Source organism: Bacillus arachidis, from assembly GCF_030285945.1.
Classification (GTDB): domain Bacteria; phylum Bacillota; class Bacilli; order Bacillales; family Bacillaceae_G; genus Bacillus_A; species Bacillus_A arachidis.
Map to the genome: position 1 here is coordinate 32,501 of NZ_CP127376.1, position 50,000 is coordinate 82,500.

Below are 50,000 nucleotides of genomic sequence, written 5' to 3' on the forward strand. Positions count from 1 at the left end.
AACGGAAAGCCGCAGTGAATAGGCCCAAGCGACTGTTTAGCAAAAACACAGGTCTCTGCGAAGCCGTAAGGCGAAGTATAGGGGCTGACACCTGCCCGGTGCTGGAAGGTTAAGGAGAGGGGTTAGCGCAAGCGAAGCTCTGAACTGAAGCCCCAGTAAACGGCGGCCGTAACTATAACGGTCCTAAGGTAGCGAAATTCCTTGTCGGGTAAGTTCCGACCCGCACGAAAGGTGTAACGATTTGGGCACTGTCTCAACCAGAGACTCGGTGAAATTATAGTACCTGTGAAGATGCAGGTTACCCGCGACAGGACGGAAAGACCCCGTGGAGCTTTACTGTAGCCTGATATTGAATTTTGGTACAGCTTGTACAGGATAGGCGGGAGCCTTTGAAGCCGGAGCGCTAGCTTCGGTGGAGGCGCTGGTGGGATACCGCCCTGGCTGTATTGAAATTCTAACCTACGGGTCTTATCGACCCGGGAGACAGTGTCAGGTGGGCAGTTTGACTGGGGCGGTCGCCTCCTAAAGTGTAACGGAGGCGCCCAAAGGTTCCCTCAGAATGGTTGGAAATCATTCGTAGAGTGCAAAGGCATAAGGGAGCTTGACTGCGAGACCTACAAGTCGAGCAGGGACGAAAGTCGGGCTTAGTGATCCGGTGGTTCCGCATGGAAGGGCCATCGCTCAACGGATAAAAGCTACCCCGGGGATAACAGGCTTATCTCCCCCAAGAGTCCACATCGACGGGGAGGTTTGGCACCTCGATGTCGGCTCATCGCATCCTGGGGCTGTAGTCGGTCCCAAGGGTTGGGCTGTTCGCCCATTAAAGCGGTACGCGAGCTGGGTTCAGAACGTCGTGAGACAGTTCGGTCCCTATCCGTCGTGGGCGTAGGAAATTTGAGAGGAGCTGTCCTTAGTACGAGAGGACCGGGATGGACGCACCGCTGGTGTACCAGTTGTTCTGCCAAGGGCATAGCTGGGTAGCTATGTGCGGAAGGGATAAGTGCTGAAAGCATCTAAGCATGAAGCCCCCCTCAAGATGAGATTTCCCATAGCGTAAGCTAGTAAGATCCCTGAAAGATGATCAGGTTGATAGGTTCGAGGTGGAAGCATGGTGACATGTGGAGCTGACGAATACTAATAGATCGAGGACTTAACCATATAATATGAAGCAAATGTTATCTAGTTTTGAAGGAATATGCCTTCAATAGTTTGGTGATGATGGCAGAGAGGTCACACCCGTTCCCATACCGAACACGGAAGTTAAGCTCTCTAGCGCCGATGGTAGTTGGGACCTTGTCCTTGTGAGAGTAGGACGTCGCCAAGCAATTAAAGCACGAGTCAATTGACTCGTGCTTTTTTTTGTACTTTAAAGTGAGATGATAATAAAAAGATTATATTATGTAAGTGACAAACACACTGCCCAAATTAGATTCATATCATATGTATATAACTAAACGATGTATATTTTTCGAAAAAGTGTCAAGGAATAGGGATAAGTATATTTAAATTCAAAATCGAGAGGGGGAAATATCCTACATCATTTTCATTTAGAAGAAAGTGATAAGGAGAAACATATGGAGACAAAAAATGAGGTTTGCATTATATGTGAGAATAGGAAAAATGATGGTATACATGTACACACGAATTTTATATGTGATGATTGTGAACGGGACATGGTGGAAACCGAAACGAATAATCCTAAATATATATACTATTTACAACAACTGCGAAAAATTCAAATATCATATTCATAAATAGGCATTATGCCTATTATTTTTTTTGTCCAAATATCTCTGTATAATAGATAGTGAATGAAAAGTAAGGAAGAGATGAACATGAATCAAAATCAAATACCGTTATATGAAGCATTAATTCATTTTAAAGATAAAAAACCTTTATCTTTACATGTTCCAGGACATAAAAATGGTTTGAATTTTCCGGAACAGGCACAAGCAGGTTTTAATGAAGTACTGTCTATTGACGTAACAGAATTAACAGGATTAGATGATTTACATAGTCCATTTGAATGTATAAATGAAGCACAGCAGTTATTGGCTGATGTATATAATGTAAAAAAGAGTTATTTTTTAGTTAATGGTTCTACAGTTGGAAATTTAACAATGATTTTATCATGTTGTGAGGAGAATGATATTGTTCTTGTGCAAAGAAATTGCCACAAGTCTATTATCAACGGCTTAAAGTTAGCTGGAGTGAATCCGGTATTTTTAGAGCCTTGGATTGATGAATTATATGGTGTACCAGTTGGAGTTCAGCATGAGGTTATTAAGAGGGCTGTTAAACAATATCCAGAAGCAAAGGCATTGATTTTAACACATCCTAATTATTATGGTATGGGAGTTGATTTAAAGGAAAGTATTATGTGTGCACACGCACATAAAATTCCTGTTTTAGTAGATGAGGCACATGGAGCCCATTTTTGTATAGGAGAGCCATTTCCGAAGTCGGCATTAGAATATGGTGCTGATATAGTGGTACACTCAGCGCATAAAACATTACCCGCTATGACGATGGGTTCTTATTTACATATCAATAGTGATTTAGTTCATGAAGAAAAAGTTTCCTCTTATTTAAGTATGTTACAATCTAGCAGTCCGTCTTATCCGATTATGGCTTCACTAGATGTAGCTCGCTTTGCATTAGCAAATATGAAAGAGAAAGGTTGTCATAAAATTGTGAAGTTTGCGAGGCGATTTAGAAAGGAATTGCAGAGCATTCCACAAATTGCTGTTTTACAGTATCCTTTGCAGGATGAACTGAAGGTTACAGTTCAAACGCGCTGTGAGTTATCTGGATATGAATTACAATCTATATTTGAAAAAATAGGTATATATGCAGAAATGGCTGATCCATATAATGTTTTATTTATTTTACCATTGCAAGTGAATGAGCAGTATATAAAAGCGATAGAAGTAATACGATTAGCATTAGGTAATTATACGGTAACAGACAAGATACCATCTATTCGGTATACTTATAAGGGAGCCTTTTCGTCTTTACCATTTACTTATAAGCAACTAGGTAAATATAAGAAAAAAGTTGTACCTTTACAAGCAGCTACTGGGATGATTGCAGCAGATATGGTTATTCCATATCCACCAGGCATTCCATTACTTATGTATGGAGAAAAAATTACTACAGCACACATAGAACAAATTTCTTATTTAGAAGAAACCGGTGCTCGTTTTCAAGGAAATGTAAAATATATGAGTGTGTATGATATAGAAAGTAGGTTTTAGGATGAAGGGATTATTTGTAACAATTGAAGGGCCAGAAGGTTCGGGTAAATCAACATTAATTACAAAGTTATTGCCGTACTTTGAAAAGAAAGAACAAAAAGTAATGGCAACAAGGGAACCTGGTGGTATTGCGATTTCAGAAGAGATTCGAGCAATCTTACACAAACAAGAGTATACGATGATGGAAGCACGTACAGAGGCATTATTATATGCTGCAGCACGTAGACAGCATTTAGTAGAAAAAGTTATACCAGCTTTGGAGAGAAATTATCTTGTATTATGTGATCGTTTTATTGACAGTTCACTTGCTTATCAAGGTTATGCAAGAGGACTAGGTATTGATAAAGTATTTGAAATTAATCGGTTTGCAACAGAAGACTGTATGCCTAGCTTGACGATTTATTTAGATATTGAGCCTGAAGTGGGATTAGCACGCATTGAAAAAGATGATAATCGTGAAGTAAATCGTTTAGATATGGAAAGCATCACTTTCCATAAGCGCGTACGTGAAGGCTATTTACAGGTTATAGATCGTTTCTCAGATCGTATAGTTGTTGTGAATGCAGATCAACCAATGGAAAAGATTGTGGAAGAAGTTATTCAGCTTATAGAAGATAAGTTGTTATAATAGAAGGAAAGTATAAAACAAGTGAGGTATGCATTATGACAAGGACGTGGGAGCAGCTTTCTGCTATACAGCCCATTGGTGTAAAAATGTTGATGAATAGTATTGCAAAAGAGCGTATATCCCACGCTTATTTGTTAGAAGGTGCAAAAGGAACTGGAAAATATGAAACGGCAATTCAAATGGCAAAAAGTTTTCTTTGTATACAAAGAGATGGTATAGAGCCGTGTCATACATGTACGAATTGCCGCCGGATTGATTCAGGTAACCATCCTAATTTACATGTCGTAAAACCAGATGGATTATCTATTAAAAAACAACAAATTCATGATTTACAGGAAGAGTTTTCAAAAACAGGTTTAGAGGCAAATAAAAAGGTGTATATTATTGAGCACGCAGATCGAATGACAGCAAATGCTGCTAATACCTTATTGAAATTTTTAGAAGAACCAAGTAGCGATACAACGGCTATTTTACTTACTGAACAAAGCCACCAAATTTTAAATACTATTTTATCGCGCTGCCAAGTTGTTACATTTAGACCTCTTTCTACGGAATCTTTAATTGAGAGATTACAGGAGGAGGGAATTGCAATTTCTTTATCTACTCTTGCCTCGCAGCTTACGAATAGTTTTGAGGAGGCATTATTACTTTGCAATGATGAATGGTTTGCACAAGCACGAGCTTTAGTGATAAAATTATGTGAAGCGCTCGAAAAAGATACAGCCTCTCTTTTTTTTGTACAAGAAAAATGGGGGAAACACTTTGGAGAGAAGGAACAATTACAACAAGGTTTAGATATGTTACTCCTTATTTATAAGGATTTATTATATGTTCAACTAGGAGAGGAAGATCGTTTGGTCTTTCAAGATCAAAAGGAGATGTTTCATTCTTTCTCCTACGCTCAAAAGCGCATTGTATCAGCTCTTTTTAATATATTAGAAGCAAAAAATAGAATCAACGCTAATGTAAATGCGCAGCTTGTGTTCGAACAGTTAGTGTTGCGGTTGCAGGAGGGATGACCGTTTTGTATGATGTAGTAGGTGTTCGTTTTAAGAAGGCCGGAAAAGTGTATTACTTTGACCCGAATCAATTCGATATCTCAGAAAATGAATTTGTGATCGTGGAAACTGTACGGGGTATTGAATATGGGAAAGTAGTTATTACAAAGAAACAAGTCGATGAAAACGATGTTGTACTACCACTAAAGAAAGTTATTCGCATTGCAAATGAAAATGATCGGACAATTGTTGAAGAGAACAAACATGCGGCAAAAGAAGCATATCAAGTTTGTCAACAAAAGGTAGGGGAACATAAGCTTGATATGAAACTTGTAGACGTAGAGTATACGTTTGATCGCAATAAGATCATTTTTTATTTTACAGCAGATGGTCGTATTGACTTTCGTGAGCTTGTGAAAGACTTAGCTGCAATTTTCCGGACAAGAATTGAGCTAAGACAAATTGGTGTTCGCGATGAAGCAAAAATGCTTGGTGGTATTGGTCCATGTGGTCGTATGCTTTGTTGTTCTACATTTTTAGGTGATTTTGAACCTGTATCCATTAAAATGGCAAAGGATCAAAATTTATCATTAAATCCTGCGAAAATTTCTGGCTTATGTGGCCGATTAATGTGTTGCTTAAAATATGAGAATGACGAGTATGAAGCGGCAAAAGAGCAACTTCCTGATTTAGATCAACGTATACAAACACCGCATGGTCTTGGACGCGTCATCGGATTAAATATTTTAGAAAGATTAATTCAAGTGGAACTAGTAGACAAGGAACGGATAGTAGAATATACGTTAGATGAATTAATTAATGAAGGGGTCGTTTCGAGTCAAACCACAGATTGATGAGGTGGGTGCTTGTGGAGAAAAAGGATATTTTTGCAGCGGTTTCTAGTATGGAAGAGCAAATTGGACATTTATATAAACAGTTGGGAGAATTAAAGCAACATCTTGCAGAGTTACTTGAAGAAAACCAACATATTAAAATGGAAAATGAAAATTTGCGACGTCGTTTTGAAGAAGTGCAGAATAAGGAAAAACAAAAAACTCAAAAACGAAAAGAAATGAAACCAAAAACGGATATTGGTGAAGGCTATGATAATTTAGCACGCCTATATCAAGAAGGTTTCCATATTTGTAATTTACATTATGGAAGTGTACGTAAAGAAGGAGATTGTTTATTCTGTCTGTCATTTTTAAATAAAAAATGAAATTACCTTTCCAATATATTGGAAAGGTAATTTTTTATACATGAGAGTAAAGATAAGATGAAAGAAGTCTTACTTTTACATGAATAGGGGATCAAATAGGGTAGGTTAAGTATAAGAAAGGAAATTGTATATGCACTTATATGAAGATGAACGTTTAGATTATTTACTAGCAGAAGAAATGAAAATTATTCAAAGTCCATCTGTGTTTAATTTTTCTTTAGACGCAGTGTTACTTGCAAATTTTGCGTGGGTTCCGATTCAAAGGGGAAATTTGATTGATTTATGTACAGGAAATGCTGTTATTCCGCTTTTATTAAGTACAAGAACGAAAGGAAATATTACAGGAGTAGAAATTCAAGAACGCTTGTATGATATGGGAATAAGGAGCATCCAGTATAACAAGCTAGAAGAAAGAATTCAGTTAATTCATGGAGACTTAAAGGATATGCCAGAGCGACTGGGGCGGCATCAATACGATGTGGTAACATGTAATCCGCCATATTTTCAAACGCCAAAGGCATCTGAGAAAAACATTAACGAGCATTTAGCAATAGCTCGTCATGAAATTATGTGTACATTAGAGGATGTCGTATATGCTAGTAGTCAGCTTGTAAAGCAAGGTGGTAAGGTAGCGTTTGTTCATCGCCCAGGTCGATTACTTGATATTGTAACACTAATGAGGAAGTATAAGATTGAACCGAAACGTATGCAGTTTGTATATCCAAAGGCGGGAAAAGAAGCAAATACGCTATTGATAGAAGGAATTAAAGATGGAAATGCAGATTTAAAAATTTTACCGCCTCTTTTTGTGTATGAGAAAAATAATGAGTATACAAAGGAGCTTCGTTCGATTTTATATGGAGAAGAATAAACATTATTTTTATGTAGTGGAATGTGCAGATAGAAGTTATTACGCAGGATATACAAATAATTTAGAGAAACGGATTCAAACTCATAATAGTGGGAAGGGAGCTCGTTATACTCGTGCTAGGCTTCCTGTCACTTTAAAATATGTAGAGGTTCATGAAGAGAAAAGGACAGCTATGCAAGCTGAATATCATTTTAAACAGTTAATGCGAAAAGAAAAAGAAGCATATATGCAAAAAGGAGAACGCTATGTGGCAGCAAAAAAGCTTTCAAGCAAATGAAAAGGGAGTTTTATATTTAGTTCCAACACCGATTGGGAATTTAGAAGATATGACGTTTCGCTCAATTCGGATATTGAAAGAGGCTGATATCATTGCTGCTGAAGATACGCGGCAGACGAAAAAGCTTTGTAACTATTTTGAAATTGAAACACCAGTTATGAGTTACCATGAGCATAATAAGGAAGTAAGCGGACAGAAAATTTTAGATAAGCTAAAAGATGGAAAAACAGTAGCTCTTGTAAGTGATGCAGGTATGCCATGTATTTCTGATCCAGGTTACGACATTGTTGTGGCAGCTGTAGAGGAGCAATATCATGTTATTCCACTTCCTGGGGCAAACGCTGCCCTTACAGCTTTAATTGCATCAGGATTAGAAACGAGACATTTCTACTTTTATGGATTTTTACAAAGAAATAAAAAAGAACGTAAAGCGGAATTAGAAAAACTTCGCTATGTTCCAACTACAATGATGTTTTATGAAGCGCCACATCGGTTAGATGATACGCTAATTTCTATGAAAGAAGTACTTGGAAATAGAGAGATTGTATTGTGCCGAGAGTTAACAAAGAAATTTGAAGAATTTATTCGTGGATCGGTAGAAGAAGCGATTGAGTGGACAAAACAAAATGAAGTTCGTGGTGAATTTTGTATATTAGTATCCGGGTCAAAAGAGGAAGCTGCTGTAGAGGAACAATGGTGGGAATCTATATCAGTATACGATCATATCGAGCATTACATAAACGATCAAGGAATGCCTTCAAAGGATGCAATTAAAAAAGTTGCGAAAGATCGAGATTTGTCGAAACGAGACGTATATCAAATCTATCATGTCGATAAAAAATAAGCTTCTCATAATTGAGAAGCTTATTTTGCTGCTTGAATATATTGTTGAAGTTCGTTTAAAACTTGTTCAGCGCCTTCTTTGCTTAAAATAATTTTACCTTCAGCTAAAGAAAGGTTACCATCAGATACTTCACCAGTTACTTGGCAAGTCATGTTTGGTTTGTATTTTTTTAGGATGATTTTTTCGTCATCAACGTAAATCTCAAGAGCATCCTTTTCTGCAATACCTAATGTACGACGTAATTCAATCGGAATTACAACACGGCCTAATTCATCAACTTTACGAACGATACCAGTAGATTTCATATTCGTTATCCTCCTCATATTTTGTAAGTTCGCGAGTCTATATTTTAATTCGTCATTTTTCGACAAAATACCCTATGAACATATGATACCAATCATTTACATTTCCGTCAATTCTTAAATTCTATATTTTGTGAAAGAATTATAGATTTTTATACTTCTTATATATAATAGAAAATGAAAGAATTACACAAGTATTTTACTGTATTTTTAAATTTTATCAATATTACAGATAAATAACTGTATATTTTTTGGGGATATGAGTAATAGATGATAAAGATAATCGAGCATTAATTCGTTTTTATGCGTCAGTTTTTGATATACTGTTTATAAATACATATGAGGTCATTTGGGAGGTTCAAAACAATGACAGAGGAAAATAAAACCTTTTATATTACTACTCCAATTTATTATCCAAGCGGAAAGCTTCATATTGGACATGCTTATACAACGGTAGCAGGAGATGCAATGGCACGCTACAAGCGCATGCAAGGATATGATGTTCATTATTTAACAGGTACTGATGAGCATGGACAAAAGATTCAAAAGAAAGCAGAAGAACTACAAGTAACACCACAAGCATATGTTGATAACATTGTAGAAGGAATTAAAGAGCTGTGGGGGAAAATGGACATTTCTTATGATGACTTTATTCGTACAACCGAAGATCGTCATAAAGAAGTTGTCGAAAAGATTTTTAAACAACTTGTTGATCAAGGTGATATTTATCTTGATGAATATGAAGGATGGTACTCTGTACAGGATGAAACATTCTACACAGAGCATCAACTTGTGGATCCGATTATGGAAGGCGACAAAGTAGTTGGCGGAAAAAGCCCAGATAGCGGTCATGCTGTAGAACTTGTTCGCGAAGAATCTTACTTCTTTAGAATGGGTAAATATGTAGATCGACTGTTACAATTCTATGAAGAAAACCCACAATTCATCCAACCTGAATCACGCAAAAATGAAATGATTAATAATTTCATTAAACCAGGATTAGAAGATTTAGCAGTTTCTCGTACTTCCTTTGATTGGGGAATTCGTGTACCAGGTAACCCAAAACACGTTATTTACGTATGGGTAGATGCATTATCTAACTATATTACAGCACTAGGATATGGAACAGATAATGAAGCGAAGTATAAAAAGTATTGGCCAGCGGATGTTCATTTAGTAGGAAAAGAAATTGTTCGTTTCCATACAATTTATTGGCCGATTATTTTAATGGCGCTAGATTTACCACTACCGAAAAAGGTATTTGCTCATGGTTGGATTTTAATGAAAGACGGAAAAATGAGTAAATCAAAAGGGAATGTAGTTGATCCTGTTACATTAATTGATCGCTATGGACTAGATGCATTACGTTATTATTTACTTCGTGAAGTTCCATTTGGATCAGACGGTGTATTTACACCAGAAGGTTTTGTTGAACGAATTAATTTCGATCTTGCAAACGACTTAGGAAACTTATTAAATCGTACAGTAGCGATGATTGATAAGTATTTTAACGGAGAAATTCCTGCTTTTAAAGAAAATGTAACTGAGTTTGATGAAACGTTAGTAACATTTGCACAGGATACATTACAAAAAGTAGAAGAAGCAATGGAAAACATGGAGTTTTCAGTAGCATTAAGCTCTATTTGGCAATTGGTTAGCCGTACGAATAAATATATTGACGAAACACAACCTTGGGTATTAGCGAAAGATGAGAATGATCGTGATAAACTTGCTTCCGCAATGGCACACCTTGCAGAAATGCTCCGCCAAACGGGTATTATGCTTATGCCATTCTTGACAGCAACGCCAAGCAAAATCTTTACACAACTTGGTATTACAGATGAAGCATATCAATCTTGGAATAGTCTTTCTACGATTGGTTGTATCCCAGCTGGTACGAAAGTAGTCAAAGGACAGCCAATTTTCCCACGCTTAGAGGTGGAAGTAGAGGTTGAATATATTAAAGAACAAATGAAAGGTTCTGCTCCTAAAGTGGAAGAGAAAAAGGAAGAGGAACCAAAGGCGGAGGAAATCACAATTGATGATTTCTTTAAAGTTGAATTACGTGTGGCGGAAGTAATAGAAGCAGAGCCTGTAAAAAAGGCAGACAAACTGTTAAAGATTCAACTTGATTTAGGTACAGAAAAGCGACAAGTCGTTTCTGGAATTGCTAAATTTTACACACCAGAAGAATTAAAAGGGAAAAAAGTTATTTGTGTAACGAATTTAAAACCAGTGAAATTACGTGGCGAATTATCACAAGGTATGATTTTAGCAGGCGAAGAAAACGGTGTATTATCATTAGCAACAATTGATCAAAATTTACCAAATGGTACAAAAATCAAGTAATCTTGACAATGTAAGAGGTGTTTCACGTGTAACATTCGTGGAGCATCTTTTTTCTTATTAGAAATCTTTCTGAAATTCCCTTTTTTGTATTAAAATTGTAATATTGTTGTCATTACGTTGTTAGGAAAGTAAATTCCCCCTATGATAGAATTTATTTCAAATAAAAGGAGTTATTTGTCATGTTGTTTGATACACATTCACATTTAAATGCAGAGCAATTTGAAGAAGATTTACAGGAAGTCATTGCAAGAATGAAAGAAACCGGAGTTACATATACAGTTGTTGTCGGGTTTGATGAAATAACAATAAAGAAGGCCATTGAACTTGCAGAAACATATGATTTTATTTATGCAGCAGTGGGCTGGCATCCTGTTGATGCAATTGATATGACGGAAGATCATTTAGTTTGGTTAGAGGAATTAGCTGCTCATCCGAAAGTTGTTGCTCTTGGTGAAATGGGATTAGATTACCATTGGGACAAGTCTCCAAAAGAAATACAGAAAGAAGTATTCCGTAAACAAATTCAGTTAGCTAAGAAAGTAAAATTACCAATCATTATACATAATCGTGACGCGACACAGGATATTATAGATATTTTAGAAGAAGAAAATGCAGCTGAGGTAGGAGGTATTATGCATTGTTTTGGCGGTAGTGTAGAAGTAGCGAAGCAATGTATTGATATGAACTTCTTAATCTCATTAGGAGGACCAGTAACATTCAAAAATGCAAGGAAACCAAAAGAAGTTGCTATGGAAATCCCAATGGAAAAATTATTGATAGAAACAGATTGTCCATACTTAACGCCACATCCATTTCGCGGTAAACGAAATGAACCAAGTTATGTCAAACTTGTAGCTGAAGAAATCGCAAACTTAAAAGGAATTTCATATGAAGAGGTTGCACAAGTAACAACAGAGAATGCAAAAGCCTTATTTGGTGTTAAATAAGAGAAAAGAATGGGACTTCCCATTCTTTTCCTTTATACCTTCTCCTATCGTTATCTTCCAATGAAAAGAGCTACTAGAAATAGTGGGAGAGAAGTACAAGCTAGGTAGTGAAATTTAAATCTGGTTGAGGAAAAGGGGGCATCTTCTTGTGAGTCTTGATAAGAAAGGGATGTTAAGAGGACTAAGAATAAGTAAAAATGTTGCAATAAAGGTTATAAGTGCGTTGGTTATTTCTGGGTCAATTGGAACAGCTACTTATGCAGCTACAATTGACAAGATTGTTGTAGAAGTAGATGGAAAGAAGAAAGAAGTATATACGTATGCAAGTACTGTAAAGGATTTACTATCTGATGAAGAAATTAGTGTTACGAAGGAAGATAAAGTATATCCTGCATCTTCTAATAAGATTACTGATGGAATGAAAGTTGTGATAGAAAAGGCAAAACCATTTAGTATAGTTATAGATGGAAAAGAACAAAAAGTATATTCGACTGCTAAAACGGTAGGAGAATTATTAAAAGAGAAGAAGATAGAACTTGGGCAATATGATAAAGTGTATCCAGCTATACATAAGGCTTTAGGTAGTAAACAAAAAGTAATGATTCAAAAAGCATTTCCAGTTACATTACATGTCAGCGATCAATCAAAACAACTATGGTCAACTTCGACTACTGTCGCTGACTTTTTGAAAGAACATCAAGTTTCCTTGGATGAACTTGATAGGGTGGAGCCAGCTTTACAGGAAAATGTAAAAGCAAATATGGCAATAAAAGTGATTCGAGTAGAAAAAGTCAGCGATGTAGTGGAAGAACCTATTCCTTTTTCTGAAGTGAAACAAGAGGATGCTTCCTTATCAATTGGGACAGAGAAAATGATTCAAGAAGGAATAGCAGGGAAAAAGAAGAAAACTTTTGAAATCATAAAGGAAAATGGAAAAGAGATTTCAAGAAATCTTCAAAAAGAAGAAATTATACAAGAGGCGCAGAATCAAAAGGTTGCTGTTGGTACGAAGCAAGAAGTAATGCAAGAGAAAGTGGAAGGACAGAAAACGGAAACGAATGAAGCGAAATCTGAGGGAGAACCTCCAGGTCGTGAATTCTATGTAGAAGCAACAGCATATTCTCCAAATTGCGGTGGTTGCCAAGGGATAAGCGCAGGTGGATATAATTATAAGGCAAATCCTAATATGAAGTTAATTGCCGTTGATCCAAGTGTAATCCCACTTGGGACAAAAGTCTGGGTAGAGGGATATGGATATGCTGTGGCTGGAGATACGGGTGGAGCGATAAAAGGGCATCGAATTGATTTGTTAATGCCGACTGAAGCACAGGTATACTCGTTTGGCAGAAAACAAGTAAAGATTAAAGTGTTACAATAAGAAGGGTAGGCAGAGGATTTTTTCTCCTCTGCTTTTTAAATTGTATCAATGGGAAAATAATAATGGAAAAGTATTCGTTTTTTTGTTTTACTAAGTAGAGACGAAATGAGTGTGGAGGCAGTCATGAAAATTAAAGAGATTATCGTTGTAGAAGGTAAAGATGATACAGTTGCAGTTAAGCGTGCTGTTGATGCAGATACAATTGAAACGAACGGTTCAGCAATCGGTGATCATGTCATTGAGCAGGTAAAGTTGGCACAGCAAAAACGAGGCGTTATTATTTTGACAGATCCTGATTACCCGGGAGAACGTATTCGGAAAATTATTTCTGAAAAAGTGCCGGGTTGTAAGCATGCTTTCTTACCGAAAGAAGAGGCGCTTGCAAAAAGAAAAAAAGGAGTCGGAATTGAACATGCTTCCAATGAATCTATTCGACGTGCTTTAGAAAATATTCATGAGGAAATGGAAGCTTATATGAGCGAAATTAGTTGGAGTGACTTAGTAGATGCTGGTCTAGTGGGCGGAGAACAGGCAAAAAGTCGTAGGGAAAAGATGGGCAAGCTATTAAAGATTGGTTATACAAATGCAAAGCAGTTACATAAACGTTTACAAATGTTTCAAGTTTCAAAAGAAGCATTTGCGGAAGCATATAAACAAGTATTACAGGAGGAAAAGAAATGAAGGATATCGCAACACCGAATCGTACGAAAGACATTGTTGAAAAGTACGGGTTTTCATTCAAAAAGAGTTTAGGACAAAATTTCTTAATCGATACAAATGTATTAAATCGTATTGTGGATTATGCGGAAATTGGTCCGGAGAGCGGAGCGATTGAAATTGGCCCTGGTATTGGAGCTTTAACAGAGCAGTTAGCAAAACGTGCTAAGAAGGTAGTAGCTTTTGAAATCGATCAACGACTATTACCCATTCTAGATGAAACATTAGCTCCTTATGGTAATGTAACTGTAATTAATAAAGATGTTTTAAAAGCAGATGTACATGAAGTGTTCGGGGAGCAGTTTGAAGAAGGACAAGACGTAATGGTAGTAGCAAATTTACCATACTACGTCACAACACCAATTTTGTTTAAATTATTGGAAGAAAAATTACCAGTTCGCGGATTTGTTGTTATGATGCAAAAAGAAGTAGGAGACCGTTTGGCAGCTAGACCAGGAACGAAAGACTACGGTTCTCTATCTATTGCGATTCAATATTATACAGAGGTAGAAACAGTTATGACCGTTCCACGCACTGTATTTGTACCACAACCAAATGTAGATTCCGCAGTTATTCGTCTTTTAAAACGTCCAAAGCCAATTGTTGAAGTGAAAGACGAGAAGTTTTTCTTCGAAGTAGTAAGAGCAAGCTTTGCACAACGTCGTAAAACGTTGATGAATAACTTATCAAATAATTTAAATGGTTTCCCGAAGGATAAAGAGTTATTAGATCGTATTTTAACGGAAGTAGGCATTGATCCGAAACGCAGAGGCGAGACATTATCAATTGAGGAGTTTGCAACGCTGAGTAATGCGTTAGTCCCTTATAAACAATAAAAGGACAGCTCGATTCGAGCTGTCCTTTTTGTCACCCTTTTCACTCTAAATTCATACGTTAAAAACAGAACGTGGTTAGTGAGATGGCCTAATGAGTTTGGAGGTAGGATAATGGCTGTGCATGTTGGAGACTTAGTGGAACGACAATCTTATAACCGAGACATTCTTTTTCGCATTATAGAAATAAAAGGTGAAGTTGCAATATTATTTGGAGAAGAAGTTAGGCTTGTGGCAGATGCGCCACTTGAAGATTTAATTAGCATTGATCAGAGGGAGTATAAGAAAAGAGCAAAGCGTGAAAAGGAAACGATGGAGCAAACATACCGTTTGTTTCAACAAGATTATGTCTTGATGAAACAACGTCATGAACACAATTCTACAGGTGGATATACGAGTGAAGTCAATTATTTTCAAATGCCGGGTAGGGTTTTGCATATAGATGGAGATCCATTATATTTACGGAAATGTTTAGATTTATATACAAAGATAGGTGTTCCTGTGCAAGGGATACATTGTAAAGAAACAGAAATGCATGAAAAGGTAGTTGATTTAATCGATCATTTCCGTCCAGATATTTTGGTAATTACGGGTCATGATGCATATACAAAATCTAAAGGAGTTATGGGAGATTTAGCAGCTTATCGTCATTCTAGGCATTTTGTACAGGCCGTTCGAGAAGTAAGAAAAAAATATCCCTCTTTAGATCAGCTTGTTATTTTTGCTGGAGCGTGTCAGTCTCATTTTGAAGCTTTAATTCGAGCTGGTGCTAATTTTGCTAGTTCGCCATCGCGCATTAATATTCATGCATTAGATCCAGTATATGTAGTGGGGAAAATTAGTTTTACTTCTTTTATGGAACGCGTAAATGTATGGGATGTTGTTCGAAATACGATTACTGGACAAAAAGGTCTTGGTGGTATTGAGACCCGGGGGCTTTTGCGAACAGGATTACCTTTTCAATATTATGAAGAGTAAGCAAGGTATATATTTACCTTGCTTTTCTTATGGAGATATAGATTTGTTTAATAAAAATATTCCTGAAACGCGAATTTGTAAGTGTTTGGATAAAAACAGATAAGAACGCACAGACTATACAATGATACTTTTACAATATAGTAATTCTTCTATCTATTCGAACGCATTAGGTTTTGGCGAAGAAATTGCCCGTTACGTATAGGCAATGATCGGGATAGATATATCATGTATTCATTCTAAATTACAGCGAGGTGTAGCGAAGTATATGTCAAAACGTTTAGATGAAATTAAAAGTGAATTAGATCATCACCTTGGAAAGCGCCTTATGTTAAAGGCGAATAGTGGAAGAAGAAAGACAGTGGAACAATCAGGTGTACTAGCAGAAACATATCGTTCTGTTTTTGTTGTCCAGTTAGATCAACAAGAGGATACACTGCAGCGTGTTTCCTATAGCTATGCAGATGTTCTAACAGAGACAGTAGAATTAACGTTTTATGATGATCCCCATAACGAGGTTATTTTAGGATAACAACCCACTATGTTACATATATTACCACAAATGAAAAAGGACGTTTTTTTGCATACTAATTATACCGTAGCAACATAAGGAGGGACCCTGCATTGAGTAGACGAAGAGGAGTCATGTCAAATCAGTTTAAAGAAGAGCTTGCAAAAGAGCTTGGATTTTATGATGTTGTTCAGAAAGAAGGATGGGGCGGAATTCGTGCGAAAGATGCTGGTAATATGGTGAAACGTGCGATTGAAATTGCACAGCAGCAATTAATGAAACAAAACCAGTAATTGTAAGATAACTTCTATGCTACGGGAGCCGAGGAGAAATTCCTCGGCTTTTTGTACGCCAAAAGGTATCATCATTTTGCATAAGTAGTTTCATTCTGAATGCTTTTCGTTATAATTAGGGAAGTGTCATCGTCTTACTATAAATTTATGGTAAAATAAACGATAAAAGATTGAGTACATAGAGTGGGTGAATAGGTTGAAACTACTAGTGAAAGCACCAGCAAAGATTAATCTGTCGTTAGATGTACTAGGGAAAAGACAAGACGGCTATCATGAAGTAAAAATGATTATGACAACAATCGATTTAGCAGATCGTTTAGAGTTAACGGAGTTATCAGAAGACCGGATTGAAATTGTATCCCATAATCGGTATGTCCCAGACGACCAGCGTAATTTAGCTTATCAAGCTGCGAAATTATTAAAAGAAAAATTTAAGGTGAAGCAAGGGGTATCTATTGCTATTGAAAAAACAATTCCAGTAGCAGCGGGGTTAGCTGGTGGAAGCAGTGATGCAGCTGCTACATTAAGAGGACTTAATAAGTTATGGAGTTTAGGTCTAACAATAGATGAATTAGCGGAACTTGGAGCAGAAATTGGATCAGATGTATCCTTTTGTGTATATGGCGGAACAGCGATTGCTACAGGAAGAGGAGAAAAGATTGAGCATATAAAGACGCCTCCTTCTTGTTGGGTTATTTTAGCGAAGCCTCATATTGGTGTATCTACCGCTGATGTGTACGGGAATTTACAATTAAATCGTGTTACACATCCAGATGTAGAGCAGATGGTTGAATGCATTAATAGTGGTGACTACAAAGGAATTTGTGGTGCTGTTGGAAATGTACTAGAAGACGTGACATTTAAGATGCACCCTGAAGTTGCGCGTATTAAGGCACAGATGAAACGCTTTGGTGCAGATGCAGTTTTAATGAGTGGTAGTGGACCAACTGTATTTGGATTAGTACACCATGATTCACGTATGCATCGTATTTATAATGGGTTAAAAGGATTCTGTGAACAAGTATACGCAGTACGTCTATTAGGAGAGCGAGAAACGCTTGAATAAAGGCGTATAATACGTTATGATTTGTTTAGAATATTCGTGATTTGGGGTGAGAGTGTGAAAATTAGACGGAGTACAAGACTAGTTGATATGACTTATTATTTATTGCAGAATCCTCGTCAGTTAGTTTCTCTCACTTTTTTTGCTGAACGGTATCAATCAGCTAAATCTTCCATTAGTGAAGATTTAGTTATTATTAAGCAAACGTTTGAGCAACAAGGAGTCGGCACATTGCAAACGATACCAGGGGCAGCAGGAGGAGTGAAATATATTCCATATATAAGTGAGGAAGAAGCAAGTCTGATTATTAATGAGCTTTGTAGCTTATTTGAGAATCCAGATCGTATCCTTCCAGGTGGATACTTATATATGACAGATCTTTTAAGTAATCCACGTTATATTAATGGGGCAGGTCGCCTATTCGCTTCTGTATTTGCGAGACAACCGATTGATGCTGTTATGACGGTAGCAACAAAAGGAATTCCACTTGCATATGCGGTAGCAAATTATTTAGATGTACCTGTGGTAATTGCAAGAAAAGATAATAAGGTAACAGAAGGACCAACAGTTAGTATTAACTATGTATCAGGTTCATCTAAGCGCATTCAAACAATGACTTTAGCAAAACGTAGTCTTCCAGAAGGTGCTAATGTTTTAATTGTCGATGACTTTATGAAGGCTGGAGGAACAATTCAAGGCATGATTAGCATGCTAGAGGAGTTTAATGCTAATGTTGTTGGGATTGGCGTGTTAGTAGAATCAACAGATATTGAAGAAAGACTTATTAATAACTTTGTTTCTTTAATTCGTTTATCCGAAGTAGATGTTAAAGAAAAAACAATTCAGGTGGAAAAAGGAAATTATTCACTTGTACCATTTAATGAAGGGCTTGTAGAAGCTGAATAAAAAGGTAAAGCATAGGCTTTATCTTTTTTCATAAATGAAAGTGCTAGTGGACGTTAAGTCTTTTTAGGATTATGAAAGTCTTAACGCCCATTAGCACGGGTCATCCTAACTATATTTAGATGGGATGAATTGAGTTTGTGTGGGAAGAAAGTTTTCGATGCGTTTTTATTCAAAGAAAATAAAATAGTAAAAGGATGAGAAAATATGAAAGTAGTTCAAACAAATCAGGCACCACAAGCAATCGGCCCATATTCACAAGGAATTATCGTGAATAATATGTTTTATAGCTCAGGACAAATTCCATTAACTGCAGGTGGAGAACTTGTAACAGGTGATGTAAAGGTACAAACAGAGCAAGTATTTCAAAATTTACAGGCTGTATTAGAAGAAGCCGGTGCATCATTTGATACAGTTGTAAAAACAACTGTATTTTTAAAAGATATGAATGATTTTAATGATGTAAATGAAGTATATGGAACGTATTTTTCTGCACATAAACCAGCTCGTTCTTGTGTGCAGGTTGCAAAATTACCGAAAGATGTTTCTGTCGAAATTGAAGTAATTGCCCTTGTAAAATAAAGCTTTGTAAGCGATAACGTCTGTTAATTCTTATATTCCACTAAATTAAAAATTTTTATCTTAAAAATTTTTAAAAAATTAAAGGGAAAATAGAAAATTTGTGGAATTTATACAAACATATCGCTTATTTAGAAAAGGGTGGTGAACACAAGATGGAAGTGACTGACGTAAGATTACGCCGCGTAAACACAGAAGGCCGTATGAGAGCGATTGCCTCTATTACCCTAGACCATGAATTTGTTGTTCATGATATTCGTGTAATTGATGGCAATAATGGATTATTTGTAGCAATGCCAAGTAAACGTACTCCAGATGGAGAGTTCCGTGATATTGCGCATCCAATTAATTCTAACACACGCTCAAAAATTCAAGATGCGGTTTTAACGGAGTATCACCGTTTAGGCGAGTTAGAAGAAGTTGAGTTTGAAGAAGCTGGAGCTTCGTAAAATTCGAATAAAAAGGGCTCTAATAAAAAGAGCTCTATAATTTTGTAACAAACTCCTGTAAACACTTACAGGAGTTTGTTTTTTTATTATTTAGTTTGACATTAAAGCTTCACTATTGCCGCGTTATATGTAAACCCCTACTTTCTTTAAAGTCATTCGAAATAGTATAGCTTATTTCCTAAAAAAGATACTAAAGAGTAAAACATCTTCCAAGAAGTATGGTAAAATTTAATAGTTATGCTGTGTTTCTTGAAATATATAGTGATTTAGGATAATATCTTTAATGGATAAATAGGTTGCGATGGAGGGTCTATATGTCAAACAGATTTGCAGTGATTCTAGCTGCAGGTAAAGGCACACGTATGAAGTCCAAGCTATACAAAGTGCTTCATCCTGTATGCGGAAAACCAATGGTACAGCATGTAGTGGATCAAGTATCTCAATTAGGATTGCAGAAACTTGTAACAGTAGTTGGACATGGTGCTGAAAAAGTACAAGAACAACTAGGGAACGTAAGTGAATTTGCATTACAAGCAGAACAACTTGGTACAGCACATGCTGTTGATCAAGCTGCTGATGTACTTGCGAATGAAGAAGGAACAACTTTAGTTATTTGTGGCGATACACCGCTTATAACGGCGGAAACAATGGAAGCATTGTTAAAGCATCATGAAGAAGCAGGGGCGAAAGCAACGGTGTTAACAGCATACATAGAAGAACCTGCTGGATATGGCCGTATTGTTCGTAATGAAAATGGCCATGTTGAAAAAATCGTTGAGCATAAAGATGCAAATGAAGTAGAGCTATCTATTAAAGAAATTAATACAGGTACGTATTGTTTTGATAATAAAGCACTATTTGCTTCACTTTCTAAAGTTTCAAATGATAACGTACAAGGTGAATACTACCTTCCGGATGTTATTGAAATTTTGAAAAATGAAGGTCATATTGTATCAGCTTATCAAACAGAGCATTTCGATGAAACATTAGGTGTTAATGACAGAGTCGCTCTATCGCAAGCGGAAATGATTATGAAAAAACGTATCAACCAAAAAAATATGGTAAATGGTGTTACAATTATCGACCCAAGTAACACATATATTTCTGCGGATGCAATAATTGGCAGTGATACAGTTCTTCATCCAGGAACGATTATTGAGGGCAAAACTGTAATTGGTTCTGATTGTGAAATTGGTCCACATACAGTAATACGCGATAGTGAAATTGGAAACCAAACAACAATTCGTCAATCTACTGTACATGATAGTAAGATTGGTACGGAAGTTTCAGTTGGCCCATTTGCACATATTCGCCCAGATTCAGTTATTGGAGACGAAGTTCGCGTTGGAAACTTCGTGGAAATTAAAAAGACTGTTTTTGGTAATAGAAGTAAGGCTTCACACTTAAGTTATATTGGGGATGCACAAGTTGGAGAAGACGTGAATCTTGGGTGTGGTTCAATTACGGTGAACTACGATGGTAAGAATAAATTTAAAACGGTTATTGGAGACGGCGTATTTATTGGTTGTAATTCAAACCTTGTTGCTCCTGTAACAGTTGAAGATGGTGCTTATGTTGCGGCAGGATCTACAATTACTGAGACTGTTCCATCAAAAGCATTATCGATTGCACGTGCACGTCAAGTTAACAAAGAAGACTATGTTGATCAATTGCTGAATAAGAAAAAATCATAATGTGGAGGGTTAATCTAGATGTCGACTCAATATCTAAATTCTAATTTGAAAGTATTCTCTTTAAACTCTAATAAGGAACTTGCTGAGCAAATTGCAAAGCATATTGGAGTAGAGCTAGGAAAGTGTTCTGTTGACCGTTTTAGTGATGGAGAAGTTCAAATTAACATTGAAGAAAGTATTCGTGGTTGCGATGTATTCATTATTCAATCTACAAGCTTCCCAGTAAACGAACATATCATGGAATTACTTATTATGATTGATGCGTTAAAACGTGCATCTGCAAAAACAATTAATATCGTTATTCCTTACTATGGTTATGCGCGTCAAGACCGTAAAGCGCGTTCTCGTGAACCAATTACGTCAAAGCTTGTAGCAAACTTGCTTGAAACAGCAGGTGCAACTCGTGTAATCACTCTAGATTTACATGCTCCACAAATTCAAGGTTTCTTTGATATTCCAATCGACCACTTAATGGGTGTACCGATTCTTTCTGATTACTTTGAGACAAAAGGTCTTAAAGATATCGTAATCGTATCTCCTGACCACGGTGGTGTAACACGTGCAAGAAAAATGGCGGACCGCCTAAAAGCGCCAATCGCTATTATTGATAAACGCCGCCCACGTCCGAATGTATCGGAAGTTATGAATATCATTGGTAACATTGAAGGTAAGACAGCAATTTTAATTGATGACATCATTGATACAGCTGGTACAATTACATTAGCAGCAAACGCTCTTGTTGAGAACGGTGCTTCTGAAGTATATGCTTGCTGTACACACCCAGTTTTATCTGGTCCAGCAATTGAGCGTATTCAAAATTCAAATATTAAAGAGTTAGTTGTTACAAACTCTATCGTATTACCAGAAGAGAAGAAAATTGACAAAGTACACGAGCTTTCTGTTGCTCCATTAATCGGAGAAGCAATCATTCGCGTTTATGAAGAAGAATCTGTGAGTGTATTATTCAATTAATTGGATAGAATGAGACGTAACCAAATTTGGTTACGTCTTTTCGTATCGTAAAAAGAAAGTAGTGGTACAAGAATGAAATTAATAGTAGGACTTGGGAACCCAGGTAGAGAATATGAATTAACAAGGCATAATATCGGATTTATGGGAATTGATGAACTTGCGAAGCGCTGGGGTATTTCTTTAAATGAACAAAAGTTTAAAGGTATGTATGGCTCAGGGTTTGTTAATGGTGAAAAAGTAATTTTATTAAAGCCGTTGACGTATATGAATTTATCTGGAGAAAGTATCCGTCCGCTTATGGATTACTATAAAATTGATGTGGAAGATTTTGTTGTCATGTACGATGATTTGGATATTCCAGTAGGTAAATTGCGTCTTCGTATGAAAGGTAGTGCAGGCGGTCATAATGGTGTGAAATCGACAATTTCTCATTTAGGAACACAAGAGTTTCAACGTATTCGTATGGGGGTTGATCGTCCGAAAAATGGCATGAAAGTAGTGGACTATGTATTAGGACGTTTTACAGCAGAAGAGCTGCCAGAGGTAAATCATTCTATTGAAAAAGCTGCGGATGCATGTGAAGAGTGGTTAAAGAAACCATTTCTTCAAATTATGAATACTTTTAACGGTTAATGTTCTAATTTGGAATATTTTGTGATGTTTTTATCCATACTAGTAGTAATTGTACACTTAGGAGGATAGTATGGAAGGACATTATTACTGTAGACATTGTGGGGATAAAGTGGGTTCCATTACGGCAGAAAAGGTATACAGCAAAGTTTTATTTCAACTAACAGAGCAAGAACGATTGGATATGATTCATTTTCATGAAAATGGAAATATACATATAAAAACAATCTGTGAGTCGTGCCAAGAAACGCTCTCATCTTATCCGGAATATTATGAGTATGAAAAATTTTTGCAATAAAATGTTGTCGCTTTGGCATGCCCAAAGCATTTTTCTGTTTTCTTTTTCCAAAATATTTGCATAAAAATATATTAACTTGCTCTTTTATGTTGAGAGGAGTTTTGAAAATGATAGGGTTATTAGAGCAATTTTATAAAAATAAAGAAATACAATCCATTATTAATGGACTAGAAGAGGGATTGAAAGAACAGCTTGTATCAGGTATGGCAACTTCTTCTCGTTCTCTATTAATGGCTGCTTTATATAAGAAAACAAAGCAGTCACAGCTTGTTGTGACACATAATTTGTATCAAGCACAAAAAGTATATGAGGATTTAGTATCACTGCTTGGTGAAAAAGATGTTTGGCTATATCCAGTTAATGAATTAATTGCGTCAGAAATTGGGGTTGCAAGCCCTGAGCTTAAGGCGCAGCGCATTGAAGTGTTAAACCGTTTAGCTATGGGAGAGAACGGTATTATCGTCGCTCCTGTTGCCGGATTACGTAGATTTTTACCAATAAAAGAATTATGGAAGCAAAAACAAATCGAGATTAGTCTAGGGCAAGAGATTGATTTAGATGCATTGCTTCATATGTTGCATGATATAGGATATGAACGTAAGTCAATGGTAGAAGCTCCTGGAGAATTTAGTTTGCGCGGGGGAATATTGGATATTTATCCGTTAACTGAAGAATTACCGTTTCGTATAGAATTCTTTGATACGGAAGTAGATTCTATTCGCTTATTCGATGTAGAAGAACAACGCTCTCAAGACAAAAAAGAAAGCGTAAGATTCGGTCCTGCGACGGAATTTTTATTTTCAAAAGATGAATTGAAATTAGGGGTAGAGCGTCTTGAAGAAGGTTTAATGAAGACGATGCAGAGGCTCTCTGATGATAAAATTAAGACAGCGGTACTGGAAACTGTTAGTCATGAGATAGAAATATTAAAAAACGGACAGACAATAGAGCAAATGTTTAAATATTTATCTATCTTTTATAAAGAACATGCTAGTCTAATAGACTATTTACCGGAGAATGGTGTTGTTATTTTAGATGAAATTTCGCGCATTCAAGAAACGGCATCACACCTTGAGGCAGAAGAAGCAGAATGGTATACATCGCTTCTGAGTGAAGGGACAATTATTCAGGATTTGGAGTTCTCTCATCAATTTGAAGAGTTTTTACATCATAAAAAAAGAAGCTTCGTATATTTAACATTATTTTTGCGCCACATTGCGCATACGCACCCGCAAAATATTGTTAATGTAACTTGTAAAACAATGCAGGACTTTCATGGGCAAATGCAGCTGTTAAAAACAGAAATTGATCGATGGACTGAAGGAAATTTCACGACAGTTGTATTAGGAACAGATGAAGAACGCGCAAAAAAATTACAATATATTTTAAGTGATTATGATATTGAAGCAGATATTATAGAATCTACAGATATATTGCTTCCTGGTCGTCTTCAAATCGCTGTAGGTGATTTGCATGCAGGTTTTGAAATGCCGATGCAGAAGTTTGTTGTTATTACAGAAAAAGAGCTTTTCCATAAAAAAGTAAAAAAATCACAACGTAAGCAAAAACTATCCAATGCAGAGCGTATTAAAAGTTATTCTGAGTTAAAAGTTGGCGACTACGTTGTTCACGTGAATCATGGTATTGGTAAATTCTTAGGAATTGAGACTCTAGAAATTAATGGTGTTCATAAAGATTATTTGAATATTAAATATCAAGGCAATGATAAGTTATATGTGCCAATTGAACAAATTGATCAAGTACAAAAATATGTAGGGTCAGAAGGTAAGGATCCGAAAGTTTATAAACTAGGCGGAAATGATTGGAAGAAGGTCAAAACGAAGGTAGAAAAATCGGTTCAGGATATTGCGGATGACTTAATTAAGTTGTATGCAGAGCGTGAAGCTTCAAAAGGATATGCATATACGCCAGACACTGCCGAACAGCAGGAGTTCGAATCATCTTTCCCATACCAGGAGACCGAAGATCAGTTGCGTTCTATTGAAGAAATTAAGAAAGATATGGAACGTGGGCGTCCGATGGATCGACTTCTATGTGGTGATGTTGGATATGGTAAAACAGAAGTTGCGATTCGTGCGGCATTTAAAGCAATTATGGATGAAAAGCAAGTTGCGATTTTAGTACCGACAACGATTCTTGCGCAACAACACTATGAAACGATTCGGGAGCGTTTTCAAGATTACCCAATTAATATTGGATTGCTAAGCAGGTTCCGTACTAGAAAACAACAAAATGAAACGATTAAAGGTTTAAAAGATGGAACGGTTGATATTGTTATTGGAACACATCGCATTTTATCTAAAGATGTAACCTATAAAGATTTAGGTTTACTTATTATCGATGAAGAGCAGCGATTTGGTGTTACACATAAAGAAAAAATTAAACAATTGAAAGCAAATGTTGACGTATTAACATTAACAGCAACGCCAATTCCACGTACGCTCCATATGTCTATGCTAGGTGTACGAGATTTATCTGTTATTGAGACGCCACCAGAAAACCGTTTCCCGGTACAAACATATGTGGTGGAGTATAATCCAGGATTAATTCGAGAAGCGATAGAACGGGAACTTGCGAGGGGCGGCCAAATTTATTTCTTATATAATCGTGTTGAAGATATTGAAAGAAAAGCAGATGAAATCTCTATGTTAGTTCCAGAAGCACGTGTGACGTATGCACATGGGAAAATGAATGAGGGTGAATTAGAATCTGTCATGTTATCATTTTTAGATGGACAGCATGATGTTCTTGTAAGTACCACAATTATTGAAACAGGCGTTGATATTCCTAATGTAAATACATTAATTGTATTTGATGCCGATCGCATGGGATTATCACAGCTTTATCAGCTTCGTGGACGCGTTGGTCGTTCAAACCGCGTTGCTTATGCATACTTTGCTTATAAGCGTGATAAAGTGTTATCAGAGGTCGCTGAGAAGCGTTTACAGGCAATAAAAGAATTTACAGAGCTTGGATCTGGATTTAAAATCGCAATGCGAGATTTATCTATTCGTGGTGCTGGAAACTTGTTAGGTGCTGAGCAACATGGATTCATCGATTCTGTCGGATTTGATTTATATTCCCAAATGTTAAAGGATGCAATCGAGCAGCGTAAAGGAACGCAAGGGGTTGAAAATGTAATTGATGTTGAAATTGATTTAGAAGTGGATGCATATTTACCAGATGCTTATATTTCTGATAGTAAGCAAAAAATTATGATGTACAAACAATTTAGAGGTGTCTCTACAATTGAAGATATTGAGGAATTGCAAGAAGAAATGATTGATCGTTTTGGTGATTATCCGCAAGAAGTTGGATATCTATTGCAAATTGCAAATATTAAAGTATTGGCAACGAAAGAACAGATTGAGCTAATTAAACAAACAAAATTTGAAGTGACATTTTTATTCTCAGAGCAAGCAAGTCAAAATATTGATGGTGGAAAATTATTCATGCTCGGTAATAGCTTTGGGCGCATGATTGGCCTTGGTATGGAAGGTTCTCGTTTGAAAATTGTTATGAAAACGAATGGATTAGATACATCAAAATGGTTAACAATTGCCGAAAATTTATTAAAAGGCTTGCCTGATGTGAAAAAAGAAGTAATAAATGCCTAAAACAAAATAAAAAATGTAATTCGACGTGCATAGAAGAACTAATGTGTAAAATACTATGTTTAACAGTTGGTGATTTTTACATGAACAGGTAAATTCACCACTTTCATCATCAGTAGAAAGTGAGGCAGCATTAGAATGAAAGCAACTGGAATCGTACGTCGAATTGATGATTTAGGTAGGGTAGTAATTCCGAAAGAAATTCGTAGGACTCTTCGTATCCGAGAAGGGGACCCGTTAGAAATTTTTGTTGATCGCGATGGAGAAGTAATTTTGAAAAAATATTCTCCGATTAGTGAATTAGGTGATTTTGCAAAAGAATATGCTGATGCTTTATACGATAGCTTAGGACATAACGTACTCGTATGTGATCGCGATTCCATTATCGCTGTAGCTGGGGTATCAAAAAAAGAATACTTAAATAAAAGTGTCGGTGATTTAATCGAAAAAACGATGGAAGATCGAAAGTCTGTTGTTATGACAGATGAAAGTGAAATTTCGATTATTGATGGGGTAACTGAAAAGGTTAGCTCTTATACAGTTGGCCCAATTGTCGCAAATGGGGATCCAATTGGAGCTGTTATCATTTTTTCAAAAGAAGCGGTTATAAGTGAAGTAGAGCATAAGGCGGTAAATACCGCTGCAAGCTTTTTAGCAAAACAAATGGAACAGTAATTTTTCTTAATTATAATGTTTGTTATAAAAAGGAATTTTTTTCGGAAAATAGGATTGTATTTCATTAAAAGGTAGCGTCTTGCTACCTTTTTTATTGTATAAATCTAAAAAGAAGCCTGTTTTTTTCTTTGTGATATAATACGAGGGATGAGAATAGGAAAAGGAGTTTTCTCGTATGGAAGCGAAGAAGTATCAAGCTTTTTGGCGCGGGGCTATTATATTAACGATTGCAAGTTTTGTTACGAAAGTATTAAGCGCTTTTTACCGTATTCCATATCAAAATATAGCGGGTGATGTGGGTTTTTATATTTATCAACAAATTTACCCGTTTTATGGATTTTGTTTAATTTTAGCTACTTATGGTTTTCCCATCATCATTTCTAAGATGGTAGCAGGGCGTTTGGAACAAGGGAAGCAAGAAGAGGCAGAGGAGATTATTTGTGTTTCTTTTTGGTTTTTATTGGGAATTGGCTGTATAGGTTTCTTTACAGTATTTTTTGGTGCTCACACAATTGCTTCAGTTATGGGTGATGTAAATTTAGATAAACTGCTAAGAGTTATTTCGTTTTCATTCTTGTTAATGCCTTTTTTATCTGTTGCAAAAGGATACTTTCAAGGGTTTAACAATATGATGCCGACAGCTATATCACAAGTGATGGAGCAAACGATTCGTGTTTCAATTATTGTGTTTTTATCGCTGTTTCTCACGGCACATCAATTTGATTTATATACAGTTGGAGCAGGGGCGATGTTTGGATCGATTGCAGGTGGATGTATCGGTATAATCGTGCTTTTATTTTATATGCGACATAATTTTCGTTCAATTTTTTTGCGAGGATGGAAAAGGATACGAAATAAGAAAGAGATAATTCGAATTCTTTTTTGGCAAGGAATAGCTATTTGTGTTAGTAATTTAGTGTTAATTTTTATCCAAATGGCAGATTCAGTTTCATTTTATACTTTGCTTATTCAGGCAGGAGAACCAGGAGAAATTGCAAAAGTATTAAAGGGTGTTTACGACAGAAGTATTCCTCTTATGCAGCTTGGTACAGTTGTGACAACTTCGTTTTCACTTTCGCTTATTCCGATTATTACAGCGGCGAAAGAGCGAGGGGATAGACTGTTTATTCAACAAAAGGTGCAGTTAGCATTGAAGATAACTTTTGTAATTGGCGTTGCAGCTTCATTAGGGCTAGCGTGTATTATTAAACCGACAAATATTATGTTGTTTGAAAATAGTGAGGGATCAAGTGTATTAGCTATTTTAGCTGTTACTATTTTATTTAGTTCCTTATCCATTACAACAGCTTCTATTCTGCAAGGGCTTGGTCAAACTGTAAAGCCAGCGTTGTTTGTTGTATTTGGTGGGTGTCTAAAATTATTGTTCAATTATATATTAATGCCACAATTGGGTGTAACTGGAGCGGCTGTAGCAACGGTAATTTCACTTATGGTTATTGCCTTATTAAATAGTACTTTGCTTATTCGAGTTATAGAAGAGCCGCTCATTCAGAAACAAAGCATATTGGGTATAACGGTCAGTGGATTAGGAATGGCTATTATATTAATGCTATTTATGTTTATTTATGAAGGATTTGGACTAGCAAGTGATGAAGGACATAGAGGCTTGGCTGTAGTAGAAGCATTACTAGGCGTAGTGATTGGCGGCTTGGTATATCTATTTTTAATTATGAAATTTAATGTTTTTACAAAAAAAGAATTAGGAACTGTTATGAAGCAAGAAAAGGTACAAGCTTCATTGAAGAAGAGTGGATAGAGGTGAATGGTTGTGAGTAGAATAATCACGATTTTAGGATTAGGTGCTGGTGAGTTAGACCAGCTGACAATGGGTGTGTACAGAAAGATAAAAGAAGCAGATCATATGTATATTCGTACGAAGGAACACCCAGTTATTGAAGAATTAGAAAAAGAAGGTGTAAAATATACAGCTTTTGATGATGTATATGAGGCGCATGATACATTTGAGATTGTGTACGAAACAATTGCAGATACGTTAATAGAACAGGCGCAAAGTACGGATATTGTATATGCTGTACCAGGTCATCCACTTGTTGCGGAGCGAACTGTTCAATTGCTTTTACAAAAAGGGAAAGAAAAGCAGATTAAGGTGCAAATTGAAGGTGGACAAAGCTTTTTGGATCCGATGTTTGCTAGTTTGAAGATAGACCCAATTGAAGGATTTCAGTTGATTGATGCAACTTCATTTGAACGAGGTCAATTAGAATTACGCCAACATTTAATTTTTTGCCAAGTATATGATGCGTTTGTTGCATCTGAGGTGAAATTAACATTAATGGAGATGTTGCCAGATGAGTATGACGTGTACATTGTAACAGCTGCAGGGACGTCGTTTGAGCAAGTGAAAAAAGTTCCGCTCTATATGTTAGATCATGAAGCAGAATTGAACAATTTAACGAGCGTATATGTGCCGCCTGTTAATGAGAGAGCTTCTTTATATCAACAATTTGATGTGCTCCGAGAAATCATTGCTGAGCTTCGTGGACCAAATGGCTGTCCATGGGATAAAAAACAAACGCATCAGTCTTTAAAGAAATATTTAATTGAAGAAGCATATGAAGTGCTAGAAGCAATTGATGAAGAAGATGATGATCACTTGGTTGAAGAGCTTGGTGATGTGTTATTACAAGTTATGCTTCATGCTCAAATTGGAGAAGATGAGGGTTGGTTCTCCGTTGATGATATTATCCGAACGCTATCTGAGAAAATGGTACGTCGTCACCCGCATGTATTTGGAGATATGGATGTGGAGAATGCGGAAGAAGTTGTTTCAAATTGGGAAGAAATTAAAAAACAAGAAAAGGGACATGTAAGGGAATCTATTTTAACAGGAATTCCTAAAAGTTTGCCACAATTAATGCGTGCGTATGAAATTCAGAAAAAAGCAGGAACAGTTGGTTTTGATTGGGATGATGTACAGCCAATGATGGAGAAAGTTTTTGAAGAATTGAAAGAGTTCGAGCAAGAAGTTGCAAAGATGGATAAGGGAAAAATGTTAAGTGAATTTGGAGATTTATTATTTGCCTTTGTTAATATTGCTCGTTACTATAAACTGAATCCAGAAGAAGCATTGCATACAACAAATGAAAAATTCATAAGCCGATTTATATACATGGAAGCGAAAGTAGCTGAAATGAATAAGGAAATGCAGGAATTAACTTTAGAGCAAATGGACGCTTTATGGGAAGAAGCAAAACAGATAGAGAATCAATAAGGGGGGAAATGAGATGCGTTTAGATAAATTTTTGAAAGTGTCACGTTTAATTAAAAGAAGAACATTGGCAAAAGAAGTAGCCGACCAGGGAAGAATTATGATTAATGGGCAAGCTGCAAAGGCAAGTTCTGATGTAAAAGTAGATGACGAGCTAACAATTCGTTTTGGGCAAAAGGTAGTAACTGTAAAGGTAAATGAGTTAAAAGAAACAACGAAAAAAGAAGATGCAGCTAACATGTATACAGTAGTTCGTGAAGAGAAAGTGAAAGCAGAAGAAGGCTTGTTCTAAATTATTTCATCTCCTCATACATTATTTACTAGATAGTATAAAGCTATGGGGGGATTGACGTGAATAAGGGCTACTCAGCTTTGTCTTCTAATCAACAGAATGTTTCTGTAGAGCATGATATTATTATGCGTGGTAGACGTGTAATAGATATTACAGGCGTAAAACAAGTAGAGAGTTTTGATAGTGAAGAGTTTTTATTAGAAACTGTAATGGGGTTTTTAACAATTCGTGGTCAAAACTTACAAATGAAAAATTTAGATGTAGAAAAAGGCATTGTATCCATTAAAGGGAAAATTCATGAGATGTTGTACATTGATGAAAATCAAGGGGAGAAAGCTAAAGGATTCTTTAGTAAGTTGTTTAAATGAGTTTAACGATTCAACTGTATACAATGCTTTCTATGATTGGAATGGGTGCTTGGATTGGGGCGGCGTTAGATACATACCAACGTTTTTTAAAGCGACCACAGCGTAAGCGTTGGCTTGTATTTATATATGATATACTGTTTTGGATTGTCCAAGCACTGTTTGCCTTTTACGTATTGCTCATTGTAAATGAAGCTGAATTACGTATATATGTTTTTGTAGCTTTGCTTTGTGGCTTTGCTGCATATCAAAGCTTATTGAAAGCAGTGTACATGCGAGTATTGAATTTTCTCATTTATGTTTTTGTGCAAACGATACAATTTTTTATTCAAATTGTACAGCTACTTATGATAAAACCTGTTATTATTATAGCGCAGCTTATTATTGCTTTTATATTATTCTTATTTCGTATACTATTTTCAATCGGGCGTGTGTTGTGGAAATGTTCTGCATGGATATTACTTTTGGTATGGAAAGTTTTTTTCTGGCCTGTTCGATTTCTTACTTTGCTTATATGGAAACTTCTCCCTAATCGTGTTAAACTTTTTATAAAGAGATATGTGGGAATACTGGAACATACAAAGAAATTGAAGAAGTATATCTGTCAAATCTGGGAGCGTATAAAAAAGAAGTTAGGGGGACCTCGGAAATGAGGGAACTGAAGCAAAGAATGATCGTAGAACAGAATCCAAATTCTGTAAAAGAACATATAATACAAACGAACGAAAACAGGAAGCGATTATATCGCCGATTAGCAGTTTTTTTTGTGTTTGCTTTTACAACTATTGCGAGTATTAGCGTAACGTTTTATCAACAAAATAGTTCCATTAAAGCAAAAGAAGTAAAGATTGAAGAGATGAAAAAAGAATTGGGTTCATTAACAAAGAAAGAAAAAAAATTACAAGATGATGTTCAAAAGTTGAATGACGAAGAGTATGTTTTAAAGATTGCTAGGAGAGATTATTTCTTCTCTGGAAAAGGAGAGATAATTTTTCCTGTTTCTAAGTAGAGTGTGTCTTATTGACACTATATTTTAGGATTATATATAATAAAGTAAAATTTGACTTTTTAATCACTAAGGAGGAGCATTTTTTTTATGTCAATCGAGGTAGGCAGCAAGTTACAAGGTAAAGTAACAGGTATTACAAATTTTGGGGCTTTTGTGGAGCTGCCAGAAGGCTTAACGGGTCTTGTTCATATTAGTGAAGTTGCTGATAATTATGTGAAGGATATTAATGATCACTTAAAAGTAGGCGATGAAGTAGAAGTAAAAGTTATTAATGTTGAAAAAGATGGGAAAATCGGTCTATCTATCAAAAAAGCGAAAGAACGTGTAAGACCAGAAGGAGATCGTCCACGCGGTGAATATCAACGTGGTGGTGATCAACAACGTTCTGGACGTCCGCAACGCAATCGTTCTTTTAACAGAGATAACCGTGGTGGCCGTGATAACGGTGGGAATCAAAAAGAAACATTCGAGCAAAAGATGGCACGCTTTTTAAAAGACAGTGAAGATCGTTTAACTTCTTTAAAGCGTAATACAGAATCTAAACGTGGTGGCCGTGGCGCTCGTCGCGGATAAAACGAACGTTTTATTTTTCACATATAGAGAGGTGCCCAGGGTAATTTACTCGGGGTGCTTTTTTATGTAAATGAGTATATTAAAAAAAAGAATAAAAAACTTTTTGAAACGTGTTGACTTTAAAACGTATTTGATATAAGATACTAATTGTCCGTTAAATAAGACGACATGGCGGTGTAGCTCAGCTGGCTAGAGCGTACGGTTCATACCCGTGAGGTCGGGGGTTCGATCCCCTCCGCCGCTATATTTATTTTAACGGCCCGTTGGTCAAGTGGTTAAGACACCGCCCTTTCACGGCGGTAACACGGGTTCGAATCCCGTACGGGTCATCTAAAAAAGATCATGCATATACGCATGATCTTTTTTTGTTGAAAAATTGTAAAGAAGTACAAAGCTTCTACAAAAACACCTTTTATTTTTTGAATTTTCACTCCTTTATAAGTGTTTAGCCTTAACAACTTGTATATATATAGGTTTATTTTGAATAAAAAGTCGAACGATTATGTAGGTGAGAACTGTTGTTTTGACAAAAACCCCAATAATTATCTTTTATAATGACAGTAATTAAACTATGCAGGTGGTGTTAAAAATATGCCAAAAGCAGGAAGGAACACTGTAAACACAAGTACACTGGCTATGAATGATGGGCAACTCAGATCAATCACATGGACAAGCAAGTTGAAAGTGAAATTAGAGCAAGTTTTCTTTAGATGGGGATTTGTTATTGCTGTAATCGGTTTTCTTTTAGGACGAGCATATATATTAACGAACATTTTGCCGTTTGCACTACCATTTTTTGCTGCTGTTTATGTAATGAAACGTGATAAGATGCCGCTCGCATTTCTTGCCCTTATGGGTGGTGCGCTTTCCGTTTCAATAGATAATTTGTTTTTTGCCTTTGCATCTATTTTTACTTTCTTCATTTATAATATCTTCTTTAGTCGGTTTACACGTAAAATTGTTGGACTTGTACCATTTCAAGTATTTATCTCCGCATTAACCGCACATCTCGCTGTTGTTTACTTCGCGCAGCAAACTGTCACGACATATGATTTACTCGTAAGTACCATTGAAGCAGGACTTAGTTTTGTTTTAACAATGATTTTTTTACAAAGTGTGCCATTGCTAACAGAAAGAAAAGGGAAACAGCAAGCATTGGAAACAGAAGAAATTGTTTGTTTAATTATATTACTTGCATCCGTATTAACAGGTACAACAGATTGGTTTATTTACGACGCCTCAGTTCAACATGTTTTTACTAGATATTTAGTACTATTATTTGCTTTTGTTGCAGGTGCAGCTACTGGTTCAACAGTAGGGGTTGTTACGGGATTGATATTGAGTTTAGCAAATGTAGCTAGTTTGTCTCAACTTAGCTTATTAGCCTTTTCGGGGTTACTTGGTGGATTATTAAAAGAAGGAAAGCGTCTTGGAGTTAGTTTAGGGTTGTTAATTGGTACAAGTTTAATTACATTATACGTCGATAAACAAACGAATATTATAACAACTTTAATAGAATCTGGAGTAGCGATAGGGTTCTTTCTATTAACGCCAAAGGTAATTATTGATCGGTTTGCTAAATTTATGCCAGGAACACAAGAACATTCTCATGATCAACAACAATATTTAAGAAGAATGCGTGATGTTACGGCGAATAAAATTAATCAGTTTGCAAATGTATTCTCTGCATTATCTAATAGTTTTTCAATATATGGATATGTGGAAGAAGAGGACAAGGAGACGGAGGCTGATTTATTTTTAAGTACAATTACAGCAAAGACATGCCAATCATGTTTTAAAAAGGATCAATGCTGGGTAGTGAATTTCGATAAAACATATGATTATATGAAACAAATTATGGATGAAACAGAAGAAGGAACGCTTCAACATAACCGTAAGTTGGTTCGTGAGTGGGAAAAACACTGTGTAAGAGGAAAAAAAGTAACAGATTTAATGGCAGGGGAATTAGGTCATTTCTATGAGGGGCAAAAGTTACGAAAACAAATGAAAGAGAATCGTAGAATTGTGGCAGAACAATTATTAGGTGTCTCGAAAGTAATGGAAGATTTTGCGAAAGAAATTCAGCGTGAACGGGAAAATCATCAAGTGCAGGAAGAGCGGATTTTACAAGCATTTCGTGACTTTGGTGTTGAGGTGGAACATGTTGATATTTATTGTTTAGATAGAGGAAATATTGATATTGAAATGATGATTCCTGCGGCATCTAATCAACATGGTGAATGTGAAAAGTTAGTTGCTCCGATGCTTTCGGATATTTTAAAAGAAAATATTGTGGTTAAACATGAGGAGCCTTCTGCTTATCCAAATGGTCATAGCATGATATCTTTTGGGTCAGCAAAAACATTTTCTCTTGATACAGGGCTTGCTACAGCAGCAAAAGGAGGAGGATTTGTATCAGGGGATTCGTATGCGATGATGGATTTAAGTGTTGGAAAGTATGCTCTTGCTATTAGTGATGGAATGGGAAATGGACAAAGGGCACATATGGAAAGTAAAGAAACGGTCAAATTGTTACAAAAAATACTGCAATCCGGTATTGATGAAGAAATTGCCATTAAGTCTATTAATTCAATTCTTTCATTGAGAACGACAGAGGAAATGTTTACGACGCTCGATTTAGCTATGGTAGATTTACGTGACGCGAGCGCTAAGTTCTTAAAAATTGGTTCAACACCAAGCTTTGTAAAACGTGGAAATACCGTTTTTAAAATAGAAGCAAGCAATTTGCCAATGGGAATTATTGAGGATGTTGAGGTAGATGTTGTTGGTGAACAATTAAAAACAGAAGATATTCTAGTTATGATGAGCGATGGGATTTTTGAAGGAGCACAGCATGTGGAAAACCATGAATTGTGGATGAAACGTAAAATTAAAGAACTGCAAACAGATGATCCGCAAGAAATTGCTGATATTATTATGGAAGAGGTTATTCGTTCTGGTGATGGTTATATTAATGACGATATGACAATTGTCGTTGCGAAGGTAAAGAAGAATATGCCAAAGTGGGCTACGATTCCGCTTGTGGGTAAACAGGCGCAATAGGGGAGTGTAAGTTTTCAAAATTTGGTTCTGAGGTCTAGGGTAATACCTAGGCCTTTTTTTATAGGAGGAATTAGTTTCATTTGTCCTGTGAAGATAGGAGATGGATGTAAGATAAAAATGTGAATTTTGTACATCTTTTTTTTGCACAAAGTTTGTAAAAGTTGTACCATTATAAGCAAGGCAAGATATTGTTTTTTGTTTAATGAAAGGTGATTGCAAAGTTGAAAGATACATTTGTTGAAAAGGTAGATGAGTTTGCAAAACGGCATGATGTATTAAAAGAACATTCGACAATTGTTGTAGGAGTTTCTGGAGGCCCTGATTCTTTAGCTCTTTTATATTATCTATTAGAGAAACGGGAAGAGAAAGAATTGAAAATTGTAGTTGCGCATGTAGATCACATGTTTAGAGGAGATGAATCCTACAAAGACTTACAATTTGTGGAGAAACTTTGTCAGAAGGTCGGGGTTATTTGCGAAACGATAAGAATTAATGTGTCGCAATATCAACAGCAATATGGAATGAATGCACAGGTGGCTGCTAGAGAATGCCGATATGCATTTTTGGAAAGAATAATGAGGAAATATGGTGCATTGTATGTAGCCCTTGGACATCATGGAGATGACCAAGTGGAGACGATTTTAATGCGCCTCGTCCGAGGGAGTACTCCGAAGGGATATGCGGGAATTGCTGTGAAACGTCCTTTCCACAATGGGTATTTAATTAGACCATTATTAGCGGTAACAAAGGAAGAAATCAATGCTTATTGTAATAGGCTAGGGATTACACCTCGCATGGATCCGAGTAACGAAAAGGAAGTATATACAAGGAATCGATTGCGTAAGCATGTTCTACCTTATTTAAAAGAGGAAAATCCGCATGTGCATGAGAGATTTCAAAATTTTAGTATGCTTATGCAAGAGGATGAGGCGTATTTGCAGGAATTAGCTTTTGAAAAGATGAATAAAGTAATTACAAAAAAAAGTAATAAACACATCGTCTTATCAATTCCTGCCTTTGAATCCATGCCTATGCCTTTACAAAGAAGAGGGATTCAACTAATATTAAACTATCTTTATGAATACAAGATTCCGTCTTCGCTTTCTTCTATACATATTGACAAAGTTATTGCATTTTTTAAGCGAACGCATCCTTCAGGCTCACTTGACTTTCCTAGTGACCTAAAAATTGTTCGTACATATGAAGAATGTAGTTTCCGGTTTAAACAAGAAATTGTTTTTCCTTTTTCACAAGTTTTATCAGTACCTGGTGCCGTTACATTAGCAAACGGGGATGAGCTTGTAGCAGAAGTAAATGAGGAACTACCAAGCAACATGAATGAAACGGTATTTGTTGCTAAGTATAATGATATATCATATCCTCTTCATATCCGCTCTAGAGAAAATGGAGATCGCATGTCAATACAAGGTATGAGTGGTACAAAAAAGATAAAAGCTATTTTTATCGAGGCAAAAGTACCAAAAGAAAAAAGAGAAGAGTGGCCGATTGTTTGTGATGCAAGAGGGAATATTATTTGGGTTCCATTGTTAAAACGATCTGCATTTGCCATTTCACATGGAACAACAGATAAGGATAAATATATGATTATTCACTACAAAAGCAAGGAGTCTTCCAGGAGGATAATGAAATGATGAATCAAGATATCGAAAAAGTATTAATTTCCGAAGAACAAATACAAGAAAAGGTGCACGAGCTAGGTGCAATTATTGCAGAGGATTATAAACATACAGTACCTCTTGCAATTGGTGTATTAAAGGGTGCAATGCCATTTATGGCAGACTTATTAAAAAGAACAGATACATATCTTGAAATGGATTTTATGGCTGTTTCTAGCTACGGTCATTCTACAGTTTCAACAGGTGAAGTGAAAATTTTAAAGGACCTTGATACTTCTGTAGAAGGTCGCGATATTTTAATCGTTGAAGATATTATTGATAGCGGTCTTACATTAAGCTACTTAGTGGACCTATTCAAATATCGTAAGGCGAAATCTGTAAAGATTGTTACGCTTTTAGATAAGCCAACTGGTCGCAAAGTAGACCTAAAAGCAGATTACGTTGGATTTACTGTTCCTCATGAATTTGTAGTAGGATATGGCTTAGATTATAAGGAGCAATATCGTAATCTTCCTTATGTTGGAGTATTAAAACCAAGCGTTTACTCAAATTAATTAACTACAGGCGTTATCATTGGATAGGAAAGTTTTTCTATGTTACGATTTACTATAGTGTTTATGCCGTGAGAGGAGGTTAGGAATGAATCGTATCTTCCGTAATACCATCTTTTATTTACTGATATTCTTAGTAGTAATTGGAATCGTGAGCTATTTTAATGGTTCAACACAAAAAACGACATCAGTTAGCTACGATAAATTCATTACTAAACTTGAAAAGGGTGAAGTGCGTAATGTGCAACTTCAACCAAAGAATGGTGTATTTGAGGTAAAAGGACAATTTAGCAATACTAGTAAGGAAGAGCAATTTGTTACTTATGCACCAAATACTGAAGAATTACAAAAGAAAATTAATGACAAAGCACAAGGTGCTGAAGTGAAGTATCAACCAGCTGAAGAAACAAGTGCTTGGGTGACATTCTTTACTTCTATTATCCCGTTTGTAATTATCTTCATTTTATTCTTCTTCTTACTAAACCAAGCTCAGGGCGGTGGTAGCCGTGTTATGAACTTCGGAAAGAGTAAGGCGAAGTTATACAATGATGAAAAGAAAAAAGTACGCTTCAGAGATGTAGCTGGAGCAGACGAAGAGAAACAGGAGCTTGTTGAGGTAGTAGAATTCTTAAAAGATCCTCGTAAGTTTGCTGAGGTTGGTGCCCGTATTCCTAAGGGTGTTCTATTAGTTGGACCTCCAGGTACAGGTAAAACATTACTTGCGCGTGCTGTTGCAGGTGAGGCTGGCGTTCCTTTCTTCTCTATCAGTGGTTCTGATTTCGTAGAGATGTTCGTCGGTGTCGGTGCTTCCCGTGTACGTGATTTATTTGAAAATGCGAAGAAAAATGCTCCTTGTATCATTTTTATCGATGAAATTGATGCGGTAGGTCGTCAACGTGGAGCGGGTCTTGGCGGTGGTCACGATGAGCGTGAACAAACGTTAAACCAACTTCTTGTTGAAATGGATGGATTCGGTGCAAACGAAGGTATTATTATCATCGCTGCAACAAACCGTCCGGATATTCTTGATCCAGCATTATTACGTCCAGGACGTTTTGATCGTCAAATTACAGTTGATCGTCCAGATGTAAATGGACGTGAAGCAGTACTGAAGGTACATGCTCGTAATAAGCCGCTTGATGAGGATATCAATCTAAGAGCGATTGCAACTCGTACACCAGGATTCTCTGGTGCAGATCTTGAAAACTTATTAAATGAAGCTGCGTTAGTAGCTGCGCGTCAAGATAAAAAGAAAATTGACATGTCTGATATCGATGAGGCGACGGATCGCGTGATTGCAGGTCCTGCTAAGAAAAGTCGTGTTATTTCTGAAAAAGAACGCAACATTGTCGCATTCCATGAAGCAGGTCACACTGTAATTGGTGTTGTACTTGATGAAGCGGATATCGTTCATAAAGTAACAATTGTCCCTCGTGGTCAAGCTGGTGGATATGCAGTAATGCTTCCGAAAGAAGATCGTTACTTCATGACAAAGCCAGAATTACTTGATAAAATCACTGGTTTACTCGGTGGCCGAGTGGCTGAGGAGATTGTATTTGGTGAAGTAAGTACAGGAGCTCACAACGACTTCCAACGTGCGACTGGCATTGCGAGACGTATGGTAACGGAATTTGGTATGAGTGATAAGCTTGGACCGATGCAGTTTGGTAGCTCACAAGGTGGTCAAGTGTTCTTAGGAAGAGATTTTCATTCGGAACAAAACTACAGTGATGCAATTGCACATGAAATTGACATGGAAATGCAAAGTATTATGAAAGAATGTTACGCTCGTGCAAAACAAATTCTTACTGAAAAACGTGATAAGCTAGATATTATTGCAAAAACACTACTTGAAGTGGAAACGTTAGATGCAGAGCAAATTAATCATTTATATGATTATGGAGTTTTACCTGAGCGTAAGAAGTCATCTGAAGATGTGAAAGTAAATATCACAATGAAAAAAGATGATGAGAACGTAGAAGATAAATAAAAAATGAAGGAGTGACAATAGTCACTCCTTTTTTCTATGCTGAGGAATTTATGTAATTGTATATAAATTTGAAGCTTCTTTGCATTAAAAATTGAAATGATGAACGATCTTTTTGTAAAATGATGAAGATGGAAAAACTGATTATATGGGTATGTATGATATGATGGCATTATAAGTTTTGTACATACTGCACAAATATAGATTAAATAAGATAAGTGGTGAGAATATGATTTTTGTATTGGATGTAGGGAATACAAATGCGGTACTTGGTGTATTTGAAGATGGGGAACTTCGCCAACATTGGCGTATGGAGACGGACCGTCATAAAACGGAAGATGAATATGGTATGTTAGTGAAACAGTTACTTGAACATGAGGGCCTTTCTTTCCAAGATGTGAAAGGAATTATTGTATCTTCGGTTGTACCACCAATTATGTTCGCCTTAGAGCGTATGTGTGAGAAGTATTTCAAAATTAAACCGCTTGTAGTGGGGCCGGGAATAAAAACAGGTTTAAATATTAAATATGAAAATCCACGTGAAGTTGGAGCGGATCGTATTGTAAATGCTGTAGCTGGCATCCAGTTATATGGAAGTCCTCTGATTATTGTCGATTTTGGAACGGCTACTACATATTGTTATATTAACGAGAATAAGCATTATATGGGTGGTGTAATTACACCGGGCATTATGATTTCGGCAGAGGCTTTATACAGTCGGGCAGCAAAACTTCCTCGTATTGAAATTACAAAACCAAGTAGTGTTGTTGGGAAAAATACGATAAGTGCAATGCAATCAGGGATTCTTTATGGATATGTTGGACAAGTGGAAGGTATTGTGAAGCGTATGAAAGAAGAAGCTAAACAAGAACCGAAAGTTATTGCAACTGGTGGATTAGCAAAATTAATTGCGGAAGAATCTAATGTAATTGATATTGTAGATCCGTTTTTAACATTGAAGGGCTTGTATATGTTATATGAACGTAATGCAAATTTACAACATGAGAAGGGTGAATAAATAAGGATGAAAGATTATTTAGTAAAAGCGTTAGCGTTTGATGGAGAGGTTCGTGCATACGGTGTACGTACAACAAATACAGTAAGTGAGGCACAAAGGCGTCATGATACATGGCGGACTGCTTCTGCTGCGCTTGGGCGTTCGTTAACAGCTGGTACAATGATGGGAGCTATGTTAAAAGGTGATCAGAAGCTGACGATTAAAGTAGAAGGGAATGGTCCGCTTGGTCCGATTTTAGTGGATGCTCATGCAAATGGAGATGTACGTGGGTATGTAACGAATCCACATGTTGATTTCGAATCGACGGAGCAAGGTAAGTTACGTGTATATCAAGCTGTGGGTACAGAGGGTTCTTTAACGGTTATTAAAGATATCGGTATGCGTGAACCATTTATCGGACAATCTCCAATTGTTTCAGGTGAATTAGGAGAAGACTTCACATATTATTTCGCTGTTTCTGAGCAAACGCCTTCTTCTGTTGGTGTTGGAGTTCTTGTAAATGGGGATGATAGCATCTTAGCGGCTGGCGGATTTATTTTGCAGATTATGCCAGGTGCGCAAGAGGAGACAATTTCATTTATTGAGGAACGCCTACAAAAAATTCCGCCTGTGTCAAAGTTAATTGAACAAGGTCTTTCACCAGAAGAATTATTATATGAAGTATTAGGGAAAGACAAAGTGAAAGTATTAGAAACAATGGATGTTCAATTTAATTGTACATGTTCTCGTGAGCGTATTGAGAGTGTATTGATTAGTCTGGGTAAGAAAGAATTAGAACAAGTTCGTGAAGAAGAGGATGAGACAGAGGTGCATTGTCATTTCTGTAATGAACGATATAGATTTTCTAAAGAAGATATTACAAACTTAATTGAAAGCCTGTAATAAAATTGTTCATGGGGAATCAATCCTTCGAATAGATTGACAAATAGGGAATTTTCTGACAAAATTAAAAAATAGACAAAACCAATAAAAATACTCGGTGTTAGGAGTGACAGGAATGCGAGTGGCACAATCAGTTTCAGAATTAATCGGGAAAACGCCGATCGTTAAGTTGAACCGCATCGTAGAACAAGACAGTGCAGACATTTACTTAAAATTAGAATTTATGAATCCTGGAAGTAGCGTAAAAGATCGTATTGCACTATCCATGATCGAAGTTGCTGAGAAAAAAGGTTTATTAAAAGAAGGCGATACAATCATTGAGCCGACTAGCGGTAACACAGGAATTGGTTTAGCGATGGTGGCAGCTGCAAAAGGTTATAAGGCGATTTTAGTAATGCCAGAAACAATGAGTATCGAACGTCGTAACTTATTACGCGCTTATGGAGCAGAATTAGTATTAACTCCAGGTCCAGAAGGAATGGGTGGTGCAATTCGTAAGGCGACTGAATTGGCAAAAGATCATGGTTACTTTATACCACAACAATTCCAAAACCAGGCGAATCCAGAAATTCATCGTTTGACGACAGGTCCAGAAATTGTTGAGCAGATGGGCAATCAATTAGATGCATTTATTGCTGGTATCGGTACTGGTGGGACAATTACAGGTGCTGGTGAAGTGTTAAAGGAAACATATAAAGACATTAAAATTTATGCAGTAGAACCTGCGGATTCTCCAGTGTTATCTGGTGGAAAACCAGGTCCACATAAAATTCAAGGTATTGGGGCTGGATTTGTTCCTGAAACATTGGATGTAGAAGTATATGATGAAATTATTCAAGTGAAGACAGAACAGGCATTTGAATATGCAAGAAGGGTAGCTCGTGAAGAAGGTATTTTAGTTGGTATTTCTTCAGGTGCTGTCATTTATGCTGCGACAGAAGTTGCGAAAAAACTTGGTAAAGGGAAAAAGGTTCTTGTAATTATTCCAAGTAATGGTGAGCGTTATTTAAGCACGCCGCTTTATCAATTTGAATCATAATCAGTGCGGTCAGAAGAAAGCATTCCTTAACAGGGATGCTTTTTCTTTTTTCGTTTGAAAATAGGAAAAGAGTGAATGACTAGAAAACTTCATGTAAAATAAGTAGTAGTAAAGTTAAATTATTTTCACTAGCTCTCAAGGATAATTATTTCCTATTAACTATCTGTGATTTGAGATGATTCGTCTAAGGGAGTGGGATAAAAGAAGACGGGGTGTTGATATGCAACGAAGAAAATCTTTAGCGCTTTCTATTCCATATCAGTTAGATTTTTTTAAGCAGTATAAGTTTCTTTCTCAGAATAAGCACCAACATATCTTACTAGAAAGTGGTCGCGGTGGTCGTTATACTATTGCAGGGCTTGATCCTGTAGCGGTAATTCGGGGGAAGAATGAAACATTACATATAAGTGAAAGTGGTAAGGAAACAATACAAAGAGGGAATCCATTAGATTTGATGCAACATTATATGGAACAATGGAAAACGGATCATAATCCAAAGTATCCTCCGTTTCAAGGTGGTGCAATTGGATATTTTAGTTATGATTGTATCCGTTATATTGAGAAGCTTCCATCTCTTGCTAAGGATGATGTGGATATACCTGACGTATTCTTTTTATTATTCAATGATGTGTTTGTGTATGATCAAAAGGAAAAAGTGCTATGGATTATTACACATTATATAGATGAACGTGAGGAAGCGGAAAATCGTTTAAATGAATGGAAGAATCTTTGGTTGCAGGAAGCTCCTGAAGTTAAAGTGCCATTTGAATGTCCTGAAAATAGAAATGAAGCAGTAGCTTTTACAGAAGAAGGATTTATGGAAGCTGTTCAGCGTATTCAAGAGTACATTGGAGCTGGGGATGTATTTCAAGTAAATCTGTCGACAAGGCAAGAGAAAACATTGCAAACACATCCGCTCGAAATTTATACGAGTCTTCGTGAAATTAATCCATCACCATATATGGGGTATTTAGAACTTGGAGATTTTCAAATTGTTAGTGGCTCACCTGAATTATTAATTAAAAAACAAGGGACTGAAGTGAGTACTCGTCCGATTGCTGGCACGCGTTCTCGAGGGAAGGATGAGCAAGAAGACGAGAGTTTGGCGAAAGAGTTAATTGAAAATGAAAAAGAACGAGCAGAACACGTGATGCTTGTAGATTTAGAGCGAAATGATTTAGGGCGAGTTTGTAAGTACGGGACTGTTGAAGTAGATGAATTCATGGTAATTGAAAAATATTCGCATGTTATGCATATAGTTTCTAATGTTCGTGGAGAGGTCCGGGAAGATAAGGATGCTTTTGATTTAGTAAGAGCTGTGTTTCCGGGTGGAACGATTACGGGAGCACCTAAAATACGTACAATGGAAATTATAGAAGAATTAGAACCGGTTCGCCGTGGGATTTATACAGGTTCAATTGGTTGGATTGGTTATTCAGGGGATATGGAGTTAAATATTGTGATTCGGACGCTCCTTGCAAAGGATGGACAAGCGTATGTGCAGGCCGGGGCAGGGATTGTAATTGATTCAAATCCGAAAAATGAGTATAAAGAGTCGTTAAAAAAAGCAATCGCTCTATGGCGTGCAAAAGAATGCAGCGAAGAAACGGTTAGGTGAGAGAAATGATATTGATGATTGATAATTATGATTCTTTTACATTTAATTTAGTACAGTTTCTTGGAGAACTTGGACAGGAACTGGTAGTTAAGCGTAATGATGAAGTTACAATTTCAGATATTGAACAAATGAAACCAGACTTTTTAATGATTTCTCCAGGGCCTTGTAGTCCTAATGAAGCTGGTGTAAGTATGAATGTTATTAAGCATTTTGCAGGGAGGATTCCAATTTTTGGAGTGTGTCTTGGTCACCAATCGATTGCGCAGGTATTTGGAGGAGATGTTGTTCGTGCGGAACGTTTAATGCATGGGAAAACCTCTCCGATGTATCATGATGGGAAAACAATTTTTTCGGAAATTCCTAATCCATTTACGGCAACTCGTTATCATTCTCTTATTGTTAAAAAGGAAACATTGCCAGAATGTTTAGAAGTAACATCTTGGACAGAAGAGGGAGAGATTATGGGGCTTCGTCATAAAACATTGCCAATCGAAGGAGTGCAATTCCACCCAGAGTCTATTATGACTTCCCATGGGAAAGAGTTACTGCAGAACTTTATCCGCAGTTATAGTCCGAGTGTATCATCATGTTAATTTATGTAAATGGTACATATGTGGAAGCGAGTGAAGCAAAAATCTCCCCATATGATCATGGATATTTATATGGACTAGGTGTTTTTGAAACGTTTCGTATTTATGACGGGCATCCATTTTTATTAGACGATCACTATGAACGTTTAATGGATGCTCTTTCTACGCTCCAAATCGAGTGGACGATGACAAAAGAAGATGTGTGTCGCATTTTACAAGAATTACTTGTAAGGAATGGGCTAAATCATGCGTATATTCGCTTTAATGTATCGGCTGGTATAGATGAAATAGGTTTGCAAACAGAGGTTTATGAAGAGCCTTCTGTTATTGTATTTATAAAGCCTTTGGCAGCTCCAGGTGTAGTAGTGGAAAAGGAAGGCATTATTTTGAAACAAACACGAAATACACCGGAAGGAGCGTTTCGTTTAAAGTCTCATCATTATTTAAATAACATTTTAGGAAAACGTGAAATTGGAAATGTTGTAAGTAAAGAGGGGATTTTCTTAACTGAAGCTGGTCATATAGCGGAAGGGATTGTTTCGAATCTCTTTTTTGTGAAGGGAAGTGTTTTATATACGCCTTCGCTTGAAACAGGGATTTTAAATGGGATTACTCGCGCTTTTATTATACAGATTGCTGAAATGTTGAATATACAAGTGGAGGAAGGTTTCTTTACGAAAGATGAGTTACTTTCCGCTGATGAGGTGTTTGTAACAAATTCTGTTCAAGAAATCGTGCCATTTCGCCATATTGAAGAGAGAGATTTCCCGGGTAAAGAAGGCGAGGTTACAAAGCAACTGATGCGTGTGTATGAAATGCATAGAGGAAAGCTTTGGAGCCGAAATGAATTGCGGAGAGGAGATGTGTAGTGTGAAGTGGAGTTATGATTTACGCTGCGGCGAATATACGCTGAATTTAAATAAAAAGACATTAATCATGGGGATTTTAAATGTTACACCAGATTCATTCTCAGATGGTGGAAACTACGATGAGGTAAACGCAGCTGTAAGTCACGCGAGGGAAATGGTGGCCGGCGGTGCTGATATTATTGATATTGGTGGGGAATCAACTCGTCCTGGCTTCGCGAAAGTTTCAGTGGAAGAAGAGTTAAGACGCGTGATTCCGATGATTCGAGCGATTTCGAAAGAAGTGAAAGTGCCTATTTCTATTGATACGTATAAAGCTGAAGTAGCTAAGCAAGCAATTGAAGCGGGTGCCCATGTTATTAATGATATATGGGGAGCGAAGGCTGAATCGAAAATTGCGGAAGTGGCAGCACGTTATAATGTACCGATTATCTTAATGCATAATCGTGATAACACAAACTATCGTAATTTAATGGCTGATATGATTGCGGATTTATATGAGAGTGTTAAAATTGCAAAAGATGCGGGTGTACCTGATGAAAATATTATTTTAGATCCAGGTATCGGTTTTGCGAAGACGGTAGAACAAAATTTAGAAGTGATGCGTAATTTAGAAAAGCTAAATGTATTAGGGTATCCGGTTCTTCTTGCGACTTCCAGAAAATCATTTATTGGTCATGTTTTAGACTTGCCGGTAGAGGAACGTGTAGAAGGAACTGGGGCGTCGGTGTGTCTTGGTATTGAAAAAGGTTGTGAAATGATTCGTGTTCATGATGTGAAAGAAATGGCGCGTATGGCGAAGATGATGGATGCGATGATTGGTAAGGGGGGAAAGTGATTGGATAAAATTTATATCCATGACATGGAGTTTTATGGCTATCATGGTGTATTTCCAGAAGAGAATAAATTGGGACAAAGATTTAAAGTGGATTTAACTGTGGAGCTGGATTTAAAACAAGCGGGCGAAAGTGATAACTTAGAGCATTCGGTAAACTATGGGGAGCTCTTTGAACTTTGCAAGCAAGTAGTTGAGGATCAAACGTACAAACTTGTAGAAAGTATAGCGGAAAATATAGCGGCGAATATATTGACTCGATACGTAAGTATTTTACGGTGTACAGTAAAGGTTGTTAAACCAGACCCGCCAATCCCAGGGCATTACCGTGCTGTGGCGGTAGAAATTACGAGAGAACGATTATGAAAAATGATGTATACGTTTCGTTAGGATCAAATATTGGTGATCGCTATGCTTATTTATTGGAAGCGATTGAGTTATTAAATAAAAATCCTTATATTCAAGTGAAAGATGTTTCCTCTGTATATGAAACAGATCCAGTTGGATATACAGATCAAAATCGTTTTTTAAATCTAGTTATAAAAATTTCTACCAATTTACTACCGCAAGAGTTGTTGAAAATAACGCAAAAGGTTGAGATTGATTTAGGAAGGAAAAGGGAAATTAGATGGGGCCCGAGAACCATTGACCTTGACATTTTGCTCTATAATCAAGAAAATATTGAAGCAGAGAATCTTATTGTTCCGCATCCGCGGATGTTCGAAAGAGCTTTTGTTATCGTTCCGTTGTTAGAGATTAATCGAGATATAAAACGAGATATTTCACGTTCACAAGTAGATGAAATGAAAAGGCGAGAGGGAGTAACGGTATGGAAGCAGAAAAATGGGGAAGACGCATTCGTGCTTTTCGGAAATTAAAAGGTTATACGCAAGAAGGTTTTGCAAGGGAATTAGGGGTATCTGTATCCGTTTTAGGAGAAGTCGAGAGAGGGAATAGAACCCCTTCTCAAGATTTTGTAGTAGAAGTTGCGAAGACATTAAATATTTCAATAGATGAATTAATGCCAAAGTGAGGACAAAGGAAGGAGATAGTCGAGTGTTAAAGATTGCAAACATCGAGATGAAGAATCCAGTTGTATTAGCACCGATGGCGGGGGTATGTAACTCCGCATTCCGTCTAACTGTAAAAGAATTTGGTGCGGGTTTAGTATGTGCTGAAATGGTAAGTGATAAGGCGATTTTATTTAATAACCAAAGAACATTAGATATGTTATATATTGATGAGAGGGAGAAGCCACTAAGTTTACAAATTTTTGGTGGTGAGAAAGAAACGCTTGTTGGTGCTGCGAAATATGTAGATAAAAACACAACGGCGGATATTATCGATATCAATATGGGTTGCCCAGTTCCGAAAATTACAAAGTGTGATGCTGGTGCAAAATGGTTATTAGATCCAAATAAGGTGTATGAAATGGTAGCAGCAGTTGTAGATGCTGTTGAAAAGCCGGTTACAGTTAAAATGCGTATTGGTTGGGACGAAGACCATATTTTCGCAATTGAAAATGCTAGAGCTGTTGAACGTGCAGGTGGCCAAGCAGTGGCGGTTCACGGACGTACACGTGTTCAAATGTATGAAGGAAAAGCGGATTGGGATATTATTAAACAAGTAAAACAATCTGTAAATATTCCGGTTATCGGAAATGGTGACGTGGAAACACCTCAAGATGCAAAACGCATGCTTGATGAAGTTGGTGTCGATGGTGTTATGATAGGTCGAGCGGCCCTTGGTAATCCTTGGATGATTTATCGTACGGTAAATTATTTAGAAACAGGAGAGTTATTACCAGAACCAACAGTGCGTGAGAAGATAGATGTATGTATGCTCCACTTAGATCGTCTTATTGATTTAAAGAACGAAGATATTGCAGTAAGAGAAATGAGAAAGCACGCAGCTTGGTATTTAAAAGGTGTTCGTGGTAATGCAGGAGTGCGTAATGCAATTAATACGTGCAATACGCGTGAGGACCTTGCTTCCTTGCTAGGGGCGTTTGTAGAAGAAGTAGAAGCAAAACAAGAAACAATTCACGTTGGTTAAAAAAAGGGGAGAGAACGTTTGACATTCCTGCTCTCACTACCTATAATTACGTGAAAGAAAGAAGAACTGCCAGTATACTACTGGCAGTTTTTCTAGTTGAGTAGAAAATGATATACTGTATATATTGTAAAATTTAATAGAGCTGGAGTGATATCAATACCATGGATAACATGAACCACGAAGAATTAAATGACCAATTGCTTGTTCGTCGTGAGAAGTTACATAATTTACGCGAACAAGGGATCGATCCGTTTGGTAAACGTTTTGAACGTACGAATTCAACCAAAGAATTATTAAACTTGTATGGAGAGCTCTCTAAAGAAGAATTAGAAGAGAAAGAAATCTCAGTTTCTATTGCTGGTCGTATTATGACGAAGCGCGGTAAAGGGAAAGCAGGTTTTGCACATCTTCAAGATTTACACGGACAAGTTCAAATTTATGTTCGTAAAGATGCTGTTGGAGATGAGCAATATGAATTATTTAAGACAGCTGACTTAGGTGATTTAGTAGGAATCGAAGGGAAAGTTTTCAAAACAAACGTAGGAGAACTTTCAGTAAAGGCAACAGGCTTTACGTTACTAACGAAAGCACTTCGTCCATTGCCAGATAAATACCATGGATTGAAAGATGTTGAACAACGCTATCGTCAACGTTACTTAGATTTAATTACAAGTATGGAGAGCCGCGAAACATTTGTTACTCGTAGTAAAATCATTCGTGAAATGAGAAGGTATCTAGATGATAATGGTTACCTTGAAGTAGAAACACCGATGATGCATGCGATTGCCGGTGGGGCATCTGCTCGTCCGTTCATCACACACCATAATGCATTAGATATGGAACTATATATGCGTATTGCAATTGAATTGCACTTAAAGCGCCTTATTGTAGGTGGTTTAGAGAAAGTATACGAAATCGGCCGTGTATTCCGTAATGAAGGTGTATCAACGCGTCATAATCCTGAATTTACAATGATTGAATTATATGAAGCGTATGCTGATTATAAAGATATTATGAAACTAACAGAAAATATGATTGCTCATATTGCGAAACAAGTACTAGGTACAACGACA

51 protein-coding genes, 2 tRNA genes and 2 rRNA genes (2 of these 55 running past the window's edge) are annotated in these 50,000 nt (G+C 36.7%); 54 read left to right on the top strand and 1 reads right to left on the bottom strand.

Annotated elements, in window-relative coordinates:
• The 11 genes from QRY57_RS01800 to rsmI all read left to right on the top strand — a co-directional run.
• A 23S ribosomal RNA gene (locus tag QRY57_RS01800) occupies positions 1 to 1,158 on the top strand; it begins 1,763 nt to the left of the window's first position.
• A 50-nt stretch (positions 1,159 to 1,208) separates the two neighbouring features.
• Positions 1,209 to 1,324 (top strand): 5S ribosomal RNA (gene rrf, locus QRY57_RS01805).
• A 250-nt stretch (positions 1,325 to 1,574) separates the two neighbouring features.
• Complete coding sequence (locus QRY57_RS01810) at positions 1,575 to 1,754, top strand: sigma factor G inhibitor Gin (protein WP_208019201.1); 180 nt, start codon at positions 1,575 to 1,577, stop codon at positions 1,752 to 1,754.
• An 81-nt stretch (positions 1,755 to 1,835) separates the two neighbouring features.
• A complete protein-coding gene (locus tag QRY57_RS01815; RefSeq protein ID WP_286016564.1) occupies positions 1,836 to 3,257 on the top strand; it encodes an aminotransferase class I/II-fold pyridoxal phosphate-dependent enzyme in 1,422 nt (473 codons plus the stop codon).
• 1 nt (position 3,258) lies between these two features.
• On the top strand, positions 3,259 to 3,885 hold the full coding sequence (tmk, locus tag QRY57_RS01820; RefSeq protein ID WP_208019203.1) for a dTMP kinase: 627 nt from the start codon (positions 3,259 to 3,261) through the stop codon (positions 3,883 to 3,885).
• 35 nt (positions 3,886 to 3,920) lie between these two features.
• Positions 3,921 to 4,904, top strand: coding sequence for a DNA polymerase III subunit delta' (gene holB, locus QRY57_RS01825; protein WP_090694655.1), 984 nt, complete (start codon positions 3,921 to 3,923; stop codon positions 4,902 to 4,904).
• 5 nt (positions 4,905 to 4,909) lie between these two features.
• Positions 4,910 to 5,737: a PSP1 domain-containing protein gene (locus QRY57_RS01830; RefSeq protein WP_003194202.1), complete on the top strand. Its 828-nt coding sequence runs from the start codon at positions 4,910 to 4,912 to the stop codon at positions 5,735 to 5,737.
• Positions 5,738 to 5,751: 14 nt separating this feature from the next.
• Complete coding sequence (gene yabA, locus QRY57_RS01835; protein WP_000412052.1) at positions 5,752 to 6,102, top strand: DNA replication initiation control protein YabA; 351 nt, start codon at positions 5,752 to 5,754, stop codon at positions 6,100 to 6,102.
• A 130-nt stretch (positions 6,103 to 6,232) separates the two neighbouring features.
• The gene (locus QRY57_RS01840) at positions 6,233 to 6,973 is read left to right on the top strand and encodes a tRNA1(Val) (adenine(37)-N6)-methyltransferase (RefSeq protein WP_286016565.1); all 741 of its coding nucleotides are present in this window, start codon (positions 6,233 to 6,235) and stop codon (positions 6,971 to 6,973) included.
• A complete protein-coding gene (locus QRY57_RS01845; protein ID WP_026593100.1) occupies positions 6,960 to 7,250 on the top strand; it encodes a GIY-YIG nuclease family protein in 291 nt (96 codons plus the stop codon). The genes QRY57_RS01840 and QRY57_RS01845 overlap by 14 nt, the downstream gene beginning before the upstream one ends.
• Positions 7,219 to 8,094 carry a 16S rRNA (cytidine(1402)-2'-O)-methyltransferase gene (rsmI, locus tag QRY57_RS01850; protein ID WP_286016566.1) on the top strand — a complete coding sequence of 292 codons (876 nt, stop codon included), beginning with the start codon at positions 7,219 to 7,221 and terminating at the stop codon, positions 8,092 to 8,094. The genes QRY57_RS01845 and rsmI overlap by 32 nt, the downstream gene beginning before the upstream one ends.
• A gap of 20 nt (positions 8,095 to 8,114) precedes the next feature.
• On the opposite strand, the gene abrB is transcribed toward rsmI, so the two are convergent.
• Positions 8,115 to 8,399: a transition state genes transcriptional regulator AbrB gene (gene abrB, locus QRY57_RS01855; RefSeq protein ID WP_026593102.1), complete on the bottom strand. Its 285-nt coding sequence runs from the start codon at positions 8,397 to 8,399 to the stop codon at positions 8,115 to 8,117.
• Between the two features lie 363 nt (positions 8,400 to 8,762).
• Here abrB and metG point away from each other — a divergent pair, with 363 nt between their 5' ends.
• From metG to lysS, 43 genes are all read left to right on the top strand, one after another.
• Positions 8,763 to 10,745, top strand: a complete 1,983-nt coding sequence (gene metG / locus QRY57_RS01860) for a methionine--tRNA ligase (protein ID WP_432804061.1) — start codon at positions 8,763 to 8,765, stop codon at positions 10,743 to 10,745.
• A 179-nt stretch (positions 10,746 to 10,924) separates the two neighbouring features.
• A complete protein-coding gene (locus tag QRY57_RS01865; protein ID WP_098302826.1) occupies positions 10,925 to 11,692 on the top strand; it encodes a TatD family hydrolase in 768 nt (255 codons plus the stop codon).
• Between the two features lie 148 nt (positions 11,693 to 11,840).
• The gene (locus tag QRY57_RS01870) at positions 11,841 to 13,070 is read left to right on the top strand and encodes a resuscitation-promoting factor (RefSeq protein ID WP_286016568.1); all 1,230 of its coding nucleotides are present in this window, start codon (positions 11,841 to 11,843) and stop codon (positions 13,068 to 13,070) included.
• A gap of 123 nt (positions 13,071 to 13,193) precedes the next feature.
• Positions 13,194 to 13,751: a ribonuclease M5 gene (gene rnmV / locus QRY57_RS01875; RefSeq protein ID WP_286016569.1), complete on the top strand. Its 558-nt coding sequence runs from the start codon at positions 13,194 to 13,196 to the stop codon at positions 13,749 to 13,751.
• Positions 13,748 to 14,623 (top strand): 16S rRNA (adenine(1518)-N(6)/adenine(1519)-N(6))-dimethyltransferase RsmA, encoded by an 876-nt coding sequence (gene rsmA / locus QRY57_RS01880; protein WP_286016570.1) that lies wholly within the window; start codon positions 13,748 to 13,750, stop codon positions 14,621 to 14,623. Before rnmV ends, rsmA begins: the two co-directional genes overlap by 4 nt.
• A gap of 111 nt (positions 14,624 to 14,734) precedes the next feature.
• Positions 14,735 to 15,598, top strand: a complete 864-nt coding sequence (gene yabG / locus QRY57_RS01885) for a sporulation peptidase YabG (protein ID WP_026593108.1) — start codon at positions 14,735 to 14,737, stop codon at positions 15,596 to 15,598.
• A gap of 265 nt (positions 15,599 to 15,863) precedes the next feature.
• Positions 15,864 to 16,127: a biofilm formation stimulator Veg gene (gene veg, locus QRY57_RS01890; protein ID WP_026593109.1), complete on the top strand. Its 264-nt coding sequence runs from the start codon at positions 15,864 to 15,866 to the stop codon at positions 16,125 to 16,127.
• A gap of 92 nt (positions 16,128 to 16,219) precedes the next feature.
• The gene (gene sspF, locus QRY57_RS01895) at positions 16,220 to 16,399 is read left to right on the top strand and encodes an acid-soluble spore protein SspF (protein WP_016116903.1); all 180 of its coding nucleotides are present in this window, start codon (positions 16,220 to 16,222) and stop codon (positions 16,397 to 16,399) included.
• A 196-nt stretch (positions 16,400 to 16,595) separates the two neighbouring features.
• Positions 16,596 to 17,465, top strand: a complete 870-nt coding sequence (gene ispE / locus QRY57_RS01900) for a 4-(cytidine 5'-diphospho)-2-C-methyl-D-erythritol kinase (RefSeq protein ID WP_139265610.1) — start codon at positions 16,596 to 16,598, stop codon at positions 17,463 to 17,465.
• 54 nt (positions 17,466 to 17,519) lie between these two features.
• Positions 17,520 to 18,368, top strand: coding sequence for a pur operon repressor (gene purR / locus QRY57_RS01905; protein ID WP_026593111.1), 849 nt, complete (start codon positions 17,520 to 17,522; stop codon positions 18,366 to 18,368).
• A gap of 204 nt (positions 18,369 to 18,572) precedes the next feature.
• A complete protein-coding gene (locus QRY57_RS01910) occupies positions 18,573 to 18,947 on the top strand; it encodes a RidA family protein (RefSeq protein WP_026593112.1) in 375 nt (124 codons plus the stop codon).
• A 152-nt stretch (positions 18,948 to 19,099) separates the two neighbouring features.
• Positions 19,100 to 19,393 (top strand): septation regulator SpoVG, encoded by a 294-nt coding sequence (spoVG, locus tag QRY57_RS01915; RefSeq protein WP_000454042.1) that lies wholly within the window; start codon positions 19,100 to 19,102, stop codon positions 19,391 to 19,393.
• Positions 19,394 to 19,707: 314 nt separating this feature from the next.
• Positions 19,708 to 21,087, top strand: coding sequence for a bifunctional UDP-N-acetylglucosamine diphosphorylase/glucosamine-1-phosphate N-acetyltransferase GlmU (glmU, locus tag QRY57_RS01920; RefSeq protein ID WP_026593113.1), 1,380 nt, complete (start codon positions 19,708 to 19,710; stop codon positions 21,085 to 21,087).
• An 18-nt stretch (positions 21,088 to 21,105) separates the two neighbouring features.
• On the top strand, positions 21,106 to 22,059 hold the full coding sequence (locus QRY57_RS01925; protein WP_042981303.1) for a ribose-phosphate diphosphokinase: 954 nt from the start codon (positions 21,106 to 21,108) through the stop codon (positions 22,057 to 22,059).
• A gap of 72 nt (positions 22,060 to 22,131) precedes the next feature.
• A complete protein-coding gene (pth, locus tag QRY57_RS01930) occupies positions 22,132 to 22,692 on the top strand; it encodes an aminoacyl-tRNA hydrolase (protein WP_090694635.1) in 561 nt (186 codons plus the stop codon).
• Positions 22,693 to 22,762: 70 nt separating this feature from the next.
• Positions 22,763 to 22,987: an anti-sigma-F factor Fin family protein gene (locus tag QRY57_RS01935; protein WP_286016571.1), complete on the top strand. Its 225-nt coding sequence runs from the start codon at positions 22,763 to 22,765 to the stop codon at positions 22,985 to 22,987.
• Between the two features lie 107 nt (positions 22,988 to 23,094).
• Positions 23,095 to 26,625, top strand: coding sequence for a transcription-repair coupling factor (mfd, locus tag QRY57_RS01940; protein WP_208019208.1), 3,531 nt, complete (start codon positions 23,095 to 23,097; stop codon positions 26,623 to 26,625).
• Between the two features lie 135 nt (positions 26,626 to 26,760).
• Entirely contained in the window at positions 26,761 to 27,297 is a 537-nt protein-coding gene (gene spoVT / locus QRY57_RS01945; protein WP_286016572.1) for a stage V sporulation protein T, read from the top strand.
• Positions 27,298 to 27,472: 175 nt separating this feature from the next.
• Entirely contained in the window at positions 27,473 to 29,074 is a 1,602-nt protein-coding gene (locus QRY57_RS01950; protein ID WP_286016573.1) for a putative polysaccharide biosynthesis protein, read from the top strand.
• 12 nt (positions 29,075 to 29,086) lie between these two features.
• The gene (gene yabN / locus QRY57_RS01955) at positions 29,087 to 30,550 is read left to right on the top strand and encodes a bifunctional methyltransferase/pyrophosphohydrolase YabN (protein WP_286016574.1); all 1,464 of its coding nucleotides are present in this window, start codon (positions 29,087 to 29,089) and stop codon (positions 30,548 to 30,550) included.
• A gap of 13 nt (positions 30,551 to 30,563) precedes the next feature.
• Positions 30,564 to 30,839 (top strand): RNA-binding S4 domain-containing protein, encoded by a 276-nt coding sequence (locus QRY57_RS01960; protein ID WP_026593120.1) that lies wholly within the window; start codon positions 30,564 to 30,566, stop codon positions 30,837 to 30,839.
• A 59-nt stretch (positions 30,840 to 30,898) separates the two neighbouring features.
• Positions 30,899 to 31,207 carry a sporulation protein YabP gene (gene yabP, locus QRY57_RS01965; protein ID WP_026593121.1) on the top strand — a complete coding sequence of 103 codons (309 nt, stop codon included), beginning with the start codon at positions 30,899 to 30,901 and terminating at the stop codon, positions 31,205 to 31,207.
• On the top strand, positions 31,204 to 31,857 hold the full coding sequence (gene yabQ / locus QRY57_RS01970; RefSeq protein WP_208019211.1) for a spore cortex biosynthesis protein YabQ: 654 nt from the start codon (positions 31,204 to 31,206) through the stop codon (positions 31,855 to 31,857). Before yabP ends, yabQ begins: the two co-directional genes overlap by 4 nt.
• Positions 31,854 to 32,213, top strand: coding sequence for a cell division protein DivIC (divIC, locus tag QRY57_RS01975; protein WP_026593123.1), 360 nt, complete (start codon positions 31,854 to 31,856; stop codon positions 32,211 to 32,213). Before yabQ ends, divIC begins: the two co-directional genes overlap by 4 nt.
• Positions 32,214 to 32,300: 87 nt before the next feature.
• Positions 32,301 to 32,786, top strand: a complete 486-nt coding sequence (locus QRY57_RS01980; RefSeq protein ID WP_026593124.1) for a S1 domain-containing RNA-binding protein — start codon at positions 32,301 to 32,303, stop codon at positions 32,784 to 32,786.
• Positions 32,787 to 32,956: 170 nt separating this feature from the next.
• Positions 32,957 to 33,030 (top strand) — tRNA-Met (locus QRY57_RS01985).
• Between the two features lie 13 nt (positions 33,031 to 33,043).
• Positions 33,044 to 33,115 (top strand) — tRNA-Glu (locus QRY57_RS01990).
• A gap of 262 nt (positions 33,116 to 33,377) precedes the next feature.
• The gene (gene spoIIE / locus QRY57_RS01995; protein ID WP_286016575.1) at positions 33,378 to 35,849 is read left to right on the top strand and encodes a stage II sporulation protein E; all 2,472 of its coding nucleotides are present in this window, start codon (positions 33,378 to 33,380) and stop codon (positions 35,847 to 35,849) included.
• 221 nt (positions 35,850 to 36,070) lie between these two features.
• A complete protein-coding gene (gene tilS / locus QRY57_RS02000) occupies positions 36,071 to 37,501 on the top strand; it encodes a tRNA lysidine(34) synthetase TilS (RefSeq protein WP_208019214.1) in 1,431 nt (476 codons plus the stop codon).
• Complete coding sequence (hpt, locus tag QRY57_RS02005; RefSeq protein ID WP_026593127.1) at positions 37,498 to 38,040, top strand: hypoxanthine phosphoribosyltransferase; 543 nt, start codon at positions 37,498 to 37,500, stop codon at positions 38,038 to 38,040. Before tilS ends, hpt begins: the two co-directional genes overlap by 4 nt.
• A gap of 85 nt (positions 38,041 to 38,125) precedes the next feature.
• Positions 38,126 to 40,027: an ATP-dependent zinc metalloprotease FtsH gene (gene ftsH / locus QRY57_RS02010; RefSeq protein WP_286016576.1), complete on the top strand. Its 1,902-nt coding sequence runs from the start codon at positions 38,126 to 38,128 to the stop codon at positions 40,025 to 40,027.
• Positions 40,028 to 40,253: 226 nt separating this feature from the next.
• Positions 40,254 to 41,042, top strand: coding sequence for a type III pantothenate kinase (locus tag QRY57_RS02015; protein WP_026593129.1), 789 nt, complete (start codon positions 40,254 to 40,256; stop codon positions 41,040 to 41,042).
• Positions 41,043 to 41,048: 6 nt separating this feature from the next.
• Entirely contained in the window at positions 41,049 to 41,924 is an 876-nt protein-coding gene (gene hslO / locus QRY57_RS02020; RefSeq protein WP_286016577.1) for a redox-regulated molecular chaperone HslO, read from the top strand.
• Positions 41,925 to 42,039: 115 nt separating this feature from the next.
• Complete coding sequence (gene cysK / locus QRY57_RS02025) at positions 42,040 to 42,963, top strand: cysteine synthase A (RefSeq protein WP_026593131.1); 924 nt, start codon at positions 42,040 to 42,042, stop codon at positions 42,961 to 42,963.
• A gap of 220 nt (positions 42,964 to 43,183) precedes the next feature.
• Complete coding sequence (trpE, locus tag QRY57_RS02030; protein ID WP_286016578.1) at positions 43,184 to 44,581, top strand: anthranilate synthase component I; 1,398 nt, start codon at positions 43,184 to 43,186, stop codon at positions 44,579 to 44,581.
• A 5-nt stretch (positions 44,582 to 44,586) separates the two neighbouring features.
• Positions 44,587 to 45,174: an aminodeoxychorismate/anthranilate synthase component II gene (pabA, locus tag QRY57_RS02035; RefSeq protein WP_286016579.1), complete on the top strand. Its 588-nt coding sequence runs from the start codon at positions 44,587 to 44,589 to the stop codon at positions 45,172 to 45,174.
• Positions 45,168 to 46,040: an aminodeoxychorismate lyase gene (gene pabC / locus QRY57_RS02040; RefSeq protein ID WP_286016580.1), complete on the top strand. Its 873-nt coding sequence runs from the start codon at positions 45,168 to 45,170 to the stop codon at positions 46,038 to 46,040. Before pabA ends, pabC begins: the two co-directional genes overlap by 7 nt.
• A complete protein-coding gene (gene folP / locus QRY57_RS02045) occupies positions 46,015 to 46,875 on the top strand; it encodes a dihydropteroate synthase (protein ID WP_286016581.1) in 861 nt (286 codons plus the stop codon). The genes pabC and folP overlap by 26 nt, the downstream gene beginning before the upstream one ends.
• Positions 46,876 to 47,238 carry a dihydroneopterin aldolase gene (gene folB / locus QRY57_RS02050; protein WP_208019220.1) on the top strand — a complete coding sequence of 121 codons (363 nt, stop codon included), beginning with the start codon at positions 46,876 to 46,878 and terminating at the stop codon, positions 47,236 to 47,238.
• Positions 47,235 to 47,750: a 2-amino-4-hydroxy-6-hydroxymethyldihydropteridine diphosphokinase gene (gene folK, locus QRY57_RS02055; protein WP_026593137.1), complete on the top strand. Its 516-nt coding sequence runs from the start codon at positions 47,235 to 47,237 to the stop codon at positions 47,748 to 47,750. The genes folB and folK overlap by 4 nt, the downstream gene beginning before the upstream one ends.
• The gene (locus QRY57_RS02060; RefSeq protein WP_026593138.1) at positions 47,702 to 47,905 is read left to right on the top strand and encodes a helix-turn-helix domain-containing protein; all 204 of its coding nucleotides are present in this window, start codon (positions 47,702 to 47,704) and stop codon (positions 47,903 to 47,905) included. Before folK ends, QRY57_RS02060 begins: the two co-directional genes overlap by 49 nt.
• A 23-nt stretch (positions 47,906 to 47,928) precedes the next feature.
• Positions 47,929 to 48,927, top strand: a complete 999-nt coding sequence (dusB, locus tag QRY57_RS02065; RefSeq protein ID WP_098302835.1) for a tRNA dihydrouridine synthase DusB — start codon at positions 47,929 to 47,931, stop codon at positions 48,925 to 48,927.
• 161 nt (positions 48,928 to 49,088) lie between these two features.
• A protein-coding gene (lysS, locus tag QRY57_RS02070; RefSeq protein ID WP_208019222.1) for a lysine--tRNA ligase crosses the window boundary here: on the top strand, positions 49,089 to 50,000 show its 5' portion. 588 nt of this gene lie beyond the right edge of the window; only the first 912 of its 1,500 coding nucleotides appear in the window; it begins with the start codon at positions 49,089 to 49,091; the stop codon falls past the right edge of the window.

Excerpts from the sequence above, each read along its gene's own strand:
- cysK (WP_026593131.1), top strand. The coding sequence starts at position 42,040 with ATGCGAGTGGCACAATCAGTTTCAGAATTAATCGGGAAAACGCCGATC.
- QRY57_RS01815 (WP_286016564.1), top strand. The coding sequence starts at position 1,836 with ATGAATCAAAATCAAATACCGTTATATGAAGCATTAATTCATTTTAAA.
- QRY57_RS01925 (WP_042981303.1), top strand. The coding sequence starts at position 21,106 with ATGTCGACTCAATATCTAAATTCTAATTTGAAAGTATTCTCTTTAAAC.
- veg (WP_026593109.1), top strand. The coding sequence starts at position 15,864 with ATGTCAAAACGTTTAGATGAAATTAAAAGTGAATTAGATCATCACCTT.
- pth (WP_090694635.1), top strand. The coding sequence starts at position 22,132 with ATGAAATTAATAGTAGGACTTGGGAACCCAGGTAGAGAATATGAATTA.
- divIC (WP_026593123.1), top strand. The coding sequence starts at position 31,854 with ATGAGGGAACTGAAGCAAAGAATGATCGTAGAACAGAATCCAAATTCT.
- QRY57_RS02015 (WP_026593129.1), top strand. The coding sequence starts at position 40,254 with ATGATTTTTGTATTGGATGTAGGGAATACAAATGCGGTACTTGGTGTA.
- QRY57_RS01910 (WP_026593112.1), top strand. The coding sequence starts at position 18,573 with ATGAAAGTAGTTCAAACAAATCAGGCACCACAAGCAATCGGCCCATAT.
- folP (WP_286016581.1), top strand. The coding sequence starts at position 46,015 with ATGAATTGCGGAGAGGAGATGTGTAGTGTGAAGTGGAGTTATGATTTA.
- QRY57_RS01935 (WP_286016571.1), top strand. The coding sequence starts at position 22,763 with ATGGAAGGACATTATTACTGTAGACATTGTGGGGATAAAGTGGGTTCC.
- folK (WP_026593137.1), top strand. The coding sequence starts at position 47,235 with ATGAAAAATGATGTATACGTTTCGTTAGGATCAAATATTGGTGATCGC.
- QRY57_RS01845 (WP_026593100.1), top strand. The coding sequence starts at position 6,960 with ATGGAGAAGAATAAACATTATTTTTATGTAGTGGAATGTGCAGATAGA.
- metG (WP_432804061.1), top strand. The coding sequence starts at position 8,763 with ATGACAGAGGAAAATAAAACCTTTTATATTACTACTCCAATTTATTAT.
- rsmI (WP_286016566.1), top strand. The coding sequence starts at position 7,219 with ATGTGGCAGCAAAAAAGCTTTCAAGCAAATGAAAAGGGAGTTTTATAT.
- QRY57_RS01950 (WP_286016573.1), top strand. The coding sequence starts at position 27,473 with ATGGAAGCGAAGAAGTATCAAGCTTTTTGGCGCGGGGCTATTATATTA.
- yabQ (WP_208019211.1), top strand. The coding sequence starts at position 31,204 with ATGAGTTTAACGATTCAACTGTATACAATGCTTTCTATGATTGGAATG.
- pabA (WP_286016579.1), top strand. The coding sequence starts at position 44,587 with ATGATATTGATGATTGATAATTATGATTCTTTTACATTTAATTTAGTA.
- QRY57_RS01960 (WP_026593120.1), top strand. The coding sequence starts at position 30,564 with ATGCGTTTAGATAAATTTTTGAAAGTGTCACGTTTAATTAAAAGAAGA.
- trpE (WP_286016578.1), top strand. The coding sequence starts at position 43,184 with ATGCAACGAAGAAAATCTTTAGCGCTTTCTATTCCATATCAGTTAGAT.
- mfd (WP_208019208.1), top strand. The coding sequence starts at position 23,095 with ATGATAGGGTTATTAGAGCAATTTTATAAAAATAAAGAAATACAATCC.
- yabG (WP_026593108.1), top strand. The coding sequence starts at position 14,735 with ATGGCTGTGCATGTTGGAGACTTAGTGGAACGACAATCTTATAACCGA.
- glmU (WP_026593113.1), top strand. The coding sequence starts at position 19,708 with ATGTCAAACAGATTTGCAGTGATTCTAGCTGCAGGTAAAGGCACACGT.
- hslO (WP_286016577.1), top strand. The coding sequence starts at position 41,049 with ATGAAAGATTATTTAGTAAAAGCGTTAGCGTTTGATGGAGAGGTTCGT.
- tmk (WP_208019203.1), top strand. The coding sequence starts at position 3,259 with ATGAAGGGATTATTTGTAACAATTGAAGGGCCAGAAGGTTCGGGTAAA.
- QRY57_RS01980 (WP_026593124.1), top strand. The coding sequence starts at position 32,301 with ATGTCAATCGAGGTAGGCAGCAAGTTACAAGGTAAAGTAACAGGTATT.
- rnmV (WP_286016569.1), top strand. The coding sequence starts at position 13,194 with ATGAAAATTAAAGAGATTATCGTTGTAGAAGGTAAAGATGATACAGTT.
- QRY57_RS02060 (WP_026593138.1), top strand. The coding sequence starts at position 47,702 with ATGGAAGCAGAAAAATGGGGAAGACGCATTCGTGCTTTTCGGAAATTA.
- spoIIE (WP_286016575.1), top strand. The coding sequence starts at position 33,378 with ATGCCAAAAGCAGGAAGGAACACTGTAAACACAAGTACACTGGCTATG.
- hpt (WP_026593127.1), top strand. The coding sequence starts at position 37,498 with ATGATGAATCAAGATATCGAAAAAGTATTAATTTCCGAAGAACAAATA.
- QRY57_RS01810 (WP_208019201.1), top strand. The coding sequence starts at position 1,575 with ATGGAGACAAAAAATGAGGTTTGCATTATATGTGAGAATAGGAAAAAT.
- QRY57_RS01865 (WP_098302826.1), top strand. The coding sequence starts at position 10,925 with ATGTTGTTTGATACACATTCACATTTAAATGCAGAGCAATTTGAAGAA.
- holB (WP_090694655.1), top strand. The coding sequence starts at position 3,921 with ATGACAAGGACGTGGGAGCAGCTTTCTGCTATACAGCCCATTGGTGTA.
- ftsH (WP_286016576.1), top strand. The coding sequence starts at position 38,126 with ATGAATCGTATCTTCCGTAATACCATCTTTTATTTACTGATATTCTTA.
- abrB (WP_026593102.1), bottom strand. The coding sequence starts at position 8,399 with ATGAAATCTACTGGTATCGTTCGTAAAGTTGATGAATTAGGCCGTGTT.
- spoVT (WP_286016572.1), top strand. The coding sequence starts at position 26,761 with ATGAAAGCAACTGGAATCGTACGTCGAATTGATGATTTAGGTAGGGTA.
- spoVG (WP_000454042.1), top strand. The coding sequence starts at position 19,100 with ATGGAAGTGACTGACGTAAGATTACGCCGCGTAAACACAGAAGGCCGT.
- pabC (WP_286016580.1), top strand. The coding sequence starts at position 45,168 with ATGTTAATTTATGTAAATGGTACATATGTGGAAGCGAGTGAAGCAAAA.
- rsmA (WP_286016570.1), top strand. The coding sequence starts at position 13,748 with ATGAAGGATATCGCAACACCGAATCGTACGAAAGACATTGTTGAAAAG.
- QRY57_RS01840 (WP_286016565.1), top strand. The coding sequence starts at position 6,233 with ATGCACTTATATGAAGATGAACGTTTAGATTATTTACTAGCAGAAGAA.